The 55413-nt window shown below is 69.5% G+C and carries 53 protein-coding genes and 1 pseudogene; 23 read left to right on the top strand and 31 right to left on the bottom strand.

Going from position 1 to position 55413, the window contains the following annotated elements:
* Positions 1-242 precede the first annotated feature (242 nt).
* Entirely contained in the window at positions 243-872 is a 630-nt protein-coding gene (locus DDF67_RS16460) for a class I SAM-dependent methyltransferase (RefSeq protein WP_199229260.1), read from the bottom strand.
* Positions 851-1285 (bottom strand): DUF488 domain-containing protein, encoded by a 435-nt coding sequence (locus tag DDF67_RS16465; RefSeq protein WP_109102104.1) that lies wholly within the window; start codon positions 1283-1285, stop codon positions 851-853. Before DDF67_RS16465 ends, DDF67_RS16460 begins: the two co-directional genes overlap by 22 nt.
* Positions 1286-1361: 76 nt before the next feature.
* On the opposite strand from DDF67_RS16465, the gene DDF67_RS16470 reads away from it, so the two are divergent.
* The gene (locus tag DDF67_RS16470; protein ID WP_109101944.1) at positions 1362-2267 is read left to right on the top strand and encodes an alpha/beta fold hydrolase; all 906 of its coding nucleotides are present in this window, start codon (positions 1362-1364) and stop codon (positions 2265-2267) included.
* Between the two features lie 183 nt (positions 2268-2450).
* Here DDF67_RS16470 and DDF67_RS16475 read toward each other — a convergent pair whose 3' ends face one another.
* From DDF67_RS16475 to lpdA, 4 genes are all read right to left on the bottom strand, one after another.
* Positions 2451-4565, bottom strand: coding sequence for a M13 family metallopeptidase (locus DDF67_RS16475; RefSeq protein ID WP_109101945.1), 2115 nt, complete (start codon positions 4563-4565; stop codon positions 2451-2453).
* Between the two features lie 132 nt (positions 4566-4697).
* Positions 4698-5183, bottom strand: coding sequence for a copper chaperone PCu(A)C (locus DDF67_RS16480; protein WP_109101946.1), 486 nt, complete (start codon positions 5181-5183; stop codon positions 4698-4700).
* Between the two features lie 121 nt (positions 5184-5304).
* Positions 5305-5607, bottom strand: coding sequence for a hypothetical protein (locus tag DDF67_RS16485; RefSeq protein WP_109101947.1), 303 nt, complete (start codon positions 5605-5607; stop codon positions 5305-5307).
* A gap of 96 nt (positions 5608-5703) precedes the next feature.
* On the bottom strand, positions 5704-7107 hold the full coding sequence (gene lpdA / locus DDF67_RS16490; protein ID WP_109101948.1) for a dihydrolipoyl dehydrogenase: 1404 nt from the start codon (positions 7105-7107) through the stop codon (positions 5704-5706).
* 423 nt (positions 7108-7530) lie between these two features.
* On the opposite strand from lpdA, the gene DDF67_RS16495 reads away from it, so the two are divergent.
* Together DDF67_RS16495 and DDF67_RS16500 are read left to right on the top strand one after the other, a co-directional pair.
* Positions 7531-8988 (top strand): S10 family peptidase, encoded by a 1458-nt coding sequence (locus tag DDF67_RS16495; RefSeq protein ID WP_408608619.1) that lies wholly within the window; start codon positions 7531-7533, stop codon positions 8986-8988.
* 206 nt (positions 8989-9194) lie between these two features.
* A complete protein-coding gene (locus DDF67_RS16500) occupies positions 9195-11609 on the top strand; it encodes a TonB-dependent receptor (RefSeq protein ID WP_109101950.1) in 2415 nt (804 codons plus the stop codon).
* Between the two features lie 64 nt (positions 11610-11673).
* Here the strand turns inward: DDF67_RS16500 and DDF67_RS16505 are convergent, their stop codons facing one another.
* Together DDF67_RS16505 and DDF67_RS16510 are read right to left on the bottom strand one after the other, a co-directional pair.
* Positions 11674-12423, bottom strand: a complete 750-nt coding sequence (locus tag DDF67_RS16505) for an SDR family oxidoreductase (RefSeq protein WP_109101951.1) — start codon at positions 12421-12423, stop codon at positions 11674-11676.
* Positions 12424-12498: 75 nt separating this feature from the next.
* Positions 12499-13125, bottom strand: a complete 627-nt coding sequence (locus DDF67_RS16510) for a helix-turn-helix domain-containing protein (protein ID WP_109101952.1) — start codon at positions 13123-13125, stop codon at positions 12499-12501.
* A gap of 239 nt (positions 13126-13364) precedes the next feature.
* Between DDF67_RS16510 and DDF67_RS16515 the strand changes: the two genes are divergently transcribed.
* Positions 13365-13913, top strand: coding sequence for a thioredoxin domain-containing protein (locus tag DDF67_RS16515; RefSeq protein ID WP_199229261.1), 549 nt, complete (start codon positions 13365-13367; stop codon positions 13911-13913).
* Positions 13914-13937: 24 nt separating this feature from the next.
* On the opposite strand, the gene ppk2 is transcribed toward DDF67_RS16515, so the two are convergent.
* On the bottom strand, positions 13938-14714 hold the full coding sequence (gene ppk2 / locus DDF67_RS16520) for a polyphosphate kinase 2 (protein WP_109101953.1): 777 nt from the start codon (positions 14712-14714) through the stop codon (positions 13938-13940).
* Between the two features lie 46 nt (positions 14715-14760).
* Here ppk2 and DDF67_RS16525 point away from each other — a divergent pair, with 46 nt between their 5' ends.
* The gene (locus DDF67_RS16525) at positions 14761-15480 is read left to right on the top strand and encodes a 16S rRNA (uracil(1498)-N(3))-methyltransferase (protein WP_109101954.1); all 720 of its coding nucleotides are present in this window, start codon (positions 14761-14763) and stop codon (positions 15478-15480) included.
* Here DDF67_RS16525 and DDF67_RS16530 read toward each other — a convergent pair.
* Positions 15477-16247 (bottom strand): tetratricopeptide repeat protein, encoded by a 771-nt coding sequence (locus DDF67_RS16530; RefSeq protein WP_158278067.1) that lies wholly within the window; start codon positions 16245-16247, stop codon positions 15477-15479. The two genes, DDF67_RS16525 and DDF67_RS16530, sit on opposite strands and share 4 nt — an antisense overlap.
* 261 nt (positions 16248-16508) lie before the next feature.
* Here DDF67_RS16530 and DDF67_RS16535 point away from each other — a divergent pair, with 261 nt between their 5' ends.
* A complete protein-coding gene (locus tag DDF67_RS16535) occupies positions 16509-17870 on the top strand; it encodes a glutamate--cysteine ligase (RefSeq protein ID WP_109101956.1) in 1362 nt (453 codons plus the stop codon).
* A 167-nt stretch (positions 17871-18037) separates the two neighbouring features.
* Here DDF67_RS16535 and DDF67_RS16540 read toward each other — a convergent pair whose 3' ends face one another.
* Together DDF67_RS16540 and DDF67_RS16545 are read right to left on the bottom strand one after the other, a co-directional pair.
* Positions 18038-18670, bottom strand: a complete 633-nt coding sequence (locus tag DDF67_RS16540) for a lysoplasmalogenase (RefSeq protein ID WP_109101957.1) — start codon at positions 18668-18670, stop codon at positions 18038-18040.
* A complete protein-coding gene (locus DDF67_RS16545) occupies positions 18663-19085 on the bottom strand; it encodes a YkvA family protein (protein ID WP_109101958.1) in 423 nt (140 codons plus the stop codon). Before DDF67_RS16545 ends, DDF67_RS16540 begins: the two co-directional genes overlap by 8 nt.
* Before the next feature lie 55 nt (positions 19086-19140).
* Here DDF67_RS16545 and DDF67_RS16550 point away from each other — a divergent pair, with 55 nt between their 5' ends.
* Positions 19141-19923: an SDR family NAD(P)-dependent oxidoreductase gene (locus DDF67_RS16550; RefSeq protein WP_109101959.1), complete on the top strand. Its 783-nt coding sequence runs from the start codon at positions 19141-19143 to the stop codon at positions 19921-19923.
* Between the two features lie 129 nt (positions 19924-20052).
* On the opposite strand, the gene DDF67_RS16555 is transcribed toward DDF67_RS16550, so the two are convergent.
* The 4 genes from DDF67_RS16555 to dapB form a co-directional block, all read right to left on the bottom strand.
* Positions 20053-20409, bottom strand: a complete 357-nt coding sequence (locus DDF67_RS16555; protein WP_109101960.1) for a YdbL family protein — start codon at positions 20407-20409, stop codon at positions 20053-20055.
* Positions 20410-20423: 14 nt separating this feature from the next.
* Positions 20424-20603 (bottom strand): YnbE family lipoprotein, encoded by a 180-nt coding sequence (locus DDF67_RS16560; RefSeq protein ID WP_109101961.1) that lies wholly within the window; start codon positions 20601-20603, stop codon positions 20424-20426.
* Between the two features lie 35 nt (positions 20604-20638).
* Positions 20639-23905: an intermembrane phospholipid transport protein YdbH family protein gene (locus DDF67_RS16565; RefSeq protein ID WP_146198048.1), complete on the bottom strand. Its 3267-nt coding sequence runs from the start codon at positions 23903-23905 to the stop codon at positions 20639-20641.
* Between the two features lie 115 nt (positions 23906-24020).
* Positions 24021-24803 carry a 4-hydroxy-tetrahydrodipicolinate reductase gene (gene dapB / locus DDF67_RS16570; protein ID WP_109101963.1) on the bottom strand — a complete coding sequence of 261 codons (783 nt, stop codon included), beginning with the start codon at positions 24801-24803 and terminating at the stop codon, positions 24021-24023.
* A 259-nt stretch (positions 24804-25062) separates the two neighbouring features.
* Here dapB and DDF67_RS16575 point away from each other — a divergent pair, with 259 nt between their 5' ends.
* Positions 25063-27345, top strand: a complete 2283-nt coding sequence (locus DDF67_RS16575) for an NADP-dependent malic enzyme (protein WP_109101964.1) — start codon at positions 25063-25065, stop codon at positions 27343-27345.
* A 52-nt stretch (positions 27346-27397) separates the two neighbouring features.
* The gene (locus tag DDF67_RS16580) at positions 27398-27811 is read left to right on the top strand and encodes a hypothetical protein (protein ID WP_109101965.1); all 414 of its coding nucleotides are present in this window, start codon (positions 27398-27400) and stop codon (positions 27809-27811) included.
* On the opposite strand, the gene DDF67_RS16585 is transcribed toward DDF67_RS16580, so the two are convergent.
* Together DDF67_RS16585 and DDF67_RS16590 are read right to left on the bottom strand one after the other, a co-directional pair.
* A complete protein-coding gene (locus DDF67_RS16585; protein WP_109101966.1) occupies positions 27808-28326 on the bottom strand; it encodes an NINE protein in 519 nt (172 codons plus the stop codon). The genes DDF67_RS16580 and DDF67_RS16585 overlap by 4 nt on opposite strands.
* 119 nt (positions 28327-28445) lie before the next feature.
* Entirely contained in the window at positions 28446-28898 is a 453-nt protein-coding gene (locus tag DDF67_RS16590) for a DUF4126 domain-containing protein (protein ID WP_109101967.1), read from the bottom strand.
* Positions 28899-29289: 391 nt separating this feature from the next.
* On the opposite strand from DDF67_RS16590, the gene DDF67_RS16595 reads away from it, so the two are divergent.
* The 8 genes from DDF67_RS16595 (at position 29290) to DDF67_RS16625 (ending at position 36888) form a co-directional block, all read left to right on the top strand.
* Positions 29290-30711: a sensor histidine kinase gene (locus tag DDF67_RS16595; protein ID WP_109101968.1), complete on the top strand. Its 1422-nt coding sequence runs from the start codon at positions 29290-29292 to the stop codon at positions 30709-30711.
* A gap of 34 nt (positions 30712-30745) precedes the next feature.
* Positions 30746-31510, top strand: a complete 765-nt coding sequence (locus DDF67_RS16600) for a 3-oxoacyl-ACP reductase (RefSeq protein WP_109101969.1) — start codon at positions 30746-30748, stop codon at positions 31508-31510.
* A 108-nt stretch (positions 31511-31618) separates the two neighbouring features.
* Positions 31619-32275 (top strand): phosphoribosylanthranilate isomerase, encoded by a 657-nt coding sequence (locus DDF67_RS16605; RefSeq protein WP_109101970.1) that lies wholly within the window; start codon positions 31619-31621, stop codon positions 32273-32275.
* 17 nt (positions 32276-32292) lie between these two features.
* Complete coding sequence (gene trpB, locus DDF67_RS16610) at positions 32293-33525, top strand: tryptophan synthase subunit beta (protein WP_109101971.1); 1233 nt, start codon at positions 32293-32295, stop codon at positions 33523-33525.
* A gap of 3 nt (positions 33526-33528) precedes the next feature.
* A complete protein-coding gene (locus tag DDF67_RS26270) occupies positions 33529-33660 on the top strand; it encodes a hypothetical protein (RefSeq protein ID WP_269845459.1) in 132 nt (43 codons plus the stop codon).
* On the top strand, positions 33657-34484 hold the full coding sequence (gene trpA / locus DDF67_RS16615) for a tryptophan synthase subunit alpha (protein WP_109101972.1): 828 nt from the start codon (positions 33657-33659) through the stop codon (positions 34482-34484). The genes DDF67_RS26270 and trpA overlap by 4 nt, the downstream gene beginning before the upstream one ends.
* 12 nt (positions 34485-34496) lie before the next feature.
* Positions 34497-35420 (top strand): acetyl-CoA carboxylase carboxyltransferase subunit beta, encoded by a 924-nt coding sequence (locus tag DDF67_RS16620; protein ID WP_109101973.1) that lies wholly within the window; start codon positions 34497-34499, stop codon positions 35418-35420.
* A 151-nt stretch (positions 35421-35571) separates the two neighbouring features.
* Complete coding sequence (locus DDF67_RS16625; RefSeq protein WP_109101974.1) at positions 35572-36888, top strand: bifunctional folylpolyglutamate synthase/dihydrofolate synthase; 1317 nt, start codon at positions 35572-35574, stop codon at positions 36886-36888.
* A 315-nt stretch (positions 36889-37203) separates the two neighbouring features.
* On the opposite strand, the gene DDF67_RS16630 is transcribed toward DDF67_RS16625, so the two are convergent.
* Positions 37204-38226, bottom strand: coding sequence for a WD40 repeat domain-containing protein (locus tag DDF67_RS16630; protein WP_109101975.1), 1023 nt, complete (start codon positions 38224-38226; stop codon positions 37204-37206).
* A gap of 223 nt (positions 38227-38449) precedes the next feature.
* Between DDF67_RS16630 and DDF67_RS16635 the strand changes: the two genes are divergently transcribed.
* Positions 38450-38896, top strand: a complete 447-nt coding sequence (locus DDF67_RS16635; RefSeq protein WP_109101976.1) for a biopolymer transporter ExbD — start codon at positions 38450-38452, stop codon at positions 38894-38896.
* Positions 38897-39023: 127 nt separating this feature from the next.
* A pseudogene (locus tag DDF67_RS16640) lies at positions 39024-39655 on the top strand (LysE family translocator).
* A gap of 139 nt (positions 39656-39794) precedes the next feature.
* Here the strand turns inward: DDF67_RS16640 and DDF67_RS16645 are convergent.
* The 12 genes from DDF67_RS16645 to coxB form a co-directional block, all read right to left on the bottom strand.
* On the bottom strand, positions 39795-41462 hold the full coding sequence (locus DDF67_RS16645; protein ID WP_109101977.1) for a putative bifunctional diguanylate cyclase/phosphodiesterase: 1668 nt from the start codon (positions 41460-41462) through the stop codon (positions 39795-39797).
* A 46-nt stretch (positions 41463-41508) separates the two neighbouring features.
* A complete protein-coding gene (locus DDF67_RS26100) occupies positions 41509-42087 on the bottom strand; it encodes a GNAT family N-acetyltransferase (protein ID WP_109101978.1) in 579 nt (192 codons plus the stop codon).
* Positions 42088-42125: 38 nt separating this feature from the next.
* Positions 42126-43400, bottom strand: coding sequence for a M16 family metallopeptidase (locus tag DDF67_RS26105; protein WP_109101979.1), 1275 nt, complete (start codon positions 43398-43400; stop codon positions 42126-42128).
* Between the two features lie 139 nt (positions 43401-43539).
* Positions 43540-44937, bottom strand: coding sequence for a threonine synthase (gene thrC / locus DDF67_RS16660; RefSeq protein WP_109101980.1), 1398 nt, complete (start codon positions 44935-44937; stop codon positions 43540-43542).
* Positions 44937-45626, bottom strand: a complete 690-nt coding sequence (locus DDF67_RS16665) for an SURF1 family protein (protein ID WP_109101981.1) — start codon at positions 45624-45626, stop codon at positions 44937-44939. Before DDF67_RS16665 ends, thrC begins: the two co-directional genes overlap by 1 nt.
* Positions 45619-45981, bottom strand: coding sequence for a DUF983 domain-containing protein (locus tag DDF67_RS16670; RefSeq protein WP_109101982.1), 363 nt, complete (start codon positions 45979-45981; stop codon positions 45619-45621). Before DDF67_RS16670 ends, DDF67_RS16665 begins: the two co-directional genes overlap by 8 nt.
* 79 nt (positions 45982-46060) lie before the next feature.
* Complete coding sequence (locus DDF67_RS16675) at positions 46061-46936, bottom strand: cytochrome c oxidase subunit 3 (protein WP_109101983.1); 876 nt, start codon at positions 46934-46936, stop codon at positions 46061-46063.
* 76 nt (positions 46937-47012) lie between these two features.
* Positions 47013-47558 carry a cytochrome c oxidase assembly protein gene (locus DDF67_RS16680; protein ID WP_233247686.1) on the bottom strand — a complete coding sequence of 182 codons (546 nt, stop codon included), beginning with the start codon at positions 47556-47558 and terminating at the stop codon, positions 47013-47015.
* A gap of 94 nt (positions 47559-47652) precedes the next feature.
* The gene (locus DDF67_RS25780; RefSeq protein ID WP_233247687.1) at positions 47653-47769 is read right to left on the bottom strand and encodes a hypothetical protein; all 117 of its coding nucleotides are present in this window, start codon (positions 47767-47769) and stop codon (positions 47653-47655) included.
* A gap of 47 nt (positions 47770-47816) precedes the next feature.
* Positions 47817-48854 (bottom strand): heme o synthase, encoded by a 1038-nt coding sequence (gene cyoE, locus DDF67_RS16685; protein WP_109101985.1) that lies wholly within the window; start codon positions 48852-48854, stop codon positions 47817-47819.
* A gap of 101 nt (positions 48855-48955) precedes the next feature.
* Positions 48956-50632, bottom strand: a complete 1677-nt coding sequence (gene ctaD / locus DDF67_RS16690; RefSeq protein ID WP_109101986.1) for a cytochrome c oxidase subunit I — start codon at positions 50630-50632, stop codon at positions 48956-48958.
* A gap of 23 nt (positions 50633-50655) precedes the next feature.
* Complete coding sequence (coxB, locus tag DDF67_RS16695) at positions 50656-51612, bottom strand: cytochrome c oxidase subunit II (RefSeq protein WP_109101987.1); 957 nt, start codon at positions 51610-51612, stop codon at positions 50656-50658.
* A 371-nt stretch (positions 51613-51983) separates the two neighbouring features.
* Between coxB and DDF67_RS16700 the strand changes: the two genes are divergently transcribed.
* Genes DDF67_RS16700 through tldD form a run of 4 tightly spaced genes read left to right on the top strand, consistent with a single transcriptional unit; the run spans position 51984 to position 55164 of the window.
* A complete protein-coding gene (locus DDF67_RS16700; RefSeq protein WP_101716074.1) occupies positions 51984-52310 on the top strand; it encodes a PadR family transcriptional regulator in 327 nt (108 codons plus the stop codon).
* Complete coding sequence (locus DDF67_RS16705; protein WP_109101988.1) at positions 52307-52873, top strand: DUF1700 domain-containing protein; 567 nt, start codon at positions 52307-52309, stop codon at positions 52871-52873. The genes DDF67_RS16700 and DDF67_RS16705 overlap by 4 nt, the downstream gene beginning before the upstream one ends.
* A 9-nt stretch (positions 52874-52882) precedes the next feature.
* Positions 52883-53677: a GIN domain-containing protein gene (locus DDF67_RS16710; RefSeq protein ID WP_109101989.1), complete on the top strand. Its 795-nt coding sequence runs from the start codon at positions 52883-52885 to the stop codon at positions 53675-53677.
* Positions 53678-53733: 56 nt separating this feature from the next.
* Positions 53734-55164 (top strand): metalloprotease TldD, encoded by a 1431-nt coding sequence (gene tldD / locus DDF67_RS16715; protein ID WP_109101990.1) that lies wholly within the window; start codon positions 53734-53736, stop codon positions 55162-55164.
* Positions 55165-55413: the final 249 nt, after the last annotated feature.

Here is a 55413-nt window from a genome sequence, read left to right on the forward strand (position 1 = left end):
AGCCGCGCATTCTCATGCACGTTCATCCGGGGCCTCCGGGCTAGAGTTTGGAGCTTCGCAACCCCAGCCTCTCAGCACCGCCCCGGGTGAACAACCTTCATAGCTTCGACATCTAGGCATCTTTCTCCTCCCCCGCTTGCGGGGGAGGGGGACCACGAAGTGGTGGAGGGGGCGAGACTGGGCTCAGAGCCGGCGGTCGCCCCCTCCGTCACGGCGCTGATAGCGCCGCGCCACCTCCCCCGCTAAAGCGAGGGAGGAGCAGGCGCCTCCAGACACACCCAGGTCCAGGTCACGCCCGCCGCCTGGTTGCCGGCCTGCACCGACCCCGCCGCGACGCGGTGGACGAGCCTCAGCCCCGCCGCTTCAGCCAGCTCTACAGTCGCCTCGACATCCACCGGCCATACCGGCCGCGACGGCGCCCCCGGGCCATGGCGCAGCGACATCACCAGCACGCCGCCCGGGGCCAGAAGCCCTGCCAGAGCGGGCATGGCCACGCCCCTCGCCGCATCGTCCAGATGCTGCCAGACGCCGCTCAGCAGCACCCGATCGAACCGCTCGCCCCGCAGGCTCGCCAAGTCCGGCAACCGGTCGTCGACCCAGGCCAGATCCGGCCGCAGCGCCCGACCCGCCTCGCGAAGGGCGGCGACCGGCTCGACCGCGACCACCGCATGGCCCAGCCCCGCCAGCCAGGCCGCGTCACGCCCCGTGCCGGCGCCGATGTCGGCGATCCGGGCGGGCGCGGTCGGAATGAACTTAGCCACCGGCGCGTAGAGCCCCGCCGGATCGATGGTCTCGAAGCGCCGGACGAGATCGGCCCCGTCGGCCTCGTAGCCGGCCAGCACCGCCTCGATCACAGGTCCACGACCTCGCACTTGAGCGCCTGGCGGATGCGGTCGGCGACGATGCGGCGGTGGCAGCAGGCCGGGTCGTCCTCGTAGCACAGCAGGGCGATGCGCTTTTCCCCGGCCAGTTCCGTCGCCTGGGCCAGGGCCAGCTGGGCGTCCGGTTCCTGCAGGTGCTCGGTGAAGATCGCCCGCATCTCGTCGGTGCGGCCCGCCCGGGCGGCGTCGCGGCCGGCCTTGGGCGTGCCCAGCGGCCGCAGATGCAGGTAGCCGATCCCTTCGGCCTGCAGGCTGTTTCCCAGCAGGGTCTTGGAGAAGCCGGCCTTGCGCGACGAAGCCACGGCCCGCACGTCGACCACCAATTCCACCCCGGCCGCCTTCAGCCGGTCGATCATCCCGCCCTGCGTGTCGGTCTCGTAGCCGATGGTGGCGAGCGGATTCATGGTCGGCTCCATTGGACGGCGGGACTATCGGCGCCTACCTTAGGCCTTCAAGGGACGAAGAAGGAACCTCTGGCTTATGGACGCCGCCGTCTTCCGCGAACCCAAGCGGCGTTTCATCGCCATCGACAGCCCGGCCGGCGGCGGCGAGATGGCGGCGCTGGACTTCGGTCCGGCCAGCCGCGCGGTCGACGTCGTCTTCGTCCACGCCAACGGCTTCAACGCCCAGACTTACCGCGCCCTGCTGGCTCCGCTGTCGGCGGGCCTGCGCGTGCTGGCCGTCGACCAGCGCGGCCACGGCGACAGCCGCCTGGCCGCCGATCCCGACGGACGCCGCTCGTGGCTCGACCTGCGCGACGACCTGCTGGCCCTGCTCCAGGCGCTGGACCAGGCCCCGGTGGTGCTGGCCGGACACTCGATGGGCGCCACGGTCAGCCTGCTGGCCGCCGCCCAGGCCCCGGGCAAGGTCTCCAGCCTCGTCCTGCTCGACCCGGTGATCATGCCGCGCATGGTCGCCCTCTACGCCAAAGCGCCATGGACCTCGGGACGCCTGTGGAAGCGCATGCCGATCGCCCAGGCCGCCAGCCGCCGGCGCGAGGTCTTCGACAGCCGCGAGGCCGCCTTCGCCGCCTATCGCGGCCGCGGCGCCTTCAAGACCTGGCCCGAGACCATGCTTGCCGACTATGTCGGCGGCGGCTTCAAGGACCGTCCCGACGGCAAGGTCGAGCTGGCCTGCACCCCGGCCTGGGAGGCTTCCAACTACGCCGCCCAGGGCCATGACCCGTGGCGGGCCGTCAGCCAGTTCCGGGGCCCGGTGCGCATCCTCGCGGCCGAGACCGGCTCGACCTGCCGCATCGGCGACGGCGCGGCCTTCGCCCGGCGCGGCAAGGCGGTGCGGATCGAGACCGTGGCCGGAACCAGCCACTTCCTGCCCATGGAGCGCCCCGACCTGGTGCGCGAGGCGATCCTCGACGCGGCGACGTGAGCAGGACCCTTCTCCCTTGCGGGAGAAGGTGTCGGCGAAGCCGACGGATGAGGGGTCGCGCGAACGAAAAACGCCGCGACGGCCCTTCGGCCGCCGCGGCGTTTCAGGTCTGAAAGACCCCTCACCCGATCCCCGCTTTCGCGGGGACCACCCTCTCCCACAAGGGGAGGGGGATCAGAGCAATCACCAGATCTTCACGCGGTCTTCCGGCGCGATATAGAGCTTGTCGCCCGGCTTGACGTCATAGGCCTTGTACCAGCCCGGCTGGTTCCGGATCGTGCCGTTGACCCGGTAATAGGCCGGCGAATGCGGGTCGGCGGCGATCTGCTGCTTCAGCGCATCCTCGCGGCTCTTCTGGCGCCACACCTGGGCCCAGCCCAGATAGACGCGCTGGTCGCCGGTGAAGCCGTCGAGCACCGGGGCCGGCTTGCCCTTCAGCGAGGCGTGATAGGCGTCGAGGCCGAAGGACAGGCCGCCCATGTCGCCGATGTTCTCGCCCATGGTCAGCTTGCCGTTGACGTGCACGCCCGGGAACGGCTCGAACGCCGAGTACTGGGCGCCCAGCTTGTCGGCCTGGGCCTCGAAGCGGGCGGCGTCCTGCGCCGTCCACCAGTCGCGCAGCACGCCGTCGCCGTCGGACTTGCGACCCTGGTCGTCGAAGCCGTGGCCGATCTCGTGGCCGATCACGCCGCCGATGCCACCGTAGTTCACGGCCGGGTCGGCGTCGGGATGGAAGAACGGCGCCTGCAGGATGGCGGCCGGGAACACGATCTCGTTGTTGACCGAGTTGTAGTAGGCGTTGACCGTCTGCGGGGTCATGCCCCACTCGCTCTTGTCGACCGGCTGGTTCAGGCGCTCGACGTCATGGCGCCATTCGAAGGCGCCGGCTCGCAGGGCGTTGCCATAGGCGTCGTCGGCGCGGATCTCCAGCTTGGAATAGTCGCGCCACTTGTCGGGATAGCCGATCTTGACGGTGAACTTGGCCAGCTTGTCGAGCGCCTTGTCCTTGGTCTCCGGACCCATCCAGTCGAGGGTCTCGATGCGGGCCTTCAGCGCGGTGCGCAGGTTGGCCACCAGGTCGACCATCTTGGCCTTGGAGTCCGGCGGGAAGTATTCGGCCACATAGACCTTGCCGACGCTCTCGCCGAGCATGCCGTTGACCTGGGCGACGCCGCGCTTCCAGCGCGGGCGCTGCTCGGGCTGGCCCGACAGGGTCTTGCCGCGGAACTCGAACGCCGCGTCGGCGAAGCGCTTGGACAGCATCGGGGCGGCGCCATCGGCGACCTTGAACGCCTGCCAGGCCTTCAGGGTGTCGAGCGAGGTGTCGCCATAGACCTTGGCGAACTTCGGGAAGGCCGTGTCGGTGGTCACCACCACGCGGTCGAGCTTGGGCAGCTCGGTGCCGACCAGATAGCGGTTCCAGTCATAGCCCGGGGTCAGGGCCTGCAGTTCGGCCCAGGTCTTGGGGTTGTAGGTCTTGTCGCGGTTGCGGCGCTCGACGCGGGTCCAGCTGGCTTCGGCCAGCTGGGTCTCGAAGGCCACCACGGCCTTGGCGCTCTCGGCCGGGTTGGTCCAGCCGATGAAGCCCAGCATCTTGGCGACATAGGCCTCGTAGGCGGCCTTCTTGTCGGCGAACTTGGCGTCGAGATAGTAGTCGCGGTCGGGCAGCGAGATGCCGCCGGCGCCGGCATAGACGGCGTAGCGGGTCGGGTTCTTGGCGTCGGTCGAGACGTAGAGATTGAGGATCGAGGCGAAGGCCGTGGTCGGGCTCTTGCCCATCAGGGCGGTGAACTCGTCCTTGGTCTTGATCGCCTGGATCTGCTTCAGCTCGCCGGCGATCGGGGCCGCGTCCAGCTTCTCGATGCGGGCCTCGTCCATGAACGCCTTGTAGGCCGCGCCCACCTTGACGCTGTCGGCGTCGGTGGTCTTGCCGGCGGCGGCGCCCTCGATGATCGCGCGGGTGCGGGCTTCCGACAGTTCCGAAAGCTTGTCGAAGTTGCCGTAGCGGGTGCGATCGGACGGGATCTCGGTCTTCTCGTCCCACTTGCCGTTGGCGTACTTGTAGAAGTCGTCGCCCGGCTTCACCGAGGTGTCCATGCCGGTGAGGTCAAAGCCCCAGGCGCCGTAGCGCGGCGACTCCAGCGAAACGGCCGAGCCGCCGCCTTCGGCGCCCTGGACGAACAGCGACTGAACGGTGCAGGCGTCGTCGATGCAGGCGTGCTCTTCATGCGCCTGGGCGCCGTAGGCGGAGATCGAGAGGGCGACCGCCGCGGCGGCGCCGAACCAAGCTTTTTTCATCGAAAGGCAGATCCGTTGGAAAACCCGCGGCAATTTGCGCCGGGCGCCGGAATTTCCTGCCTTAAAATTCTGTCATGTTTCCGCGAGAAGCGCACCGCGCCCCCGGAAGCATCACGCAGGCGCCACCTTGGGTCAGTGCCGGTGCGGGGCGGTCGGAGCGACCGCAGCCGCCGGTTGCGGCGGGGTGGTGCGGACGGCCAACTGGGCCTCGACCTTGCGGCCGCCGTCGAAGGTCAGGGTCAGGGCCAGGCGCTCGCCCGGCTTCAGCGGGCGCTTGAGGCCCATGACCATGAAGTGGGCGCCGCCCGGGGCGAAGGCGACCTGGCCGCCGGGCGGAATGATCAGGCCCTGGCCCATCGCCCGCATCGACGAGACGCCGTCCTTCTCGATCGTGCGGTGGACCATCACCTCGCGCGCCAGCGGGCTGGAGGCGCCGGTCAGGGTCAGCGGAGCGCGGCCGCGATTGGCCAGCACCATGTAGCCGGCGCTGTTCATCCCGGCGCCCGCCACGGGCCTGGCCCAGGCCTGGCGGATGTCAACCTCCACCGCCCGCGGGGCGGCCGCACCGAGCACGGGCGCCAGGGCCAGGACGGACAGCAGCGGAGCAAGGCGACGCATGAACAGGGGCTCGTGAACGACAAAACGGAAGCGACGGCTTACGCCGGTTGGAGGCGGGCGGCGAGCGACCACAAGTTGCCTACCGGCGGCTCGTCTCCGGCCGTCCCGACCAGCGGGCCGATCAGCGAGCCCGATTCACCCGCATCGGCGAGTCCACAGGGCAGCCGTCGATGCTGCGCAGCACGGCGTAGCGCAGGGCCGAACGAGGCTCCCTGGCCAGCGGGCGGGCGCGGTTCGCGCCCTTGGCGTCGTCGGTCGGGGCGACCTTGGCCAGCGCACAGCCCGGCTTCAACCGGCGGATAACGCGGCTGTCCTCGATACGGGCCGGCGGCGGCGGCGCGTCGGCGAGAAGCGCGGGACCCGGCATCTGCGGCAGAACATGGACCCGGTCGGTGGGCGCGGCCTGCACGACGGCGGCCAACATCAGGGCTGACAAAGCATGGCGGGGCTCCGTTGCCGAAACCCCGCCACTCTACGCCCGATGGAACGGGCGAGCTTCCTATTTTGTAGGACAGGCCGATCAGGCCTGCATCGTCCAGCCTTCGACGCCCATGGCCGCCTGACGCAGGGCTTCCGAGCGGGTGGGGTGCGGGTGGCAGGTGCGGGCGACGTCTTCCGACGAACCGCCGAACTCCATGGCCACGCAGATCTCGGCGATCATGTCGCCGACATTGGGACCCACGGCGTGGGCGCCCAGGATGCGGTCGGTCTTGGCGTCGGCCAGCACCTTCACGAAGCCGTCGGTCTCGTGGTTGATCTTGGCGCGGCTGTTGGCCAGGAACGGGAACTTGCCGACCTTGTAGGCGACGCCCGCGGCCTTCAGCTCGTCTTCCGTCTTACCGACGGTGGCGACTTCCGGCTTGGTGTAGATGACACCCGGGATGATGTCGTAGTTCACGTGGCCGGCCTTGCCCGCGATCAGCTCGATGCAGGCCACGGCCTCGTCCTCGGCCTTGTGGGCCAGCATCGGACCCGAGGTCACGTCGCCGATGACCCAGATGCCGTCGACGCCGGTCTTGTAGTGGTCGTTGGCGATGACGCCGCGCTTGTCGGGGGTGATGCCCACGGTTTCCAGGCCCAGGCCTTGGGTGAACGGGCGACGGCCGATGGCCACCAGCACGTAGTCGGCCTGCAGGGTCTCGGCGGGACCGCCGGCGACCGGCTCCAGCGTCAGTTCGGCCTGCTTGCCCTTGTCGGCGGCGCCGGTGACCTTGGCGCCCAGCTTGAACTTGAAGCCCTGCTTGGTGAGGATCTTCTGGAAGGCGGTGGCCACTTCGGTGTCGGTGCCCGGGACGATGCGGTCCAGGTACTCGACGACGGTGACTTCAGCGCCAAGGCGACGCCACACAGAACCCAGCTCCAGGCCGATGACGCCGGCGCCGACCACGATCAGGCTCTTCGGAACCGACGGCAGCGACAGAGCGCCGGTGGAGTCGACGATGCGGCCGGCGTTGTCGATGGTCACGCCCGGCAGCGGGGTGGGCTCCGAGCCGGTGGCGATGACGATGTTCTTGGTCTCGAGGACGCGTTCGCTGCCGTCTTCGGCCTTCACGACGACCTTGCCCGGTCCGTCGATGCGGCCCCAGCCCTTCACGTACTCGACCTTGTTCTTCTTCATGATGAACTCGACGCCCTTGGTCAGGGCTTCGACGCTCTCGGCCTTCTGGGCCATCATCTGGTCGAGGTTCAGTTTCGGCTTCACTTCGATGCCGAGCTTGGCGAACTCGCCGCCGGCGGCGGCTTCATAGTATTCCGACGCGTGCAGCAGGGCCTTGGAGGGCATGCAGCCGACGTTCAGGCAGGTGCCGCCCAGCTTGCCGCGGCCTTCGACGATGGCCGCCTTCAGGCCCAGCTGGCCAGCGCGGGTCGCCGCGTTGTAGCCGCCGGGGCCGCCCCCGATGATGACGACGTCGTATTGGGCCATGGGATCTTCGCCTTGCAGCAACGCGCCAGGAACGGCGCCGGACAGAAATATGGTGTCGGCAAGACGCTTTGGCAGGCCTTGCCGAGGCGGGGCTACTCCTAGTGCGGCGGGGGACAAAACGGAACCCGTTTTTCGCCCTTATGCGTGCTCCGGAAAGGGAAATTCGGCTTTGCCGCCCGCGTCTTGGACAGACGACCCTTGCCCGTCCTCTGGGCACGTTCTTGCCGCCAGCCCACTTTTCCGCGTCGTCCTTGCCGACAGCTTGGCCATGCTCTAGCCATTTCGCCCATCACCGGAGCCCGCCACGCCGCGCGCGCTCCAAATTCAAGACGGCAAGGCGCCCGGCCGGCAGGCGGGCGTTCGGGAGGCGACATGCTCAGCACTTGGAAGTCGTGGACCGCGGGGGCCGCCCTCGCGATCGGCATGATGGCCGGCGGAAACGTCATGGCCCAGGAGGCCAAGCCCGCGCCTGAGGCCGCAGCCAAGGGAGCGCCGGCCGCCGAATTGCCCGCCTTCCCGGCCGACAAGTCGGTCAAGCAGACCACCGTCCTGGCCGGCAAGACCGTCGCCTACACCGCCACCGTCGGCTCGCTGCCGGTGCGCGACGAGAAGGGCAAGAAGATCGCCGAGGTGGTGTTCACCGCCTACACCCTGGACGGCCCGCGCGATCCGGGCCGTCCGGTGACCTTCGCCTTCAACGGCGGCCCCGGTGCGGCCTCGGTCTATCTGAACTTCGCCCTGGGCCCCAAGCGCGTGCAGTTCGGCGCCGAGGGCGACAGCCCGTCGGCCCCCACGCGCCTGCAGGACAACCCCGCCAGCTGGATGGACTTCACCGACCTGGTGTTCATCGACGCCGTCGGCACCGGCTTCTCGCGCAGCCTGACGAAGCCCGAAGAGACCAAGAAGCGCTTCTACGGCGTCAAGCAGGACATCGATTACCTGTCGCGCATCGTCTTCGACTGGCTGGTCAAGAACGAGCGCCTGCAGTCGCCCAAGTACATCGTCGGCGAAAGCTACGGCGGGTTCCGCGGGCCGCGCCTGACCTACACCCTGCAGACCGACTACGGCGTGGGGATCAACGGCCTCGTCCTGGTCTCGCCGCTGCTGTCGAGCGCCGGCCGCACGGCCCAGGAAATCTCGCCGCTGCCGTCGATGTGGACCCTGCCGTCGATCGCCGCCGCCAAGCTTGAGCGCGAAGGCAAGCTGACCCCGGCCGCCATCAAGGAGGTCGAGGACTACACCCGCGGCGAATACATGGTCGACCTGATGAAGGGCTCCGATCCGGCTGCCCTGGATCGCCTGACGACCAAGGTCTCGGCCATGACCGGCCTTGATCCGACCTATGTCCGCCGCGCCGGCGGGCGGCTGGAGACCCAGTCGTTCCTGCGCGAGGTGTTCCGCCAGACCGGGCGCCTGGGCAGCCGCTACGACAGCAACGTCACCTCGCTGGATCCCTTCCCGTTCGCCCCCGAGCAGGAGATCAACGACCCGATCCTCGACTCGATCATCGCGCCCACCACCAGCGCCATCGTCGACTTCACCACCCGCACCGTGGGCTGGAAGGTCGAGGGCCGCTACGACGCCCTGTCGGGCGAGGTGAACCAGGCCTGGGATCGCGGCCGCGGCCCCGACACCGAGTCGGTCACCGACCTGCGCAAGTCGGTCTCGGTCGACCCGAAGCTGAAGGTGCTGATCGTCCACGGCTACAACGACCTGTCGTGCCCGTTCTTCGCCTCGCGCCTGGTGGTCGACGCCATGCCGGCCACGGCGGGCGGCCGCGTGACCCTGTCCAACTATCCGGGCGGCCACATGTTCTACAGCCGCCCCGACAGCGGCGCGGCCTTCCGCGCGGATGTGAAGAAGCTGTACGGCGCCAACTAGGCCTCGGACTTTTCGCTACCCTTGAGAGGCCGCTCCGGGAGACCGGGGCGGCCTTTCGCTTGTCCGCGCTCCAGGCCCTTGCGAGGCGCGCCCCAGAAAAACTGGCCGGTCGCGGAGCCATTCTCCATTTCACCGATAGGAATAGGTAGATATCACGCCAACACAAATCGCCGAATGGCGTTATCTCGAATTCGAGGGGGCACTACGTGACGATCGGACTTTCGGCCCAACGGCTCGGCCGCGCCGCCCTGCTGGGCGCGCTTCTCTCCACCACCGCCAGCCTGGCCCTGGCCGCCGAGGCGCCCGCCGCCCCGGTCGCGACGGCGCCTGCCGCCCCATTGGCCGATCCGGCCGACCCGAGCGCCAACGACGACGCCAGCCTGGTCGGACAGATTTTCGTCACCGCGCGCCGCCGCGAGGAAAGCGCCCAGGAAGTGCCGATCGCCCTGACGGTGACCTCGGCCGAGACCCTGACCCAGACCGGCGTCAACAGCATCGTCGCCCTGACCCAGCTGGTCCCGACCCTTCAGGTGCTCTCGCCCAACCCGCGCAACACCGCCCTGACCATCCGGGGCCTGGGCGCATCCTACGGCCTGGCCAACGACGGCCTTGAGCAGGGCGTCGGCATCTATGTGGACCAGGTCTACAACTCGCGCCCCGGGGCGGCGACGCTCGACTTCATCGACATCCGCCAGATCGAGGTGCTGCGCGGCCCGCAGGGTACGCTGTTTGGCAAGAACACCACCGCCGGCGCCCTGAACATCACCACCCTGGACGCCACCCAGGCGTTCGAGGCCGACCTGGAGGCCAGCTACGGCAGCCTGAACTTCCGCCAGTTCAAGGCCACGGTCGCCGGCCCGCTGATCAACGACAAGCTGGCCGCCCGCCTGTCGTTCGTCGGCACCTGGCGCGACGGCGACCTCTACAATCCCAGGAGCAACAGCTACCAGAACGCCCGGGCCAGCACCGGCTATCGCGGCCAGCTGAAGTTCACTCCCAACGACAAGCTGACCGTCCGGCTCTACGGCGACTACGCCGTCCAGCAGCCCGAGTGCTGCACCCAGGTCTATGTCACCGTCGGCACGACCCTGAAGCCCGCCGCCCAGCAGTACGCGGCCCTGGCCGCCGGCAGGAACTACACGGTCGCCAGCAAGAACCCCTACGACCGCATCTCCGACATCGACGACCCGATCCAGGCCGACCAGTGGGTCAACGGCCTGTCGGCGGTCGCCGACTACGACTTCGGCCCGGTCACCCTGACCTCGGTCACCGCCCACCGCGAATGGGACTGGGAGCCGCGCAACGACCGCGACTACACCGCCCTGGACGTCACCCGCCGCTCGAACAACCCCTCCCACCAGAAGCAGTTCAGCCAGGAGTTCCGCCTGTCCAACAACGGCGGCGGCCCGATCGACTGGACGGCCGGCCTCTACTACTTCGACCAGAACGTCACGACCCACGGCGTCACCGAGTACGGTTCGGACGCGTCGTACTGGCTGCTGCCCGCCACCAACACCCCGGCCTCGCTGCTCGAGGGCTACACGGTGTTCAACGACAGCACGATCGACACCACCAGCTACGCCGCCTTCGGCCAGCTGACCTGGAAGGTCAATGATCGCCTGAGCGTCACGCCCGGCGTGCGCTACACCCAGGAGAAGAAGGACGGGACCTATGTCCAGACCACCACCGGCGGCTCGGCGACCACCGACACCACCCTGCTGAACCGCCGCCTGGGCATCGCCCGGCCGCAGACCTTCTCGGCCAAGACCGACGACGGCGCCTGGTCGGGCCAGATCGCCGTGGTCTACAAGCTGACCAACGCCGTCAACGCCTACGCCACCGTCTCCAGCGGCAACAAGTCGGGCGGCATCAACATGACGGCCCTGCCGCTGACCAGCGCCGGCACGCCCTCGCTGGCGGCCGCGGTGATCCGTCCCGAGAAGGTCACCACCCTCGACGTCGGCCTCAAGACCCAGTGGTTCGAGAACCTGGTCACCGCCAACGTCGCCGCCTTCGCCACCGACGTGAAGGATTTCCAGGCCAACGTCGTCGACAGCGGCCCCGGCGCCCTGCGCGGCTACCTGGCCAATGTCGAGAAGGTGGAGGTGCGCGGCGTCGAGCTGGACGCCTCGACCCGCTCGATCGGCGGCTTCAAGTTCTACGGCAACCTGGCCTACACCGACGGCAAGTACGCCAGCTTCAAGAACGGCCCCTGCCCGCTGGAGAAGATCGGCACGTCCACCGCCGCCTGCGACCTGTCGGGCAAGGAGCTGCCGGGCCTGTCGAAGTGGGCCGGCTCGGCCGGCGCCGAGTACCGCGCCAAGACCAGCCTCGGCCGCCTGACCGGCGAGGCCTATGCCGGCGTCGACGCGAGCTTCCGCTCGGCCTACTACGCCGACAGCTCTGACTCCCAGTACACCCGCATCAAGGCCTACGAGATCGTCAACCTGCGCGCCGGCTTCCAGTCGGAAACCGGTTGGGAGGCGTTCGTCTCGGTGCGCAACGCCTTCGACGCCGAGTACCTGCAGAACATCACCGTGGTCTCGGGCAATTCCGGCCTCGTGGTCGGCACCCCGGGCGACGCCCGCGCGGTGGCCTTCACCCTGCGCGCCAGTTACTGACGCGCCGGCAAGAGGACGAAGACGGGGGCGGCCTCTCGCGGGGCCGCCCCTTTTCTTTGGCGCCTTACTTCACCGCCGCGTTGCCGCCGTCCGCCCAGAGCGCCGAGCCGGCGACGAAACTGGCCATCGGGCTGGCCAGGAACAGCGCCGCGGCCGCGATCTCGTCGGGATCGGCGATGCGCTTCAGGGCATGCAGGCCAGCGGCCCACGCCTTCTGCGCCGCGTCGCCGCCCATCGGCGTGTCGGTTCCGCCGGGCAGCAGGGCGTTGGCGCGGATCCCCCGTGCGGCGTAGTCGGCCGTCAGCCCCTTCACCAGCCCCATCAGCCCGGCCTTGGAGGCGCCATAGGCGGCCATGCCGGGAATGCCGACGCTGGCGCCCACGAAGGTCGAGACGAAGACCAGCGAACCGCCGCCCCGCGCCAGCATGGCCGGGACCTGGACGCGCGCGCCCAGGAAGGCCGAAGTCAGGTTGGCGGCCAGCACGGCGTTCCAGTCGTCGAGCGCGATCTCGGCGAGCGGCGCGTAGGGACCCACGGCGCCGGCGTTGTTGATGGCGATGTCCAGCCCGCCGAACCGCTCGACGGCGGCGGCGACCAGGGCCTCGTGGGTCGCCGGATCGGTGACGTCGCCGGCCACCGCATGGGCTTTTCCGCCGCGGCCGCGGATCTCCTCGGCGACGGTCTCCAGGGCGTGGCCGCCCCGGGCGTTGATCACCACCGCCGCGCCCTCGGCCGCCAGCCGCAGGGCGGCAGCCCGACCGATCCCCGACGACGCGCCGGTGACGATCGCGACCTTGTTGTTCAGCATCGACATGCTTGCCTCCTTGTTCCGGAGGCCAGGTCTTAGGAACCGGCGGCCCGATGCGGCCACCCGGATCCTGCTATCGCCTCAGGCGTAGGCGGGGTCGGCCGAGCCCATGTCGGCCAGCGCCGCGCCGCGCAGGTTCTGGCGGCGCCAGGCGTTGGGGCTGACGTCGAAGGCCCGGCGGAAGCGGTTCGACAGGTGGGCCTGGTCGGAGAAGCCGCAGGCGATGGCGATGCGGCCCAGCGGCTCGGCCGAGTCCAGCATCATGGCGCGGGCCTGCTCCAGGCGCAGGTTGAGGATATGGTCGCGCGGGGCCATGCCGTAGCTGGCCGCGAAGGCGCGCGAGAAGTGGCTGACGCTGAGCTTGGCTATGGCGGCCAGGTCCGTCACCCGCACCGAACCGTCGAGATTGGCGGCCAGATGGGCGTCGATGCGGCGCATCTGCCAGGGCGCCAGGCCCCCGCGGTCCAGTTCGCCCGGGGCGGCGGCTTCCAGCAGGCGCAGGCCTTCGCGCTGGACCAGGGCCATGGCTTCCTGGATACGGCGCTCGGCCTCGCCGCGGTCCTCGCGGGCGGTGCGCTGGGCGTCGCGCAGCAGGTCGGCGATGCGCTTGGGCAGGGCGCTGGCCTGGACGTCTTCACGGGGCGAGAAGCTGCGCGAAATCTCACCGGTCTGGGTGGCGCGGGCGGCGATCGTCTGGGTGGCGAACATGGTCCAAATCTCCTTGGCGGGCCCGGCGGCCGCGGCGTCGAAGGAGAGAATGGCGAGGCTCGAACAATCGCGAAATGGAAATGATCGAAAGTCATCTTTTCCATATTTAATCTATATCAATTGGAGCGCCGACGGCGGCTAGAAGATTCCCGCCGGACGATCGCGGCCGGATTGTCCGAACCGGGCCTGGGCCGGCGCTCGGCTTCGCCCATCTATGGCGGACAAGCCACGAGGTCCCGATGACGCAGCTTTCCACGCCCCCGCCCCTGAAGACCGTCCGCTGGTTCAACACCGACGGCCCGCTGTTCCCGCCCGTCTTGGCCGGTCGCGTCGTGGCGGTCTACGCCTTCCAGATGCTGTGCCCGGGATGCGTCGCCAACGCCCTGCCCCAGGCCCAGCGCCTGCGCGAGGCCTTCGCCGAGTCCGACCTGGCGGTGATCGGCCTGCACACCGTGTTCGAGCACCACGAGGCCAACACCCCGGCCGCGCTCGAGGCCTTCCTGCACGAATACCGCATCAGGTTCCCGGTCGGCGTCGACGCCCCTGACCCGGACGGCGGCCCGATCCCCCAGACGATGGCCGCCTACGCCTTGCAGGGCACGCCCAGCCTGCTGCTGTTCGACCGCCAGGGCCGGCTGGTCCATCAGCTGTTCGGCCACCCGCCCGACCTGACCCTGGGCGCGGCCGTCCAGGCGCTGCTGCAGTCGGAGAAGGCGGGCTCACCGGGCGCGCGGGCAGAAGCGGGAGACGGCTGCGCGGACGGCGTCTGCGTCGCGCCGGTCGGCTAGCGCCTCCGCGGAAACCTCGCCCGCCTAGCGCGCCAGCCGGCCGTCCTCCAGCGCCGTCGGCTCGAAGCGGAAGATGACCTCGGGGTCGGGCTCGGGCACGCCCTTGAGGATCTTCCTGCCCGCACTGCCCGACGGCGCGGCCGCGTGCAGCAGCCAGCGGATGATGTTGAGCCGGGCGGCCTTCTTGTGGTCGGCTCGCACGCAGACCCAGGGCGCGGCCTCGGTGTGGGTGCGGGTCAGCATCTCGTCTCGGGCGGCGGTGTAGTCGTCCCACTTGGCCTGGGCGACGGCGTCCAGGTCGCTGGTCTTGAAGGCCTTAAGCGGATCCTCGCGCCGGGCCTTGAGCCGTTCGGCCTGGACGTCCTTGCCGATATCGAGCCAGAACTTGGAAAGGCGCATGCCGCTCTCGACCAGCATCCGCTCGAAGCCGGGCACGTCGCGCAGGAACTGCTCCTGCTGCGCCGGCGTGGAAAAGCCCATCACCCGCTCGACCCCGGCCCGGTTGTACCAGGAGCGGTTGAAGATCACCGCCTCGCCGCAGGCCGGCAGCCATTCCACATAGCGCTGGAAGTACCACTCGCTGGCCTCGCGGTCGCTGGGCTTGGGCAGGGCCGCGACGATGGTCTGCCTTCGGTGCAGGTGCTCGGTGATGCGGGAGATCGCGCCGTCCTTGCCGGCGGCGTCGCGGCCCTCGAAGATCGCCAGCAGCTTCCACTGCTTGTCGATGGCGTGCTTCTGCAGGGCGATCAGCGCGATCTGAAGGTCGCGCAGCTCTTCGTCGTAGTCGCGGTCCTTGCTCATACGCCGAGCCTACCCCCGAAAGAGGAACCTGGGCTAGAAGGAGCGCATGATCCGTCTTTTCGTGCCCCAGCCGCTGTCCAAGGACGCCGGAATCGCTCCGACCCAGGAGCAGTCGCGCTATCTCGTCCAGGTCATGCGCCTGTCCGTCGGCGCCGAGATCCTGGTGTTCAACGGGAGCGACGGCGAGTGGCGCGCCAGCCTGGTCGACGCCGGCAAGCGCGGCTGCCTGCTGAAGGCCGAGGAGCAGACCCGGCCCCAGGTCACGACTCCCGACCTCGATCTCATCGTCGCCATGGTCAAGCGCGGCCGGGTCGAGACCATCGTCGAGAAGGCCGCCGAGCTGGGCGCGCGCCGCGTGCGCCTGACCACGACCCGCCGCACCAATGTCGACTACATGAAGCTGGCCCGCCTGGACGCCATCGCCATGGAGGCCGCCGAGCAGACCGGCCGGATGGACGTGCCCGAAATCGTCGATCCCGAGAAGCTCGACAAGATCCTCGACGGCTGGGACGAGACCCGTCGCCTGGTGTTCTGCGACGAGGGCGGCGACGCCAGGCCCGCCATCGAGGCCCTGGCCGGCACGGGCGCTCCCGCCGCCATCCTGATCGGCCCCGAAGGCGGCTTCGCCCCCGAGGAGCGCGAGCGCCTGCGCTCGCTGCCGTTCGTGACGCCAGTGTCGCTGGGCCCGCGCATCCTGCGCGCCGATACCGCCGCGATCAGCGCCATGACGCTGTGGCAGGCCGCGGCGGGGGATTGGCGCGCCTAGAGCCCGCAGGCCTTGCGCACGAACTCGGCGTCCTTGGCCCCCTGCGCCGACGGATCGCCACGATCCTCGTATTCGTAGAAGGTCACGCTCGACGAGCCGCCCGAGACCTTCTGCTCGCGCACGGTGCGGTATCCCTCGACGAGCAGCCTCACCGCCCGATAGCGCGACGTCGGGAGCAAGCTTCCATCGGTGGGACCGTAGACCGAGACGAAGTCGCCGCCCCTTCCGGTCGAGCGCACGAACTCGTTGGCGTCGGCGAACATCGCCGTGGTGGTGCGCGCGCGCTCGTATCCCAGGCGCGCCACCGCGTCCTTGGCGCAGGACAGCTTCTGGTCCTCGGCCTGCGCGATGGTCCGAAGCTCGGCGTCGGCCTGCATCGAGCCGTGGCGGTCGGCGCTGACCAGGTAGTCGATGGCCTTTTCGCGATCGCGCGGCAGCCCCTCGCCCTTCAGGTGACGCATGCCCAGCCGATACTCGGCGTCCATGTGCCCGCCCTTGGCCGCCTGGCTGTAGTAGGCCAGCGCCTTGGTCTCGTCCTGGGGCACGTCGCCGCCCTGCTCGTAGGCCCGCCCCAGGAAATAGGCGACCAGCACGTTTCCGGCCTTGGCCGCCAGCTCCATCTGCCGGAAGGCCTCGTCCTTGTTTCCCGCCTTGGCGGCTTCCTGGGCGGCGGCGATATATTGCGCGCCCGGCGTCGGCTCCTGGGCCCGCGCGACCGGCGCGGCGGCCAGCAACGCGCCGGCCGCAAACAGTGCTGCGAACTTCATCTGCATTCCCCTCGTGACGTCCGGCGGCGCCGCCCGCTCCCACGGCCATGCTTAGGACCTTTCGCACTGCCGTAGAACGGGGATTTTTGTCGCGCTCCGGCCCACCGTCCGCCGAGGCGAGACCGAACGGTAACGCTATTTGTGGCGGACCCTCTTGAGGTCGGCTAAGACAGCGCCCAACTGCGCTCCACGCGTTTCGTGGCGGTCGGGGGGAATTGGGCCCCTCCCCTCCTGTAGCATCTGTTTTTAGGGGAGACGGCGATGGCCGACACCGCCAGCCTGGATCAGCGCCCGCTGACCCTCGAAGACCTGACCGCCTATTTCGCCAAGGGCTGCAAGCCCAAGTCGGCCTTCCGCGTCGGGGCCGAGCACGAGAAGTTCGGCTTCTATCTGGGCTCCCACGCGCCTGTGCCCTACGAGGGCGACAAGGGCGTGCACGCCCTGCTGGTGGGCCTGCAGCGCTTCGGCTGGAAGCCGGTGATGGAGGGCGATGTGATCATCGGCCTCGAGCGCAACGGCGCCAATGTCAGCCTCGAGCCCGGCGGCCAGTTCGAGCTCTCCGGCGCCCCGCTGCTGACCATGCACGACATCTGCGAGGAGACCGGCGGCCATCTCGACGAGGTCAAGACCGTGGCCGACGAGCTGGGCCTGGGCTTCCTGGGCGTCGGCTTCTCGCCGCAGTGGAAGCGCGAGGAGGTGCCGGTCATGCCCAAGGGCCGGTACGTGATCATGCGCAACTACATGCCCAAGGTCGGCAATCTGGGCCTGGACATGATGCTGCGCACCTGCACGGTGCAGGCCAATCTCGACTTCGAGAGCGAAGCCGACATGGTCGCCAAGTTCCGCATGAGCCTGGCCCTGCAGCCGATCGCCACGGCCCTGTTCGCCAATTCTCCGTTCACGGAAGGCAAGCCCAACGGCTTCCTCTCGGCCCGCGCCAACGTCTGGACCGACACCGATCCCAACCGCACCGGCCTTTTGTCGTTCGTGTTCGAGGACGGCTTCGGCTTCGAGCGCTACGCCCAGTACATGCTGGACGTGCCGATGTACTTCGCCAAGCGCGGCGACCGCTATATCGACCTGGCGGGTCGGTCTTTCCGCGACTTCATCGACGGCAAGATCGAGAAAGTCGGCGGCGAGCGCGCCACCCTCAAGGACTGGGCAGACCACGCCACCACGGCGTTCCCGGAAGTTCGCCTCAAGACCTACCTGGAAATGCGCGGCGCGGACGCCGGCCCGTGGAGCCGCCTGTGCGCCCTGCCGGCCCTATGGACCGGCGTGTTCTACGACGACGCGGCCCTGGCGGCGGCCTGGGACCTGGCCAAGGACTGGACGGTCGAAGACCGCGAAGGCCTGCGCCGCGACGTGCCGACCCTTGGCCTGAAGGCCAAGATCGCCGGCCGCACCGTGCAGGACGTCGCCAAGGACTTCGTCGCCATCGCCAAGCAGGGCCTGAAGGCCCGCGGCCAGCTGAACGGCGGCTTCCTCGACGAGAGCATCTATCTGGGCGAACTGGAAGAGATCGCCGACAGCGGGATCACCCCGGCCGAACGCCTGCTGGAGAAGTTCCACGGCGAATGGGGCGGCGACATCGGCAAGCTGTTCGACGACTGCGCTTATTGAGGACCAGATGCTCCCCCTGAAGGGGGAGCTGTCGCCCCCGGGTCCGGCCAAGGGCCGGCCCGAGGATAAACTCCGCCGACTGAGGGGGAAGACGGTCCGATCCAGCGGAAGCTGAAAACGTCCCCCCTCCGGCCCTTCGGGCCACCTCCCCCAGGAGGGGGAGGATCTTACCGTAGCATCCCCAGCACGATCCCCGCCTGGCCGCCGATATAGAGGAACCAGACCGCCCACGCGGTGAGCCTGGCTGAACCGAAGAGCTTGGCCCCCTTGAACAGGTCGAAGGCCAGGATCGCGTCCGAGGCCATGAACGCCACCGCGCCCGCCGTCGCCGGCCAGCGCAGCGTCGGCAGGGCCGCTGCCGAGACCACCATGGCCAGGATCGCCGCCACATAGGCCAGCACCGCCGGCCGCAGCGGCCCGAGCGACCCCCACAGCCGCCGCAGCATCACCGCCCCGACCACGGCCGCGACCGGGGCCAGCACGAAGAAGGCCTGGCCGGGCGCGGCGCGCTCGCGCCAGAAGACGATCACATAGACCACGTGCCCGGCCAGGAACGCCGCCAGGCCGAACGGCAGCCAGCGCTTGGGATCCCCGGCCAGGAAGGCGTCGCCCAGGGCGCACAGGGTCAAGGCCACGGCCAGCAGGCCCGACCCGCCCTCCAGATAGGCCAGCACCGCCAGGGCGCCCGTGGATGCGGTCTTGACCAGCGTGCGGATGAAGGACGGCGGGCGCTCGACCAGCACCAGGCCGTAGGCCAGGGCGCACACGCCCCAGATCGCCCACAGCACGGTGTCAGTCATCCTTGGAGAGCTTGCTCAGGAAGGCCTGGGCCGCGTCCTTGTGGCGGGGCTTGAGGTTCTTGCCGACGATGGCCAGCAGGGCGGCGATCACCGCCGCGTCGTCGGTGAAGCCGAGGGCCGGCAGCACGTCGGGAATGGCGTCGGTAGGCAGCACGAAATAGGCCAGGGCCGCGAACATCATGCCTTTCGCGGCCGTCGGCGTTTCGGGGTCGCGCGCGCACCACCACAGCGACAGGGCGTCGGCGGCGAACGGGATCTTCGTGGCCACCCGGCGCATCTTCGGCCAGAAGCCGCGGCTGACGCGCTGCTCGTTGACCCGCACCGTGGCCGGCACGAGCGCCTTCCTCGGGTCCAGCACGTCGTCGGGCGTCACGCCGCCGTTGACGTCGGGGGATGGTTTGGCGTCGGCGCTCATCGGGTTAAACCGCTCCTCAACACAGCAATTAAACGCAACCCCAGGGGAAACGTCCATGAAACTCGACAACACCGTCGCCGCCGTCGTCACCGGCGGCGCCTCGGGCCTCGGCGAGGCCACCGCCCGCGCCCTGGCCGCCCAGGGCGTCAAGGTCGCCATCTTCGACATGAACGAGGCGCGCGGCGAAGAGGTCGCCAAGGAGATCGGGGGCGTCTACTGCAAGGTCAACGTCACCAGCGACGCCGACGTCGACGCCGGCTTCGAAAAGGCCCGCGCCGCCCACGGCCAGGAGCGGATCCTGGTCAACTGCGCCGGGGTCGGCAACGCGGCCAAGACCGCCAGCCGCGACAAGGCCACCGGCGAGACCAGGCACTTCCCGCTCGATATCTTCGACCGCGTGATCCAGATCAACCTGGTGGGCACCTTCCGCTGCATCGCCAAGTCGGCCAAGGGCATGCTCGACCTCCCGCCGCTGCAGGACGGCGAGCGCGGCGCCATCGTCAACACCGCCAGCGTCGCCGGCGAGGACGGCCAGATCGGCCAAGCGGCCTATTCGGCCAGCAAGGGCGGCGTCATCGGCATGACCCTGCCGATCGCCCGCGACCTGATGAACGACGGCATCCGCGTCAACACCATCCTGCCGGGCATCTTCAACACCCCGCTGATGAACGCCGCCCCCGACAATGTGAAGGACGCCCTGGCCGCCTCGGTGCCCTTCCCCAAGCGCCTGGGTAACCCGGCCGAATACGCCCAACTGGCGCTGACCATGATCACCTGCGGCTACTTCAACGGCGAGGACGTGCGGCTGGACGGCGGCATCCGCATGGCGCCGCGCTGACGAAGACCCTCCCCCTGAAGGGGGAGGTGGCCCAAAGGGCCGGAGGGGGAAGTCGCCGCTGAACTTCAGCAGACACTTCCCCCTCAGTCGCTTCGCGACAGCTCCCCCTTCAGGGGGAGCATCTGAGCCTTACTTCTTCACCCAGCCGCCGCCGAGCGGCTTCCAGTACTGGCCGGCGGCCAGGCGCGAGTAGAGCTGCTTGGCGGTGGCCTGGCCGGCGGCGTCGGCGGTGACGCCGGTCTTGGCGGCGGTGTCCTTGTAGACGGCCGCGCGGCCGGTGTTGATCTCGGCCACGGCGGCGCGCAGGTCGGCGTCGCCGCCCGACACGATGCCGAGGAAGCCGTCGGCCTGCTCGCCGACCGCGCCAGCGGACTTGGCGGCGTCAACGGCGGCCTTGGCGGCGGCCGACTGGGCCATCACGGGGGCGGCGGCGACCGCGCCCAGGGCGGCGGCGATGGCCAAAACCGTCATCGTCTTGCGGATCATGGCGGTCTCCTTGCTTAGAACAGGTTGGGGTTCTGCTGGATCAGCGTCTGGACTTCCTTGTCCAGCCGCACTCGCACGTCGGCGTCCAGCTTGGCGTAGATATTGATCGGATCGACCTTGACGCGGACGGTCGGGGTGCAGGCGCTAAGGCCTCCCGCCGCCAGCAGGGTCGCGATCAGGGCGCGCTTGAGCATGCGTTGGTCTCCAGTTCGGGCTTGATGTTCGTCGTTCACGGCTGAACCGGCGCTGAACGGCGGGTCTCTTCGGTTTCTTCGGCGAAACGGCGGCCCCAGGCGGCCAGAAGCTCGTCGAAATTGAGCGAGGTGTCGAGCGTCAGGTCCACCGGCGTCTTGGCCGGCAGCGGGATCCGCCGCTGGAAGGCCTTGCCGCGGATCAGTTCGATGATGCCCACCCGGGCCTTCTCGGCCACCTTCGGATCGTGCTCGCCCTTGATGTGGAACAGCATCGACAGGCGCCCGTTCGGCGTCGAGTTGACGCCGGCCTCCAGGGTGTCGAACGACAGGTTCTCCATGGCCTGGTAGGCGAAGTCCTGGATGGCGTTCACCGGCGCGTCGGCCGGCGGCTGGTTGTTGGGATTGCCCGGGCTGTCGCTCTCGCCCTGATTGGCCTCGACGCCGGTCAGGGCCTCGCGGGCGATCGAGATACGGCCGGGCTTGATGGCGTTCAGCTTGCCGTCCAGCAGCTTGAAGCCCTTGGCGCTGAACTCGAACGGCAGCCGGCCCGAAACCACCGCGTCCAGCTTGACCTTCTCGGCCAGGGTCGAGCCGGCGGTCAGTTCGCCCAGATCCAGGCCGTCGATGACGATGACGCCGCTGATCGGGCCGCCGTCCAGCGGCACGTCCACGGGCTCGATCGAGATCTTGCCCTTGGCCGCCGTCAGGCTGGCCTGGCTGACCTTCAGCGAGGTCGCGCCCAGGGTGAACACCGCGCCCACGGCCTCCAGCGGCACGATGGAGTCGATGCGGGTGACCGCCAGCTTCTGGTCGGGCGCGCTGGTCAGCGGCGCCAGGCTGTCGAACTTCACGTCGCCGGCCAGGGTCGCCACGAAGCCCAGCGGGCTGGCGCGGAAGTCGAGCCCCTGGGTCGAGACCTCGCCGCTGCTGGTCACGCCCTTGTCGGTCCAGTCGAAGCGGCCCTTGAAGCTGGCCTTGCCCTCGGCCTCGCTGGCGAAGGCGGCCATCGGGCTGACCGCCACCGGCTGCAGCCCCGCCTCCTTGCTGAAGACGATGTTGGAGGCGTCGATCAGCGCCGAGCCGCGCCCGCTCTCCACCCCGTGGCGGATGTCGATGCGACCCAGGGCGAAGCCGCTGGCCGTGCCGACGTCGACGCCGCCGCTCCACACGCCGGAAGCCAGGTTGAGCTTGCCCGTCGCCTTCACCGGCTCGAAGCGCTTGGCCGCGGCCGCGTCGACCAGCCGGCCTTCGGTCAGCCGCACCTCGGCGCGGTCGAAACCCTGGCCGCCGCCGACGAAGGTCCCGGTCACGCCCTCGGCCTTGGCTTCGGCGGCCGTGATCGTCCCGCGTCCATTGGCGAAGCGGGCCTGGGCCTCCCAGCGACCGTTCGCCACCCGCACCAGCGGCGCGGCGACCGGGCAGATATCGAGCGCGATATCCTGGATCGGCCGCTCGCCGACCTCCCCCGCCTCGATGGCCGCCACCTTCACCGGCGTGCACGCGGCCAGGCGGAAGTCGAACACGCCGTCCGCCGCGCGGGCCTGGCCCTTGATCGTGGCGCTGATCCCCTGCGCCGGCGGCACGTCCAGCGTGCCCGCCAGGGTGACAGGCGAGGAAAAGCCCCGCGCGTCGGCCTGCCAGCCGCTGGCCGTCAGGGTCAGTTCAGGCAGGCCGCCGCCCTTCAGGGCCAGGGTCGCCGCGCCGCGCGAGACGCCATGCAGGCTCTCGACCAGACGGCCGCCGCCGGGCGTCAGGGTCGCCCTGGCGCCGCTGGCCGAAGCCAGCGTCACGGGCTTGCCGGCGAAGGCGGCCACGCGGCCGTCGCCGATCTCCAGCCGCAGGTCGTCGGCGTCGAGCGAGAAGTCGGCCAGGGCCTTGCGGGCCGCCGCCGCATATTCGGGGCTGGGCAGGCCGGCGGTCAGGCGCTCGGCGTCGGGGGCGGCCACCGCCCCGTCGGCTCCGGCCCGCCCCTCCAGGGTCAGGCTCAGGCTCTCGCCCGCCTGGAAACGGCCCCTGGCGTCCAGCACCAGCGCCGACAGACCCAGGCCGTCGCGCGCCGCCCGGCCGACGCCGGCCGCCACCTGGATCGGACCCGACACGCTCATCGGCCGCCCCTTGGGCGCGCTGAACACGAAGGTCTTGGACTTGATGTCGATCGCCGAGCGGGTCAGGGCGGCCCCGCCCGCCACCGCCCGTTCGGCCGTGCCGCGCAGGCGCGCCGGCCCCAGCACCCGCGCGCCGGCCTTGTCGAAGTCCACCCGCAGGGCGTCGCTGTCGAGCTCGGCGGTGAAGCTGCGCGCTTCCAGCCCCGGCGCCACCAGCCGCCCGGCCCGGGCCTGGCCCGACAGCCGCGCGGCCGCGCCGCCTTGGGTGAAGTTGCCGGCCACCAGGCCCGCCAGGGTCAGGCGGGTCTCGACGTCGTCGAGGCTGGTCTCGCCGGCCCTCAAGCCTTGCGCCTTGATCGACAGCTTGACGTCGGCCGGGCCGGTGGCCGCCAGCCGCTTGAGGTCGGGATAGGCCACATCGGCCTCGACCCGCGCGTCTGCGCCCTCCAGGTCGACCTGCTCGGCGTCCAGGGAGTCGACCTCGGCGCGGGCGTCCACCGACAGGCGGTCGCCGCGCTTGCGGGCCCTCAGCACGGCCCCGCGCAGCTCGACCTGCAGGTCCTCGGTGGCGTAGCGCATGGCGGCGATCGCCGCGTCGAGACGCAGCAACTGGCCATCGTCGAGGCTGGCGTCGCCGGTCAGGCGGGCCACGCCCCCCGGCGTCTGCAGGGTGACGCGGGCGTCCTCGACCAGCACCGCCGGCCCGCCCGCCTTCTCCTCGCCGGGCGACTTCAGCGCCTCGTCGATCAGCGGCTGCAGCTTGCCGAAGGTCAGCTTTTGCCCGTCATAGCGGGCCTGCAGGCGCGGACTGGTGATGCGCACGGCCCGGGTGTCGATGGCGAACGGCCCGCCCGACCACGGGGCCTGCAGGTCGTAGGCGACCTCGATCCGCCTGGCCGAGAAATAGGGATCGTTCTTGGGGCCCAGCCGGATCGAGCCGGCGAAGCCGCTGGCGTCCAGGCTCTCGACCGAGATCAGGCCCTCGATGCCGCGCTCGGCCAGCCACGCCTCGGCCAGGGCCTGGCTGATCTCGCGCCGGCCGGCATAGGCGGACATGCCCAGCGCGATGAACGCCATCATGGCGAAGGAGACCGCCTCCAGCCCGGCGTCGGCCAGCGCGGCCTTGCTCAGGCGCGGGCCCCGCTTGGGCTTGGCGGGCGTCTTGACGGAATCGGGGTCGGCGTGCGGCTCGGCCATCGGCCGCACCATGCCGCAAGCCGTGGCGTTTGTGAGGCCTGAGTTCGAGAAAAGTCAGGAAAGCGACGAAGCCGAAACAAATCCCATCCCTCGATGGGGGAAGGGAGACGGCGCCTCAGACCGCCTTGAAACCAAGCACCTGCTGCATGTCGTAGATGCCCGGCGCCTTGCCTTGAGCCCACACCGCCGCGGCCGCCGCGCCACGCGCGAACAGGCCACGGTCGATGGCCGAGTGGGCGATGGTCAGGCTTTCGCTCTCGCCGGCGAAGATCACGCTGTGCTCGCCGATGATGCCGCCGCCGCGCACCACCGAAAAGCCGATCGAGCCTTCCTTGCGGGGCCCCGTGACGCCGTCGCGGGCGCGGTCCTCCACCTCCGACAGCACCACGCCCCGGCCGTCGGCCGCGGCCTGGCCCAGCATCAGCGCGGTGCCCGACGGCGCGTCGATCTTGCGCTTGTGGTGGGCCTCGAAGACCTCGATGTCCCAGTCGCTGGCCGGCAGGGCGGCGGCGGCCTGGCGCACCAGGCCCATCAGCATGTTGACGCCCAGCGAGAAGTTGCCCGACCGCACGATGGTCACCGTCTCGGCCGCCTTGGTGAGGCGCGCGTCCTGCTCGGCCGTGAAGCCGGTCGAGCCGATGATCAGGGCGATCCCGCCGCCGGCCGCGGCGATGGTCTCGGCCAGGGCGACCGAGGCCTCGGGAATGGTGAAGTCGATGATCGCCTGCGCGTCGGCCAGGGCGCTTTCCAGCGCCACCAGCCCCTCGCCTTCCGCGCCCGGACGGTCGAAGCGGGCCACGGCGACCGCGTCGGTGCGGCCCTCGAGCGTGGCGGAGACGGCCTTGCCCATGCGGCCCAGGGCTCCGGCGACGGCGATCCGAACGGGGGACGAGGACATGGGATCTTCTCCGGCAAACAAGCCCGCGCCTCGTCGCCCACCCCCTCTCCGGGGTCAACGGATTTATCCGCCGCCCTTCCGTAGCGGGAGCGAAGCCGAAACCGCAAACCTTTGCCCAACAAGCGTTTGTACCGGTACCATTTGATATTGTCCGGTTGTAGCGCCCAGTCCCCGTCGCTAGGCTGACCCTCGCATAAGGACGCGTCGCATCGTTCGGCGGGTCCATTTCAACTGGCTACGCAGGACAGGAAACGCCGCCATGAGCGACGCGGAACGCAAGACCTTCACCGACGCGGAGGCCCTGGCCTTCCACCGCCACCCCCAGCCGGGAAAGCTGGCGGTGACCCCCACCAAGCCGATGGCCACCCAGCGCGACCTCAGCCTCGCCTATTCGCCCGGCGTGGCCGTGCCGGTGCACGCGATCGCCGCCGATCCCGACGCCGCCTACGACTACACCTCCAAGGGCAACCTGGTGGCGGTGATCTCCAACGGCACGGCGATCCTGGGCCTGGGCGACCTGGGGGCTCTCGCCTCCAAGCCGGTGATGGAAGGCAAGAGCGTGCTCTTCAAGCGCTTCGCCGACGTCGACTCCATCGACATCGAGGTCTCCACCAAGGACGCCGACGAGATCATCACCGTCGTCAAGAACATCGGCGTCACCTTCGGCGGCATCAACCTTGAAGACATCAAGAGCCCCGAGTGCTTCCGCATCGAGACCGAGCTGCAGGAACTGCTCGACATCCCGGTGTTCCACGACGACCAGCACGGCACCGCCATCATCTGCGCCGCCGGCCTGATCAACGCCTGCCACATCACCGGCAAGAACCTGGCCGACATCAAGGTGGTGCTGAACGGCCCCGGCGCGGCCGGCATCGCCTCGATGGACCTGATCAAGGCCATGGGCGTGCGCCCCGAGAACGTCATCGCCTGCGACAGCAAGGGCGTGCTCTATCGCGGCCGCACCGACGGCATGAACCAGTGGAAGAGCGCCCACGCCGTCGACACCGACAAGCGCACGCTCGCCGAGGCCGTCCAGGGCGCCGACGTCCTGCTGGGCCTGTCGGCCAAGGGCGCCTTCACGCCGGAGATGATCGCCAGCATGGCGCCCAATCCGGTGATCTTCGCCATGGCCAACCCCGATCCGGAGATCACCCCGGAGGACGTCCACCGCGTGCGTCCCGACGCCATCATGGGCACGGGCCGCAGCGACTATCCCAACCAGGTCAACAACGTCCTGGGCTTCCCCTACATTTTCCGCGGCGCCCTCGACGTGCGCGCCCGCCGCGTCAATCACGAGATGAAGATCGCCTGCGCCCAGGCGCTGGCCATGCTGGCCCGCGAGGATGTGCCCGACGAGGTGGCCGCCGCCTATCACGGCCGCCAGCTGAAGTTCGGCCCCGACTACATCATCCCCTCGGCCTTCGACCCGCGCCTGATCTGGTACGTGCCGCCGTTCGTGGCCCAGGCGGCCATGGACACCGGCGTCGCGCGCCGCCCGATCGCCGACATGGACGCCTATCGCCAGAGCCTGGCCCAGCGTCTCGACCCCACCGCCGGCTTCCTGCAGAAGATCGCCGGCTCCGTGCTGGCCAAGCCCAAGCGCATCGTCTTCGCCGAAGGCGAGGAGCCGTCCGTCATCCGCGCCGCCTACGCCTTCCAGACCGGCGGCTACGGCAAGGCCATCCTCTGCGGCCGCGAGAACCTGGTGCACGAAAACATGCGCCTGGTGGGCCTGGACCCCGACACCGCCGGCCTCGAGATCCACAACGCCCGCCTCTCCGACCGCAACCCCGACTATGTCGACGCCCTCTACGCCCGGCTCCAGCGCCAGGGCTACCTCAAGCGCGACGTCCAGCGCCTGATCAACCAGGACCGCAACAGCTTCGCCGCCTCGATGGTGACGATGGGCGAGGCCGACGGCATGGTCACCGGCGTCACCCGCAGCTTCGACCAGGCGCTCGACGAGGTGCTACGCGTCGTCGACCCCGCGCCCGGCGGCCGGATCATGGGCATGTCGGTGGTGCTGGCCAAGGGCCGCACCATCTTCGTGGCCGACACCAACGTCACCGAGTTGCCCGACGCTGACGAGCTGGTGGAGATCGCCTGCGAGGCCGCCTCGGCCGTCACGCGCCTGGGCTTCAAGCCGCGCGTGGCCTTCATGAGCTACTCCACCTTCGGCAACCCGATGGGCGAGCGCTCCGACAAGGTGCGCCAGGCCGTGGCCACGCTGGACGAGATGGGCGTCGAGTTCGAATACGAGGGCGAAATGCCCCCCGAACTGGCCCTCGACCCCGAAAAGCGCCTCGCCTACCCGTTCATGCGCCTGACCGACAGCGCCAACATCCTGATCATGCCGGCCATCCACGCCGCCTCGATCTCGACCAAGCTCGTCCAGTCGCTCGGCGGCGCCACGGTGATCGGGCCGGTGCTGCTGGGGCTCTCCAAGTCGGTGCAGATCTGCCCGCTGGGCGCCTCGGTGTCGAAGATCCTCAACATGGCGATGATGGCGGCTTACGACCAACCGGTGGAGGCGGAGGAGTAGGGAGCAATCCGGCGCGGTCTGCGGACCGCGCCGCCAACTGCCACGCCGCCTAATGCTCGCCGTCCTGTCGTTGACCCTGGCCTGCAGCGCGGGCGGAGCCGCCGAGGCTTGCCGGGTCAATCAGCCGCCCGAGGCCTGTGTGGCCCATGCCTACGACGCCGTCATCCTCGCGCGGATCGAAAGCGCCGGCCCCGACGACCGGCTTCGGGGCGAACGGCCGGCCTGGACCGCGAGCGCGCGGCGCACCGGGGCGATCGAGGGCAAGGCGGTGAGCCAAGCGGTGTTCGAGATCGGCCGCACCGGCCAGAGCACCGCCTGCGACGACGGGCAGCCGATCGCCCGGGTCGGCGAGACCTGGGTGCTGTACCTGCATGAAACGCCAGGCGCGGGCTGGACGGCGGGCGCTTCCTACCCGCTGGACCTGGCTCGCCGGATCGACCCGCGCCTGTCGCGGCTCGCGCCCTAGACGGCGCCGGGAGCCCTTTCTTCGGCGGTGGTCGCGACCGGGGTCGCCACCGGCAGGGTCGTGCCCATGATCCGGGCCTTCTGGACCTCGTATTCCTCGGGCGTGATCGCGCCGCTGTCCTTGAGGGCGGCGAACTTGGCCAGTTCGTCGGCCATGTGCGGCACGGCCGGAGCGGCGGGCGCGGCCGGACGCGAGACCACGTTCAGGCGTTTCATCAGGGCGGCGTTGTGTTCCTGCGCCATGCCGGGGATCAGAAAGATGTCGACGATCAGCCAGACACCCAAGGCGGCGAGGGTGAAGAAGCCCAGACCGAACCAGATCGTCATCCACGAGAAGATGTTCAGCACCAGCTGGCCGACCGCCGAGCCCGTGCGCCCGAGATAGAATCGGTGACCGCCGAGACCGCCGAGCAGGAACCAGAGCAGATAGGTGACGCCCGTCGACTTCTTGCTGGCCTCGAAAGCCATCAGGGCCTGGGTGTCGGCGCTGAGGCCGGTATGCGCTACGTCGGTCATCACAATCCTCGAGGCGAGGAGCGCCCGACGGCCCGCGCCGCCGAAACCGTCGCCCCCGTCCGGTTAAACTTCACCGTACCGGGAGTGATGCGACGCACGCAACCACGAGCGGGCGAAAGCTATCGTCGTGCGCCGCCGACCACCGCCCTAGCCGCCGCCACCGTCAGCGCGTCCTCCACCAGCCCCGTCGGGGTCTGGCCGTAGCGCTTCAGCGCCGCCATCCGCAGGTCGAAGGTGACGTAGGCGGCGACGATGGCGGCGGTGACGCCGAGGACGCCGCCGGCCAGCGCGCGGTTCCTGGGCGCCAGGGCCGCGCCGGCGATGCCGCCGGTGATCAGGCGGGCCAGCAGGCCGGCCGGGACGATGCGGTCGGGGGCCGAGTTGAACTTGTCGCCCCAGAGCTCGCCGGCGGCCAGGGCCTTGGTCCCGGCGCTGACCAGCGGATGGCCCAGCCACGACGGCGCGCCGTTGTTCGCCGGCAGGGTGCCCTTGGCGGCCGCGTCGCTGACGGCGGCGAACGGGGTCAGGGCGCGGGCGCCGGCCGCGAGGCCGATCAGGAACGAGGCGAGCATGGCGGGGTCTCCGGGCTTTGGGGTCGCGGGTGCAACACGCCGGGCCGGGATTTCGATCCGAGGGGCTTGGGCACGGATCCTCTTCTAGAGCGAGAGGGAGCGGTTACGCCCCAGCGGCCCACACCACACCCGTAAAATCCCCGCGAAAGCGGGGATTTTACGGAAGGTGAGTCCATCCCCCTGGGAGGCGGTCGCAAGTCACCAGGGGAGTTTCCTGATGGAGCCGATCACCCGCCAACGCCGCGACCACTTCCCCCTCAGTCGCTTCGCGACAGCTCCCCCTTCAGGGGGAGCGTCTTGGCGCCCACGCGAGAATTGGCGCTTTCACCTCTGGCGCGAACAGGGCCATGATATCGCTCCCGTCGTCCGTTCCCGGAGGCCGCCCGGCCCGATGATCGATACGGTTTCGCCCAGCCTGACCACGGCGCTGAAGCACGCGCCGATGGGCATCGCGATCTTCGACCGGTCGATGCGCTACCTCGCCCACTCGGCCCAGTACCTGACCGACCAGGGGCTGCCGGCGGACATGCCGCTGCTGGGGCGGGTGCACTACGAGGTGTTCCACGAGATCCCGCAGTTCTGGCGCGACCTGCACGCGCGGGTGCTGAACGAGGGCGTCGAGCTGCGCGAGGACGCCGGCGACCGCTATGTCGACCGCAACGGCCGGGTCGAGTGGATCCGCTGGTCGATGGCCCCCTGGCGCACCGAGGACGGGGCGATCGGCGGCCTCGTGCTCTATACCGAGGTGGCCACCGCCGCCGTCGAGGCGCGCCTGCGGCTGGAGGCGGCCGAGGCCCGCTACAAGGCGCTGTTCGACCAGGCGGCCATGGGCGTGGCGCGGATCTCTCCGACCGGCGCCTTCCTCGAGGTCAACGACCGCTTCTGCGCCATCACCCGCCACGAGCGCGCCCACCTGCTGGCCGGCAACGCCGCCGAGCTGATCGAACCCGACGACCTGGCCGGCGCGCAGGGCCAGGCCCGCGCGCTGCTGTCGGGCCGCATCGACACCTACGCCGCCGAGCGCCGCCTGCGGGCTGGCGACGGCGCCTCGCTGTGGATCCGGCTCAACGTCTCGCGGGTGCAGCCGCGCGGCCAGGCGCCCTATCTCGTCGCCATCATCGCCGACATCACCGCCCGCAAGGCCGTCGAGGCCGAACAGGAACGCCACCAGGGCCAGCTGCGCCTGCTGATCAACGAGCTGAACCACCGCGTGAAGAACACCCTGGCCACCGTCCAGTCGATGGCCGCCCAGACCCTGCGCAACGAGCCCGACCCGGTCACCGCCTTCGAGAAGTTCGAGCTGCGGCTGCTTGGCCTGTCGCTGGCCCACGACGTGCTGACCCGCGAGAGCTGGCACGGCGCTGACCTACGCGAAGTGGCCCAGCGGGCGCTGGCGCCGTTCACCGCCGCGGCCGGCCGGGTGTCGGTGGCCGGGCCGCCCTGCTTCCTGCCGCCGGGCGGGGCCCTGACCATGTCGCTGGTCTTCCACGAGCTGGCCACCAACGCCCTGAAGTACGGCGCGCTGTCCAATCTCGACGGGTCGGTGGCGGTGGACTGGACCTTCGATCCGGCCGATCGGGCCCTGTCGCTGACCTGGACCGAGACCGGCGGACCCCGGGTCGAGGGCTCGCCCACCCGCCGCGGCTTCGGCTCGCGGCTGATCGAGCGCAGCCTGCGCGGCGAGCTGCGCGGCCAGGCCCGGATGGACTGGCGCGAGGAAGGGCTGGTCTGCCGGCTGGAGGCCCAGGCGCCCCTGCCCACCCCGCCCTCGCCGGAACTCGGCGTCGTCGCCAGCCTGGACGAACGGCGTTAAGGGACCTGCGGGCCGAGTTTTGGAGTCTCTAGATATGCAGCTGTCCGACCAGATCGTCCTCGTCACCGGCGCCGGCCGGGGCCTCGGGGCCGAGATCGCCCGGGCCTTTTCCCGTCACGGCGCCCGCGTCGTCGTCAACTACCGCGCCAGCAAGGACGCCGCCGAGGCGCTCGCCGCCGAGCTGGGCGGCCCCGGTCGCGCCATCGCCGTCCAGGCCGACGTCGCCGACCGCCCCGCCGTCGAGGCCATGTTCGCCGCCGCCAAGCAGGCCTTCGGCGGCCACGTGACCACGGTGGTCAACAACGCGCTGGACTACAGCTTCAACGGCGACGCCCGCGCGCACCTGGCCAGCATCGCCTGGGAGGACTTCGAGAAGCAGAACGTCACCGTGCTGAAGGGCGCGCTGAACGTCATCCAGGCCGCCGCCCCCGACATGGCCGAGGCCGGTTTCGGCCGCGTCATCAACGTGGGCACCAACCTCTTCCAGAACCCGGTCGTGCCCTATCACGACTACACCGCGGTCAAGGCCGCCCTGCTGTCGCTGACCCGCACGGCCTGCGGCGACCTCGGCCCCGCCGGCGTCACCGTCAACATGGTCTCCGGCGGCCTGCTGCGCGTCACCGGCGCCAGCGCCGCCACGCCCGAGCCGGTCTTCGACCTGATCGCCGGCATGACCCCCCTGCGTTCGGTCACCACCCCGGCCGAGTTCGCCGACGCCGTGCTGTTCTTCGCCAGCCCCTGGGCCCGCGCGGTGACCGGCCAGAACCTGGTGGTGGACGGCGGCCTGGTGCGGGACTGATCCTCGTTCCTCCTTCTTCTCCCTTCCTTCTCCCTTCCCTCTTCGATGGGGAGGGGAGTTAGGGCCACAGGACTTGCACAACCGCCTTCCCCACCGTAACTCCTCCCGATGACCACCAAGGCCAAGATCTGCGGGCTCTCGACGCCGGAGACGGTAAAGACCGCCTTCGACGGCGGCGCGGCCTATCTGGGCTTCGTCTTCTTCGCCAGGAGCCCGCGCAACGTCGAGCCCGAAGCCGCCCAGCGGCTCGTCGAGCCGGTTCGCGGACGCGGCGTGCAGACCGTGGCCGTCACCGTCGATCCCGACGACGCCCTGATCGACCGGCTGATGGCGACCATGCGTCCCGACCTGATCCAGGTGCACGGCAAGGAAACGCCCAGCCGCGTGCGCGAGATCGCGGCCCGCAGCGGCGTCGGCGTCATCAAGGCCTTCTCGGTCTCCACCTCGGCCGACGTCGACCAGGCCCGCGCCTACGACACCGTCGCCGAGCAGTTTCTTTTCGACGCCCGGCCGGTGGAAGGCCAGGGGGGGACTTCTTCCCTGCCCGGCGGCACCGGCGCAAGGTTCGACTGGAGCCTGCTGGAAGGCCGGCGATTTTCTCGCCCGCATTTCCTCGCCGGCGGCCTTGATCCGTGGAACGTCGGCGCCGCCGTGGCCGCCTCCGGAGCCCCGCTGGTGGACGTTTCCTCTGGCGTGGAACGCGGTCCGGGCCTAAAGGACCCGGCTCTGATCACGGCGTTTCTGGACGCCGTCCGACGCGCCTGACCTAACTGGAAACGCCCGTGAACGCTCCTGTCCAAGCTTCCGACCGGCCCAACGACTGGTCCGCCTATCCCGACGCCAAGGGGCGCTTCGGCGAGTTCGGCGGCCTGTACGTGGCCGAAACCCTGATGCCCCTCGTGCTGGAGCTGGACAAGGCCTACCAGGAAGCCAAGAACGATCCGGCCTTCCAGGCCGAGCTGCGCGGCTACCTGACCCACTATGTCGGCCGTCCCAGCCCGCTCTACTTCGCCGAGCGCCTGACCCGTCATTTCGGCGGCGCCAAGATCTACTTCAAGCGCGAAGAGCTGAACCACACCGGCGCGCACAAGATCAACAACTGCATGGGCCAGATTCTGCTGGCCCAGCGCATGGGCAAGACCCGGATCATCGCCGAGACCGGCGCTGGCCAGCATGGCGTGGCCTCGGCCACGGTATCGGCCCGCTTTGGCCTGCCCTGCATCGTCTACATGGGCGCCGTCGATGTCGCCCGGCAGAAGCCCAACGTGTTCCGCATGAACCTCCTGGGCGCCGAAGTGCGTCCGGTCACCTCGGGGGCCGCGACCCTCAAGGACGCCATGAACGAGGCCATGCGCGACTGGGTCACCAACGTCGAGGACACCTATTACCTGATCGGCACCGCCGCCGGCCCGCACCCCTATCCGGCCATGGTCCGCGACTTCCAGGCGGTGATCGGCGCGGAGGCCCGCGAGCAGATTCAGGAACTGGAAGGGCGCTTGCCTGACGCCGTCGTCGCCTGCGTTGGGGGCGGGTCGAACGCCATCGGCATGTTCCACCCCTTCCTGGCCGACGAGGGCGTGAAGATCTACGGCGTGGAAGCCTCGGGCCATGGCCTGGACACCGACAAGCACGCCGCCTCGCTGACCGGCGGGCGTCCGGGCGTGCTGCACGGCAACCGCACCTACCTGCTGCAGGACGACGACGGCCAGATCCTCGACGCCCACTCGATCAGCGCCGGCCTCGACTATCCGGGCATCGGTCCGGAGCACTCGTTCCTGCACGACATCGGCCGGGCCCAGTACCTGACCTGCACCGACGACGAGGCCCTGAAGGCCTTCCAGCTGTGCGCCGAGCTCGAGGGCATCATCCCCGCCCTGGAAAGCGCCCACGCCATCGCCAAGCTGCCGCAGCTGGCCAAGGAGATCGGCGAGGGCGGCGTGATCGTCATGTGCCTGTCGGGCCGTGGCGACAAGGACATCTTCACCGTGGCCGACGCTCTGGGCCGCTCGATCTAACCGATGGAAGAGACCACCCGGAACTGGCTCCTCTGCATCCTGCTCGCCCTGCTCCTCGGGGGCGGCGCGCTGGGCTTCGCGATGCACATGGGCTGGATCGGGATCGAAATCGAAAGCGTCAGCACCACGCCATGACCAAAGACCGCATCGACCGCCGCTTCGCGGCGCTGAAGGCGCAGAACCGCGCCGGCTTCGTCGCCTATGTGATGGCCGGCGATCCGGACGCCGCCACCGCGCTGGAGATCCTCAAAGGTCTGCCCGCCGCCGGCGCCGACCTGATCGAACTGGGCTTCCCGTTCTCGGATCCGATGGCCGAGGGCCCGACCATCCAGCGCGCCAGCCAGCGCGCCCTGGCCGGCAAGATGACCCTGAACGGCACGCTGGACCTGGCCCGCGCCTTCCGCGAAGGCGACCAGGACACCCCGCTGATCCTGATGGGCTATCTGAACCCGCTGGTGAACAAGGGCTTCGAAGCCTTCGCCAAGGCCGCGGCCGAGGCCGGCGTCGATGGCCTGATCGTCGTCGACTGCCCGCCGGAAGAAGCCGATCCGCTGAGCGACGCGCTGGAAGCCGAGGGAATCTCGCTGATTCGCCTGGCCTCGCCGACGACCGATGAAAAGCGCCTGCCGGCCGTCGTGCGCCGCACGTCAGGCTTCGTCTACTACGTGTCGGTGGCCGGCGTGACCGGCGTCAAGGAAGCCGACGCCGATGCCGTCGCCCCCGCGGTGGAGCGCCTGCGCGCGGCCGCGCAACTGCCTGTGGCGGTTGGCTTTGGCATCCGCACGGCCGAGCGCGCCGCCGAGGTGGCCCGCGTCGCCGACGCCGCCGTGGTCGGCTCGGCGCTGGTCGATGAAATTGAATCAGCGGGCAAGCTGAACGAAAACGTGACCCAAAAGGTTCTTTCCAAGGCGTCGGAGCTGGCTAAGGCTGTGCGATCCGCGCGACAAGAGACGGTGTGAGGCTGTAAGGCTATGGCGATGGCTGAACCCCAAGGCCCCAAGAAGGGCGACAAGACCAAGAGCTCGACCGACCGCCGCGGCGGCTGGCTGTCGCGCATTGCCCCCGGCGTGCGCGGAGCCTTCGCCAAGCGCGAGACGCCCGAGAACCTCTGGGTCAAGTGCCCCGACACGGGCGAGATGATCTACCGCTCCGACCTGGAGGCGGCCCTGTGGGTCACCCCGGCCGGACGCCACATGCGCATCGGTCCCGAGGCGCGCTTCAAGTTCACCTTCGACGACGGCGAGTACGAGGCCCTGCCGACCCCGTCGGTCGTCGAGGACCCGCTGAAGTTCTCGGACGGCAAGCCCTACAAGGACCGCCTGGCCGCCGCTCGCAAGAGCACCGGCGAGCAGGACGCCATGGCCATCGGCTACGGCAAGATCGCCGGCGTCGACGCCGTCGTGCTGGTCCAGGACTTCGCCTTCATGGGCGGCTCGCTAGGCATGGCCGCCGGTGAAGGCTTCATCGCCGCCGCCAAGGCCGCCCTGGCCCGCCAGGTTCCGCTGGTCGCCTTCACCGCCGCCGGCGGCGCGCGCATGCAGGAAGGCGCCCTGTCGCTGATGCAGATGGCCCGCACGACCCTGGCCATCAACGAGCTGAACGACGCGGCCCTGCCCTATGTCGTGGTCCTCACCGACCCGACCACCGGCGGCGTCACCGCTTCCTACGCCATGCTGGGCGACGTGCACCTGGCCGAGCCGGGCGCGCTGATCGGCTTCGCGGGTCCCCGCGTCATCGAGCAGACCATACGCGAGACCCTGCCGCCGGGCTTCCAGCGTTCGGAATACCTCGTCGAAAAGGGCATGGTCGACCGCGTGACCGCCCGCAAGGACCTGCCGTCCACCCTCGGCTCGATCCTCGGCACCCTGATGCTGGGCCGTCGCAAGGCGGCTTGAAGTCCTGCTCCTCCCCCGCTCGCGGGGGAGGGGGACCGCGAAGCGGTGGAGGGGGCGACCGCCGCACTCCGTCCCTCGCCCCCTCCGTCACGGCGCTGATAGCGCCGCGCCACCTCCCCCGCTTCGCGAGGGAGGAGCTTTCGGGGCTCCCATGACCGACCACCTTCGCGCCCACGACGCCGCGCTGGAGCGCCTGCGGGCGCTGCATCCGCTGAAGATCGACCTGTCGCTGGGCCGCATGCGCCGGCTATGCGCGGCGCTTGGCGACCCGCAGGACCGCCTGCCGCCGGTGATCCACGTGGCCGGCACCAACGGCAAGGGCTCGACGGTCGCCTATCTGCGCCACATGGCCGAGGCCGCGGGGCTTTCGGTCCACGTCTTCACCTCGCCGCACCTGGTGCGCTTCGTCGAGCGTATCCGCCTGGCCGGGATCCTGATCACCGAAGCGCATCTGGCCAGCGTGCTGGAGCGTGTCGAGACGGCCAATGCCGGCGAGGCCATCACGTTCTTCGAGATCACCACGGCCGCGGCCTTCGTCGCCTTCGCCGAGGTTCCGGCCGACCTGTGCATCATCGAGGTGGGCCTGGGCGGCGTGCTTGACGCCACCAACGTCATCGCTACGCCCGCCGTCAGCGTCATCGCCCCGATCGACCTGGATCACCGCGAATTCCTGGGCGACACGATCGAGCAGATCGCCGTCGAGAAGGCCGGGATCATCAAGCCCGGCGCCCCCGCCGTCAGCGCCCGCCAGCAGGACGCCGTCGACGGCGTGCTGGAGACCGCCGCGGCCCTGGCCGGCGTGGAACTCACGCTGATGGGCCGCGACTTCGACGCCTGGGAGGAGCGCGGCCGCCTGCTGGTGCAGATGCAGGACCGCCTGCTCGACCTGCCCGCCCCCGCCCTGCCCGGCGAACACCAGTTCGCCAATGCGGGTCTTGCCGTCGCAGCCCTGCTGGCCTTGGGCGATCCCAGGATCGACGAAGAGGCCATGGGCCGGGGGATCGCCGGCACGGTCTGGCCGGCCCGCTTCCAGCGGCTGACCGCCGGCCCCTACGCGCAGACCGCGCAAGCCGCCGGCGCCGACCTCTGGCTCGACGGCGGCCACAACCCCCACGCCGGCCGCGCGGTGGCCCGCGCCGTGGCCGACCTCGCCGCCCGCGACGGCCGCCCCGTGGCGCTGATCTCGGGCCTGCTGGCCAACAAGGACGCCGCGGGCTTCTTCGAGGCCTTCCGGGGGGTCGCGACCAAGGTCTTCACCGTCACCTTCGAGGGCCACGCCGCCGCCAGCGCCGCCGAAACCGCCGCCGCCGCCGAACTGGCCGGCCTGCGCGCCGCCGCCTGCGACAGCCTCGACGACGCCCTGTCCCGCGCACTGGCGCTGGACCCGGTCCCCCACGTGCTGATCTGCGGCTCGCTCTACCTGGCCGGCGAAGTCCTGGGGGCCGACGAAGCGACCTGGCCGACCTAGAAACACCCTCTCTCATGGAGAGAGGGAGGGGCCCATGGCGCAGCCATGGGAGGGTGAGAGGGTACACCCTGTCCGGATACGTCGCGGACTGAGCACCCAGCCCCAACCATCGTCATCCCGGAAAGCCCGAAGGGCTTATCCGGGACCCAGGAGCCGCCGCATCGGGGTTGCTCTGGGTCCCGGCTCTACGCGCTACGCGCTCCGGCCGGGATGACGGCATAACAAGGTCAGAGCTTCACCGGCGAACGGTGAAACCTCTCACCCTCCCACCGCTTCGCGGCGGGTCCCTCCCTCTCTCTCAGAGAGAGGGGTCTTTCAGAAATTCCGCGTCGAGATATCCGGCACCGCCAGCACGCCGGCCTCGCCGGCCTCGTCGCCCCAGGCCAGGCGCGAGCCGTCGGCGTTGACCGACAGGCTGCTGATGGCCGCGCCCCTCTCGGCCTTCAGGGTCTCGATGCGGCCCGAGCGCAGGTGGCAGGCCCAGATGCGGCCGTTGTCCTGGCCGGCGATGACCACCGGCAGGGCGTCGACGCCGGCGACCTGCACCACCAGGGAGTCGCGCGAGAAGCCGATCTCGGCGGCTTCCTTGCCCATCGGGCCGTTGGCCCCGGCGAACGGCCAGACGACCGCGCCGTTGGCGCCGGCCGTGGCCAGCAGCGCGCCCTTGTCGCAGAAGGCCATGCTCTTGATCTTGGCCGGATAGCCGCCCATCCGCATGTCCTTGCCGTCCGACAGGCGCCAGCCGTGCAACTGGTTCTCCTGCATGGCCGAGACCAGGAACTTGCCGTCGGGGCTGTAGGCCAGGCCCACGTGGCTGCCGGCCCACTTCATCACCGTCGGCTTCTGGTCGGCGATCCGGCCCCACCACAGCGACACGCCGCCGTAGCCCGCCGCGGCCAGGCGCTTGCCCTTGGGATCGAAGGCCACGCCCGACACCGTCTTCTCGTGGGCATAGACCCGGCGGAAGCTGTCGTCGGCCGAGTCCAGCACGTGGACCTCCTTGCCGGCGGTGAAGGCGATCAGGCCCGAGGCCGGGCTTGCGGCCACGTGTTCGATCCACTTGCCCCTGACCTCGGCCAGCAAGGTGGCGACCAGCTCGTCGCCTTCCAGCCGGCTCCAGACCACGCGACCGTCGTCGCCGCCGGTCACCAGCCCCCGGCCCGACGGGTGGACGCAGGCGGACAGCGCCGCCCCGCCCATCGGCCCGCCATGGGCCTCGACGGTGACGAAGCCGCCCTCGGCCTCGAATCGGACGGTGCCGTCGCCAAGAGCGAATCCGGCGCGTCCAGCGCGATCGAACAGGGCGGCGGTGACGTAGGCGTCGAAGGAAAAGATCATGCGCGGGGGCTTAGCGCGGCCTGATTGCGAGCGCTAGTCGCGCATCGCGCGAAGCCTGGCGCTAGAATCCGGCGCCTGAACGGCGTTAGGCCAAAAAGACTCACAAAAGGGGTTGCCATGGCGGCGCGTCCTCGGGCTTTACTTCCGCGCTCGTCTGCGCCAGACGTGGCATCTAACAATTTCTGGACCGTCCTGGGGGCGGTCCCCGGGAGACAGTCAGGCTATGGCGGCTAAACTTGCTGGCGGCGGCGGCGGTCGCTACTCGCTGAACCAGAATTCCGAAATCAACGTCACGCCCTTCGTCGACATTCTGCTCGTTCTGCTGATCATCTTCATGGTCGCCGTGCCGATGGCCGTGACCTCGATCAAGATCGACCTTCCGCCGGCCTCGCCGCCCCCTCCGGGCGAGAAGCCGCCGGAACCGGTGTTCATCTCGATCCAGAAGTCGGGCGCGCTGTTCATCGCCGATCAGCAAACCAGCCTCGACAACCTGCCGATCGATCTCGACGCCCGCTTCACCTCGACCGGCCAAGCCGGTCCGAAGGACGACCAGCGCGTCATGATCCGCGCGGACGCCGACGTGCTCTACTCGGACTTCATGGGCGTCCTGAACCAGCTGCAAAGCGCAGGCTGGTACAAGGTCGGCCTGATCAACGAAGACATCCACTAAGCCACGGCGTGGCGGTCGCCACGCTCCAGAGGCGCTAGGACGTCTTCGGCGATCGCCGAAAAGTATCGAGGGGCCGGCGGCGAAAGCTTCCGGCCCCTTTTTCATGCCCGTTTGAGCGGAGCCCTCGATGCCCGACGCCAAGACCTGGATCGCCTTCTGCCTGGTCTGCCTGGGCATGGCGCTGACGCCGGGCCCCAACATGCTGTACCTGGTCAGCCGATCGATCTGCCAGGGCAGGTGGGCCGGCATCGTCTCGCTGGCCGGCACGGCTGCGGGCTTCGTCGTCTACCTTTTCTGTGCGGCCCTGGGCATCACCGCCCTGCTGATGGCCGCCCCGATCGCCTACGACGTCCTGCGCTTCGGCGGCGCGCTCTATCTGGGCTGGCTGGCCTGGCAGGCCATCAAGCCCGGCGGCGCCTCGCCGTTTCAGGTGCGCGACCTGCCCCGGGATCCGCCGATCAAGCTGATGGCCATGGGCTTCCTGACCAACCTGCTCAATCCCAAGGCCGCGATGCTCTATCTGTCGCTGCTGCCGCAGTTCATCGATCCTGGGCACGGGAACGTGCTGAGCCAGTCGCTGCTGCTGGGGGGCAGCCAGATCGCCATCAGCCTGTCGGTCAACGCCGCGATCTGCCTGGCGGCCGGGACCATCGCCGGCTTCCTGGCCACGCGCCCCAGCTTCGCCCTGGTGCAGCGCTGGTTGATGGCCAGCGTGCTGGGGGCCTGGCCGTCCGCATGGCCACCGAGGCCCGCCGCTAGCCTCCAGTACCGCCCAGAACCGCCCAGCAGGCCATGGGCGAGGCTGCGGCCAATCCCGCGCTATGGGGCCCTTCTGAGCGACCGGCAGCAGCATTCTAATGGACGGCGGCGTCACCGCCGCCTGGGCAAGGGCTGGGGTTCAGCCCCGCGCCTTCACCGGCGCGGCGCCGTCTACATAGGCCTCGTTGAGATAGACCTCGGCCTCCTGCGGCGACAGGGCCGGCGCATAGCCGAAGCCCTGGCCGTAATCGCAGCCGAGCTTCTGCAGCGCACTGGCCATCTCGGCGTTCTCGACGCCTTCGGCCACCACTTCCAGGTCCAGGTCCTGGCCAAGCTTCACCACCGAGCGCACGATCTTGGCCGAGCCGGCGTTGCCGCCCATGGTCCGCACGAAGTAGCGGTCGATCTTCAGCGTGTCGAAGGGCAGGCGCGTCAGGTAGGACAGCGACGAGAAGCCGGTGCCGAAGTCGTCCAGCGCCAGGCCGGCGCCCGCTTCGCGCAGGGCTTTCAGGATCACCGCGGCCCGCTCGGGGTCGCGCATGATGTCGCTTTCGGTGACTTCCAGCTTCAGCGCGCCGCGCGGCAGGCCGTTCTCGGCCAGAACCTGGGCCACGTCGTGAACCAGACCCGGACGGTCGATCTCCCCGGTCGACAGGTTGACGCTGACGGTCAGGGCGCCGACGGCCGGGTGACTGCGGCGCCAGGCAGCCAGCTGCTTGCCGGCGCTGCGCATCATGTGCTCGCCGAGCTCGGCCATCAGGCCCATCTCTTCGATCAGCGGCAGGAACTCGTCGGGCGGCAGCAGGCCGCGGCGCGGGTGGATCCAGCGCGCCAGGGCCTCGAAGCCCGACAGGGCGCCGGTCGACAGGCGCACGACCGGCTGGAAATAAGGAATGATCTCGCCCCGGCCGATGGCGCCGCGCAGGTCGGCCTCCAGCGCCAGGCGCGACAGGCCGTCGGTCTCCATCGAGCGGCCGTAGGCCGCGGCCGAGCCGCGTCCGTTGGCGGCGGCGGCCTCGACGGCCAGCTCGGCCCGGCGAACCAGCTCAGCGGCCTCAGGGGCGTCCTCGCCGCCCTCGGCCGAGACGGCGCCGATGGTCAGGGTCGGGTGGATGTCGAAGCCGGCGATGCGCAGCGGCTGTTCCAGCGCGGTGCGCAGCAGCTCGGCCGGCTCATAGCCCTTGGGCTCGCACAGCACGGCGAATTCGTCCTCGCCGATGCGGCCCAAGATCGAGCCTTCCGGGAAGGCGGCGGCCAGGCGCGAGCCAAGCGCGGCCAGCACGAGGTCGGCGCGTTCGTGGCCCAGGGCCTCGTTCAGGCGGCGCAGGCGGTCCAGGTCGGCCACGACCAGCTCGTGCACGCCGTCGTGGGTCAGGCGCTCGCGGGCGCGGGCGATGAAGCTGCGGCGGTCCAGAAGGCCCGTCAGCTCGTCCTTGCCGGAGGCGGCGAATTTCACTTCCGGGGCGATGACGCCGGCGGCGCGCAGCCCCTCTTCCAGCCACACGCCCCGCCAGATGCAGACCCCGCCGCTGCGCATGCGCAGGCGAACGACGATCTCGGCCCCGGCTTCACGCACGCGCAGCAGCTCTTCGGCCTGGGCGCGATCCTGCGGCAGGGCCAGGGCGCGGAAGGCGGCCGAGGAGCATTCCGGGGCCAGCGGAGACAGGCCCAGGGCCCGGGCCGCGCCGTTGATGCGCAGGCGGTCGGCTTCGGGCTCCCAGTGCCACAGGGCGACCTCGGCCGCGCCCAACGCTTCCAGCGTGGTCGTCGCGTCCCAGATCCGTCGCTCGGCAACCTTGAATGACATGCCCGTTCCCACGCCGAAAAAGCCGGCGTCACAGCCCGGGCGGTCGCTAGGAGGGAGCGATCAACCCGAACAGACGATGATCTCGCCACTCGCCGTTAATTTTGAGATAAGCGCGGGCGTATCCCTCCTCGGAAAACCCGCAGCGCGACAACAGGTCCGCCGAGCGCGCGTTGTGCGGCATGCAGGCGGCCTCCAGCCGGTGCAGCCCCAGCGGCCCGAACGCGAAGTCGATCACCGCCTTCACCGCCTCGGTCGTATAGCCCTGGCCGGCGAACGACTCGCCCACCCAGTAGCCCAGCACCCCGGTCTGCGAGACGCCCCGGCGGATGTTGAACAGCCGCACCCCGCCGACGATGGCGTCGTCGTCCTTGCGAAACACGAAGAACGGAAACGCCTCGCCCAGCTCCAGCTCGCGGGCGTAGGCGGCCAGGCGCTGGCGGAAGGCCGTGCGCGTCAGGTCGTCGGCCGGCCAGCTGGGCTCCCACGGCGTCAGGTAGCCGCGCGAGGCCGCCCTGAGCTCCGACCACGGCTTGTGGTCGGCCAGGCGCGGCAGGCGCAGATAGACCCGCTCGGCGTCGATGCGCGGGCCATGGTCGATGCGGAGCAGGCGAAGGATGGCGGACAAGCAATCGGTCTCAAATCTCGAAGCCGCACCATCGCGGCTTATCTGTCGGCGAACAACGTCCGCCGGAAGATTTCGCCCGCCGAAAGCGCGGTCTTGGCGCCCAGCACGGCGGTGGCCGCCCGGCCCGGCGCCAGCATGCGTTCGCCCAGCCGCGTAATATCCTGCGCGGTGACCGCCTCGACCCCGGCCGCCAGCTCGGCGGGCGAGAACAGCTGGCCGAAGGTCAGGGCCTGGCCTGCGTTCTGCTCGGCGCGGGCCAGTGGCTGCTCGCGGGCCATGAACATGTGCGCCTTCAGCTGGGCCTTGCAGCGCGCCAGCTCGGCCGGCTCGATATGCGCGGCCAGGGCCAGCAACTGCTCGGCGCAGACCTTGGCGGTTTCGGCCGCGTCCTTGGCCGCGCAGCCGACATAGATGCCCAGGCCGCCAATGTCGGCATAGGTGTCGGCATAGGCGTCGATGTTGTAGGCGAGGCCGCGCTTCTCGCGGGCTTCCTGGAACAGGCGCGACGACATGCCCCCGCCCAGGGCCTCGGCGAAGACCCGCAGGGCGAAATAGTCGTCGTCGCGCGAGCCGGCGGCCGGCAGCATCAGCACCAAGTGGGCCTGCTCCAGCTTGCGGCTCTCGGCGAAGGCTTCGCCCACGAACGGCGCGGGATCGGGCATCGGCGCGCCCGGCGTCGCCGGCAGGTCGCCGAAGGCTTGTTCGGCCAGCGCCAGGATTTCGGCCTCGTCGACGGCGCCCGTGGCGCTGACCACCAGCCGGTCGGCGGCGTAGAGGGCCGCGCGCCATTGCGCCAGGGCTTCCGGCGTCGCCGCCTCGACGCTTTCGACCGTGCCCAGGATCGGCCGGCCGACCGGATGGTCGCCCCAGGCCCCCTTCTGCAGCAGGTCGAAGACGTAGTCGTCGGGGGCGTCGGCGGCCTCGGCGATCTCCTGGGCCACCACCTGCTTCTCGCGGGCGAGATCCCCGGCGTCGAGCGTGGGACGGCGCACCAGGTCGGCGATCACCGCCATGGCGAGCGGCGCCCCGCCCTTCAGCGCCCGCACCTGGAAGCTGGTGCGTTCATAGCCGGTGGCGGCGTTGATCGAGCCGCCCTCGGCCTCGATCACCTCGACGATGTCGCGCGCACTGCGGCCGCCCGCGCCCTTGAACACCATGTGCTCGAGCAGATGGGCCCAGCCCGATCGCGCCGGGTCCTCGTAGGCCGCGCCGCGCCCGGCGACGACGGTGAGGGCCAGGGTCTCTAGCCCCGGCATCGGGTCGCAGACGACGCGGACGCCATTGGGGAGGGTATGCAGGGTCGGAAGGCTCATTTCCCTCCGTGTAGACGCCTAAGCGCGCGAAAGCGACCCTTCGGCCCTCCTGGAAAGCTGATCGCCGCTCCTCTCCCGTAAAATCCCCGCGAAGGCGGGGGTTCTACGGGCATTGAGATCCTGAGAGGATCCCTAGCCCCTACTTACCCGCAAACGCCCGCACGTGGGCCTTCACGGCGGCCGCATCGGCCGGCAGGCGGTCGAAGCGTTCGGGCTTGGCCGACAAGTCCGGCGCGCCGCGCGGCACGCCCTGGACGACGGCGGTGGCGGCCAGCACGGCCTCGGGGAACTTGGCCGGGTGCGCGGTCGACAGCACCACGATCGGGGTCGTGGGACTCTCAAGCCGCACGCGGGCGGCGGCGGCCAGGCCGACGGCGGTGTGCGGGTCGACCACCTCGCCCGTCTCGTTCAGGGTCGAGAGCATGGTCTTGGCGGTGTCGGCCTCGCTGACCGAGGCGCCGGCGAACAGCTCGCGCATCATGGCCAGGGCGCTGGGGGGGATGTCCAGCGAGCCGGTGGTGTTGAAGCCCCGGAACGCCCGTCCGGTCTCGACGCCGTCGCGTCGCACGGCCTCGAAATAGAGGCGCTCGAAGTTGGACGCGACCTGGATGTCCATGGCCGGGCTCTGGGTGGCGGCCACCGCGCCGCGGGCGTAGCGGCCGTCCTCGAAGGCGCGGGCCAGGATGTCGTTGCTGTTGGTGGCGGCCACGACCTTGGCGATCGGCAGGCCCATCTGCCGGGCCACGAAGGCGGCGTAGGCGTCGCCGAAATTCCCGGTCGGCACGACGAAGGCCACTTCGCGGTCCGGCGCGCCCAGGCTGACGGCGGCGGTGAAGTAGTAGACGCTCTGGGCAGCGATCCGCGCCCAGTTGATCGAGTTGACGCCCGACAGGTCCACCGCATGGCGGAACTGGTCGTCCTGGAAGGCCTGCTTGACGATGGCCTGGCAGTCGTCGAACGAGCCCTGCACCGACACGCAGCTCACGTTGGCGTCCTGCGCCGTGGTCATGAACCGGCGCTGGACCTCGCTGATCCGGCCCTCGGGGAAGAGCGCGACGATGCGGGCGTTGCTGCGGCCGCGGAAGGCCTCGACGGCCGCGCCGCCGGTGTCGCCCGAGGTGGCGCAGATGATGGTCATGGTCCGCGACTGACGCGACAGCACGTAGTCGTACAGCCGGCCCAGGAGCTGCATCGCAACGTCCTTGAAGGCCAGGGTCGGGCCATGGAACAGCTCCAGCAGGTAGCGATTGGCGGCCAGCTGCTTCAGCGGCGTCACCGCCGCGTGGGTGAAGCTGGCATAGGCCTCGTCGCACATCTGGGCGAGATCCTCGGCCGGTATGTCCTCGCCGACGAACTTGCCGAGCACGGCGGCGGCCACCTGTGCGTAGGTCTTGCCGGCGAAGGCGGCGATCTCTTCGGGCGTGAAGGCCGGCCAGGCCTCGGGCACGTACAGGCCGCCGTCGGGCGCCAGGCCCGCCAGCACCGCGTCCAGGAAACCGATCGAAGGGGACTCGCCCCGGGTCGAGACGTAGCGCATCAGGATCTCATCTTCCGCCAGAGCATGGCGGCATAGATAAACAGCAGGGTCACGGCAAGACCAAACCACGTAAGCGCGTATTCCAGGTGTCGATTGGAAATTTCTGCCGGCAGCGGCGCGGGGGTCACGCCGGCGACGGCGGGGGTGGCGGTCTCGACCATCAGTATGTGCGAGGCGGGCCTGTCGGCGGCGACGGCGGCCAGGGCCTTCTCGCGATCGCCGCCCAGCGCCTTGGGAGCCATCAGCACGCCCACCGCCCGCGACGGCGCGACGAAGGTTCGGGGACTGGGCTGGATCTGGCCGGTCAGGGCGTCGACGAGACCAAGATCCAGCAGCACCACGCCGTGCGCCTGGCCCGCCAGGCGGCAGGCGGCCATGGCGCGCCAGACCATGTCGCCGTCGCGCACGCCATAGACCAGCGGCAGCGGCGCGGTGTGCCCCGGCGCGCAGTCGGCGGCCACGCGCACGAAGTCGACGTCCTCGCCCCGGTCGGCGCGCGCCAGCACACCGGCCAGCGGAACGGCCGGCGCGGTCTTCAGCGTCTCGATCCGCGCCAGCAGGTCTTCCTTCCAGGCCAGGCGCTGCATCTGCCAGGACCCGAGGCCGCAGAGGATGGTGAAGGCGATCAGCGTCACGATCGTCAGGACGATCGGAAAGCGGCTCTTCTTGGCGGATACGGCCTCAGACATCGTCGCGCCCCGCCTCGCTGGCCTTGTTGGCGATCTGGGCGGCGACCATCAGGCCCTTGGCCGGGCGCATCAGCACCAGGCACGCGACGAGGGTCAGCGGCAGCCAGACCAGCAGCAGCAGCCACACCGGCCAGCCCCAGGCGAACATCGAGAACAGCGCCCCGAAGGCGCAGAGAAAGCCGGCGATCAGGATGACGAAGGTCGCCGCGCCGTCGCCCGTCTCGTGCCTGCCAAGGTCATAGCCGCAGGCCTCGCAGCGCTGGGCCACCTTGAGGAAGCCCTCGAACAGGAAGCCCTCGCCGCAGACGGGACAGCGCCCGGCGGCGCCGGCGGCGTAGGGGTTGGTCTTGGGCATCGGCTCCCCGCAGGAACGCTGAAACGAAAAAGGCCCGGAACGCTGGTCGGCGTTCCGGGCCTCTCGGAAGACCGTGACCTTAGTGCGCCGAAGCGCCGAAGATCACGTAGATGAAGGCGAACAGGAACAGCCAGACCACGTCGACGAAGTGCCAGTACCAGGCGGCCGCTTCGAAGCCGAAGTGCTGCTTGGGCGTGAAGGCGCCGTTCATCAGGCGGATCAGGCAGACGATCAGGAACAGCGTGCCCACGAAGACGTGGAAGCCGTGGAAGCCGGTGGCCAGGAAGAAGGTCGAGCCATAGAGGCCCGAATTGGCGGCCGCTTCGCTGTAGAAAAGGTTCTCGTGGTTGATGTGGGCGTATTCGTAGACCTGGATGCAGGTGAACAGCGCGCCCAGCAGGATGGTCAGGATCAGGCCCCACTTGGCGCCCTTGCGGTCGCCTTGCTGCAGGGCGTGGTGCGACCAGGTGATGGTCGTGCCCGAGAGAAGCAAGGTCAGCGTGTTGACCAGCGGCAGGTGCCAGGGCGAGACGGTCTCGACCCCGGCCGGCGGCCAGGCGGCCCAGGCGGTGCGGACTTCCTCGATGCTGGAAAGCGTGCGGTGGCCGTGGAACAGGGCCATCTCGAAGAAGATCCAGAACCACGCCACGAAGAACATCACTTCCGAGGCGATGAACAGCACCATGCCGTAGCGCAGGCCGATCGAGACGACGGGGGTGTGGTCGCCGGCGTTGGCTTCCTTGATGACGTCGCGCCACCAGCCGAACATCGTGTAGAGCACGCCGGCCAGACCGGCGGCGAACAGCCACCACTGGCCCTTCTCGATGCCGAACACGCCGCCCTTGATCCAGGCGATCAGGCCGATGGCCATGACGGTGGACGCCATCGAGCCGACGAACGGCCACGGGCTAGGCGGCAGGATATGGTAGTCGTGTTTGACGGCGCCGTGGGCCATGTGTTGCGAACCCTCTGATTATTTGAAGTACGCGTCGCGTAGGTCCCCCAAGGCCCGCGCACTCCCTTGTGGATTGCTATAGTCCCTTGGACGGTGTTCCGCCAAGTGGTTGAACGATGCGCGGCGTCGCGTCGGCCTGCTGGCCGCCGTCGTCGCCCTCCACCGCCGGGAAGAAGGTATAGGACAAGGTGATCTCGGACTTGCCCTTGGTCTCGGGATCCTCGGCATAGCGGGGATCGACGAAGTAGACGACCGGGAACTCGACCGTCTGGCCAGGCTCGATCGTCTGGTTGGAGAAGCAGAAGCACTCGATCTTCTGGAAATAGGCGCCGGCCTGCTCGGGCACGACATTGTAGATCGCCCGGCCGGTCTGGGGCTTGTCGCTGTTGTTGGTGACCTTGAAGAAGGCTAGGCCCGAGGCGCCCAGCTTGATGTCCTGGCTGACCTGCTCGGTCGTGAAGGTCCAGGGCAGGTTGCGGATATTGGCGTCGAAGCGGACGGCGACGCTCTTGTCCAGCACCTTGGTCGGAGCCGCCTGCGCCTTGCGCACCGTGCCGTCGAAGCCGGTGACCTGGCAGAACAGCTTGTAGAGCGGCACCGAGGCGTAGGCCGCGCCGACCATGCCGGCGAAGGCCGCGACGCAGATCAGCGCCACGCGCTTGTTGCGGCGGGCGTGCGGGTCGGGCGCCTTGCCGGCCTCGGCCGCCGGCCTGGGATCAGAACCGGTTTCCGACATTGGCGCCGAGCCTCACCAGGGTGACCACGAAGACCAGGGCGACGAAGGCGACGAGGCCCAGCGCCAGGGCGATGTTGCGGCCGTTGCGGGCCTTCAGCGCCTGATCGGCGTCGGGCTTTGCGGAAACGGTCTTCTTCGGGTCGGTCAAAGCGAAAGCTCCAGGGCCCGGATCCCGATCATGGCCTCGGCCAGGAGCGCGGCGAACAGGGCGAACAGGTACAAGATCGAGAAGGCGAACAGGTTGCGGGCGTCCTTGGCCCCGCCCACCGGCGGCGGGCGCTTGCCCTCGACGGCGGGAGCGGCCTCGGGCGTCTGCACCTCGTAGAGCGCGCGGTCGCCGGTGCGCGGGTCGGCCGCGTCGCCGGCGTCGCTGCGGAACACCCGCCAGGCCAGGATCAGGAAGACCAGGCCGCCCAGGGCCGAGACGGCCAGGTACAGCGGACCGCCCAGGCCCGTGGCCGCCGGGGCCAGGCATACCGGGATGAAAACGAGGCTGTAGAGCAGGATCTGCTTGCGGGTCTCCCTGGCGCCCTTGACCACCGGCAGCATCGGCACGCCGGCCTTGGCGTAGTCGGTGCTGATGTAGAGCGACAGGGCCCAGAAGTGCGGCGGGGTCCACAGGAAGATGATCAGCACCATCAGCCAGGCGTTCAGCGGCGCCGAGCCGCTGGCGGCCGCCCAGCCGATGGCCGGCGGCAGCGCTCCGGCAAGACCGCCGATGACGATGTTCTGGGCCGTCCAGCGCTTGAGCCACATGGTGTAGACCACCGCGTAGAAGACGATGGTGAAGGCCAGGAGACCCGCGGCCAGCCAGTTGATGGCCATGCCCATCAGCATGACCGACAGCAGGGAGAGCACGACGCCCAGGGTCGCGGCTTCGGAGCCCTCGACCAGGCCGGCCGGCACCGGCCGTCCGCGCGTGCGGCGCATCTTGGCGTCGATATCGGCGTCGTACCACATGTTCAGAGCGCCCGAGGCCCCGGCGCCCACGGCGATGCACAGCACCGCCACCGCGCCCAGCAGCGGGTGGATATGCGTGCGGGCGGCCACCAGGCCGGTCGCGGCCGTGAACACCACCAGCGACATCACGCGCGGCTTGAGCAGCTGGAAATAGTCCTGCCAGCGCGCCGCGCGAACCGTGTCGGTGGGCGTGTCGGGCGAGAGGACGGCGGGCTTGGCCATGGAATTCAAGTCTTCGAAACGGGGTCTTGATGGGCGAAGGGCGCGGGCCGGGCTGCCGCCCGATCCGCGCCCCCGCGCTTATACTGCTATCTTACCAGAGATCAGTGGTGATCGTCGGCCTTGATGACCGGCGGCTCGCTGAACTGGTGGAACGGCGGCGGCGAGGACAAGGTCCATTCCAGCGTGGTGGCGCCTTCGCCCCACGGGTTGGCCTCGGCCTTGCGGCGACGGATGGCCGCCTCGATCAGCACCAGCATGAAGACGCCGACGCCGACGACGGTGATCATGTAGCCCACCGACGAGACGTAGTTCCACTTCGCGAAGGCGTCCGGATAGTCGACATAGCGCCGCGGCATGCCGTCCAGGCCCAGGAAGTGCTGCGGGAAGAACACCAGGTTCACGCCCACGAACATGATCCAGAAGTGCAGGGCGCCGAGGAACTCGTTGTACTTCACGCCCCACATCTTCTCGAACCAGTAGTAGAAGCCCGCGAAGATGGCGAAGACGGCGCCCAAGCTGAGCACGTAGTGGAAGTGGGCCACCACGTAGTAGGTGTCGTGCAGGCTGTAGTCGATGCCGGCGTTCGACAGCACGACGCCGGTGACGCCGCCGACCGTGAACAGGAAGATGAAGCCGATCGCCCACAGCATGGGCGTCTTGAAGCTGATCGAACCGCCCCACATCGTGGCGATCCAGCTGAAGATCTTCACGCCGGTCGGGACGGCGATGATCATCGTGGCGGCCACGAAATAGGCGCGCAGGTTGATGCTCATGCCGACCGTGTACATGTGGTGCGCCCACACGATGAAGCCGACGAAGCCGATGGCGACCATGGCGTAGGCCATGGCGAGGTAGCCGAAGACCGGCTTCTTCGAGAAGGTCGAGACGATGTGGCTGATGATGCCGAACCCGGGCAGGATCAGGATGTACACTTCCGGGTGGCCGAAGAACCAGAACAGGTGCTGGAACATCACCGGGTCGCCGCCGGCGGCGGGGTCGAAGAAGTGGGTGCCGAAGTTGCGGTCGGTCAGCAGCATGGTGATGGCGCCGGCCAGCACGGGCAGCGACAGCAGCAGCAGGAAGGCGGTGATCAGCACCGACCACGCGAACAGCGGCATGCGGTGCAGGGTCATGCCCGGCGCGCGCATGTTGAAGATCGTGGTGATGAAGTTGATCGCGCCGAGGATCGACGAGGCGCCGGCCAGGTGGAGCGACAGGATCGCCAGGTCCATGGCCGGGCCGGTGTGGCCGGTCGTGGACAGCGGCGGATAGATCGTCCAGCCGCCGCCGAAGCCGTGACCAGGGCCGCCGTCGACGAACATCGAGGTGCACAGCAGGATCCAGGCGGCGACCAGCAGCCAGAACGAGATGTTGTTCATCCGCGGGAAGGCCATGTCCGGCGCGCCGATCATGATCGGAACGAACCAGTTGCCGAAGCCGCCGATCATGGCGGGCATGACCATGAAGAAGATCATGATCAGGGCGTGGGCGGTGACCACGGCGTTATAGCCGTGCTTGCCCTTGAACACGCCCCACTCGGCCAGCAGGCCGGTCTCGGAGAAGACCTGGATGCCCGGGTGCATCAGCTCCCAGCGGATCAGGCCCGAAAGGGCGCCGCCGACGATCCCGGCCATGATGGCGAACAAGATGTAGAGCGTGCCGATGTCCTTGTGGTTCGTCGAGAAGAACCAGCGCTGGAAGAAGGGCGGCTTTTCGTCGGCGCCGTGCCCGGAGGCGTGGGCGTCGTCGTGGTGATCGATGTCAGCGGCGTGAGCCATCGGACTGATATCCTAAAGCGTTCTTAGGCCGCCGGCGCGGCGGCGGGGGCCGCGGCCGGAGCGGAAGCGGGAGCGGCCGGAGCAGCGGCGGCGGGCGTCGTGGCGGCGGGCGCAGCCGCCGGAGCGGCTTCGGCGGCAGCCGGGGCGGCGGGCGCCTCGGCGGGAGCCTTGGCCTTCACCCACGCGTCGAACTCGGCCTGCGTGACGACCTTGATCTCGATCGGCATGAAGGCGTGGTCGATGCCGCAGAGCTCCGAGCACTGGCCGTAATAGGTGCCCACCTTCTCGGCCTTGAACCAGGTTTCGTTCAGGCGGCCGGGGATGGCGTCGGTCTTCAGACCGAAGGCCGGCAGGGCGAAGGCGTGGATCACGTCGGCGGCGGTGACCTGCACGCGCACGACCTGGTTGACCGGAACGACCATCGCGTTGTCGGCGGCCAGGCGATAGAGGCCGTGCGGCAGGCCCTTGGCCGCCACTTCTTCCTCGCTCAGCACCTTGGAGATGATCTCCGGCACCTTCTGGTCAGGATACTCGTAGCCCCAGTACCACTGATAGCCCGTGGCCTTCACGGTCATGTAGGGCTTGGGCATGTCGTTGTACCGGAACAGCAGCCGGAACGAGAAGATGGCGATGATCATCAGGATCAGCACCGGCACGATCGTCCAGATGATCTCGATCGTGGTGTTGTGGCTGAACTTGGCCGGAACCGGGTTCGCCTTCTTGTTGTAGCGCACTGCGATCCAGACCAGCAGGCCCAGCACCAGCAAGGTGATGGCCGTGATGATCGGCAGCAGGATCCAGTCATGGAACCAGATCGCGTCGTGCTTGAGCACGGACGCGGCCGGCTGGAGGGCGATCCCCCCCGGCGTTGGCTGGCCCAATAGATCGTCGGCGAAGGCATGCCCCGCGAGCGTCGTCATGACGGCGGCGGCTGCAAAGCCAAACCCCTTCCGTCCCATCCCCTGAACTTGTGCCTTCATTTCCCTCTCGGCCCGTTACGGCGGCGACCGGCTGTTACTCAGCCGTGTCTCCGCGCCGACATGCACAATACGACCGGTTACGCGGACTTATGCAATCGACTTGAAACGGTCGAAAGCACTCCCCCCACGGCGCCGGCCGGTCGCAGGCGTGCTTACGCGCTTCAATCCCTGTTGCCAAGCACCCGAAACCACACGTAGCGCAGGGGAATCGCGTCAGTTGCGAAGCATTCTCAATAACTTCGCGGATTTCATCCACACGACCGACAGGCGAATCACGCCGATCCTCGAACATTGATAACTTGTAATAACAGCTACCTTGCATCACACACTACCTGACCGTACAAGGTTCTCACCAACAGGAAACGAGAGCCGTGCCTGAAGCCATCGAGACCCAACTGAAGAAAGGCGTGCTGGCGCTGTGCGTGCTGGCCCTGCTGTCGAAGGCCGACAGCTACGCCTACGAGATCGCCAGTCAGCTGGCCAAGGACATCGACATGGGCGAGGGGACCATCTACCCGCTGATGCGTCGCCTGCAGTCCGACGGCCTGGTCGAGACCTATCTGGTCGAGTCGACCAGCGGCCCGCCCCGCAAATACTACCGCCTCACCACGGCCGGCCGCGACAGCTTCGCCGCCCAGAAGAGCGAATGGGAAGCCTTCGCCAAGGCCGTGAACGACATACTGGGAGCCGCCGCATGACCCGCGTCGAATTCGTCACTCGCCTGAAGCGCGGCCTGGCCGGCCTGCCGGCCACCACCATCGCCGACGCCGTAGCCGACTACGAGGCCCACTTCGACGACGCCATGGCCGCGGGCCGCACCGAGGCCGAGACGGCGGCCGCCCTGGGCGATCCCGACCGCCTGGCCCGCGAACTGCGCGCCGAAGCGGGGTTGAAGCGCTGGGAAGAGACCAAGAACCCCTCGGCCGCGGCCGGCGCGGTGTTCGCGGTGCTGGGCCTGGGCGCGATCGACATCCTGATCCTGCTGCCCATCCTGATGGGCGTGATCGGGGCGCTGTTCGGCTTCTTCATGGCCGGCATCGGCATGTTCATCGCCGGCGGCTTCGTGTTCTCGGCCGGACCGTTCATGGACCCGCCGGGCGGGGCGGCCGTCGCCATCCTGGGCGGCATCGGCCTGATGGCCGCGGCCACCGCCCTGACCGCCGTCACCGGCCTGGTCACCATCGCCCTGGTCAACGGCCTGGTCTGGTACGGCCGCCTCCACTACCGGCTGCTGAAGCCGGCCATCGAACCGCAAGCCTGAGGCCTGCCCATGATCCGCAACCTGACCATCATCGCCGTCGCCAGCTTCGTCCTGGCCGTGGCGTGCCTTGGAACCGCCTTCGCGATAGGCGGCCGCGACATCGCCAAAGGGGGCTGGACCTTCCCCGCCAACATCCACATCGAGGACGAGGGCGGCCGCGTCACCATCCGCCCCGGCGGCGAGGTGACCATCGAGGACCACGGCCCCAACACCAGCCGCCAGATCGCCTGGACCGGCGGCGAGACGCTGCGCATCGACCTGCCGGCCCGCGTGCTCTTCACCCAGGGCGAAAAGGCCGACATCACGGTCGAGGGTCCCCAGGGCCTGGCCCGCCGCGTGGTGCTGACCAACGGACGGCTGCACTTCGACGGCGACGGCGAGGGCCGCGGCTTCCGCTTCGACCACAGCGGCGTGCGGGTGTTCACCAACAGCGACGATCTTGTCATCCGCGTCACCGCCCCGGGCGTGCGCAACTTCGTCCTCAACGGCTCGGGCGACCTGGACATCCAGTCCTATGACCAGCCGGACCTGTCTCTCACCCTCAACGGCAGCGGCGAGGCCTACGCCTCGGGCAAGGCCGGCAAGGTCGACCTGAAGATCGCCGGTTCCGGCGAGGCCGAACTGACCTCGCTGGCCATCACCGACGCCAATGTGGCGATCGCCGGCAGCGGCGAGGCCAAGCTCGGCCCGACGGGCCGGGCCGACGTCGACATCGCCGGCAGCGGCGACGTGACCCTGACCGCGCGCCCGGCCAGCCTGTCCAAGTCGATCGCCGGCTCGGGCGACGTCAACGAAAGCTGGTGAACGATCCCGGGGCGGAGGGAGATGACGCGGAGCCTGCAAGCGCCTAACTTACAGGTATGACCGCTCCCCTCTCCGCCCCTTCCCTGCTGGACGCCGCCGGCGTCGACCCGCAACGCGCCCGCGCCATCCTCGGCGAGGCCCTGGCCGGGGCCGATGACGGCGAACTGTTCCTCGAACGGTCCGAGAGCGAGGCCTTCGTCTTCGACGACGGCCGGCTGAAGACCGCCTCCTACGACAGCGGCGAGGGCTTCGGCCTGCGCGTGGTGGCCGGCGAGACGGCCGGCTACGCCCACGCCTCGGAGATCTCCGAGGCCGCCATCGGCCGGGCCGCCGGCTCGGCCAGCCTGGCCAAGCGCGGCTATGCCGGGATCTCGGCCGAGGGCCCGCGCTCGACCAACGAAAAGCTCTACGGCGAGGACGACCCGGTCTCCTCGCCCGCCTTCTCCGACAAGGTGTCCCTGCTCCAGGAGATCGACGCCTTCGCCCGCCAACGCGACCCACGCGTGGTGCAGGTGCTGGCCAGCCTGGCCGGCGAGCGCCGCGTGGTCGAGATCCTCCGCGCCGACGGCAAGCTGATCCGCGACGTGCGCCCGCTGGTGCGCCTCAACGTCCAGGTCACCGTCGAGAAGGACGGCAAGCGCGAGGCCGGCTCGTCCGGCGCCGGCGGCCGCGCCGGCTTCTCGGCCTGGATCAGCCCCGACAAGTGGCAAGGCCAGGTCGACGAGGCCCTGCGCATGGCGCTGGTCAATCTCGACGCCGTGGCCTGCCCGGCCGGCGAGATGGACGTGGTGCTCGGCCCCGGCTGGAACGGCGTGCTGCTGCACGAGGCCGTCGGCCACGGCCTGGAAGGCGACTTCAACCGCAAGGGCATTTCGGCCTTCTCGGGCCGCATAGGCGAACGCGTGGCCGCCAAGGGCGTCACCGTCTTCGACGACGGCTCGATCCCCGGCCGCCGCGGCTCGCTGACCATCGACGACGAGGGCACGCCGACCGAGCGCACCATCCTGATCGAGGACGGCATCCTGGTGGGCTACATGCACGACCGCATGTCGGCCCGGCTGATGGGCATGCAGGCCACCGGCAACGGCCGCCGCCAGTCCTACGCCCACATGCCCATGCCGCGCATGACCAACACCGGCATGCTGGCGGGCAACGACGATCCGGCCGAGATGATCGCCTCGATGAAGAAGGGCCTCTACTGCGCCAATTTCGGCGGCGGCCAGGTCGACATCACCAACGGCAAGTTCGTCTTCCAGTGCACCGAGGCCTATCTGGTCGAGGACGGCAGGATCACCGCCCCGGTCAAGGGCGCCACCCTGATCGGCGACGGCCCGTCGGCCCTGACCCGCGTGACCATGATCGGCAACGATTTCGACTTCGATCCCGGCATAGGCGTCTGCGGCAAGGCCGGCCAGGGCGTGCCCGTGGGCGTGGGACAGCCGTCCTTGAAGATCACCGGCCTGACGGTGGGCGGCACGAATATCTGAGAGAACCTCCCCCTGTGGGGGAGGCGGCCGAAGGCCGGAGGGGGGACGGCTTCAGCTTCCGCTGTGCTTGCCGACCTTGCGCTTCCCCCCACCGATCGCTTCGCGATCGCCTCCCCCACAGGGGGAGGTCCCTCTGCTCAAACTTGGACGGTTGCGTCCATTCCTGTCCGCTTTTTAATCCACATTTCAAGCTTGTAACTTTCCCTCCGCACCGCCTCGGCTCAGCTTGCACGCCACGCAACTGGCGGG

This window comes from Caulobacter endophyticus, assembly GCF_003116815.1.
GTDB lineage: Bacteria > Pseudomonadota > Alphaproteobacteria > Caulobacterales > Caulobacteraceae > Caulobacter > Caulobacter endophyticus.

What these genes read in the sequence shown, in the direction of transcription:
- DDF67_RS16465 (WP_109102104.1), bottom strand. Translation starts at nt 1,285, where the DNA reads ATGAATCCGCTCGCCACCATCGGCTACGAGACCGACACGCAGGGCGGG.
- DDF67_RS16470 (WP_109101944.1), top strand. Translation starts at nt 1,362, where the DNA reads ATGGACGCCGCCGTCTTCCGCGAACCCAAGCGGCGTTTCATCGCCATC.
- DDF67_RS16475 (WP_109101945.1), bottom strand. Translation starts at nt 4,565, where the DNA reads ATGAAAAAAGCTTGGTTCGGCGCCGCCGCGGCGGTCGCCCTCTCGATC.
- DDF67_RS16480 (WP_109101946.1), bottom strand. Translation starts at nt 5,183, where the DNA reads ATGCGTCGCCTTGCTCCGCTGCTGTCCGTCCTGGCCCTGGCGCCCGTG.
- DDF67_RS16485 (WP_109101947.1), bottom strand. Translation starts at nt 5,607, where the DNA reads ATGTTGGCCGCCGTCGTGCAGGCCGCGCCCACCGACCGGGTCCATGTT.
- lpdA (WP_109101948.1), bottom strand. Translation starts at nt 7,107, where the DNA reads ATGGCCCAATACGACGTCGTCATCATCGGGGGCGGCCCCGGCGGCTAC.
- DDF67_RS16495 (WP_408608619.1), top strand. Translation starts at nt 7,531, where the DNA reads ATGATGGCCGGCGGAAACGTCATGGCCCAGGAGGCCAAGCCCGCGCCT.
- DDF67_RS16505 (WP_109101951.1), bottom strand. Translation starts at nt 12,423, where the DNA reads ATGTCGATGCTGAACAACAAGGTCGCGATCGTCACCGGCGCGTCGTCG.
- DDF67_RS16510 (WP_109101952.1), bottom strand. Translation starts at nt 13,125, where the DNA reads ATGTTCGCCACCCAGACGATCGCCGCCCGCGCCACCCAGACCGGTGAG.
- DDF67_RS16515 (WP_199229261.1), top strand. Translation starts at nt 13,365, where the DNA reads ATGACGCAGCTTTCCACGCCCCCGCCCCTGAAGACCGTCCGCTGGTTC.
- ppk2 (WP_109101953.1), bottom strand. Translation starts at nt 14,714, where the DNA reads ATGAGCAAGGACCGCGACTACGACGAAGAGCTGCGCGACCTTCAGATC.
- DDF67_RS16525 (WP_109101954.1), top strand. Translation starts at nt 14,761, where the DNA reads ATGATCCGTCTTTTCGTGCCCCAGCCGCTGTCCAAGGACGCCGGAATC.
- DDF67_RS16530 (WP_158278067.1), bottom strand. Translation starts at nt 16,247, where the DNA reads ATGAAGTTCGCAGCACTGTTTGCGGCCGGCGCGTTGCTGGCCGCCGCG.
- DDF67_RS16535 (WP_109101956.1), top strand. Translation starts at nt 16,509, where the DNA reads ATGGCCGACACCGCCAGCCTGGATCAGCGCCCGCTGACCCTCGAAGAC.
- DDF67_RS16540 (WP_109101957.1), bottom strand. Translation starts at nt 18,670, where the DNA reads ATGACTGACACCGTGCTGTGGGCGATCTGGGGCGTGTGCGCCCTGGCC.
- DDF67_RS16545 (WP_109101958.1), bottom strand. Translation starts at nt 19,085, where the DNA reads ATGAGCGCCGACGCCAAACCATCCCCCGACGTCAACGGCGGCGTGACG.
- DDF67_RS16550 (WP_109101959.1), top strand. Translation starts at nt 19,141, where the DNA reads ATGAAACTCGACAACACCGTCGCCGCCGTCGTCACCGGCGGCGCCTCG.
- DDF67_RS16555 (WP_109101960.1), bottom strand. Translation starts at nt 20,409, where the DNA reads ATGATCCGCAAGACGATGACGGTTTTGGCCATCGCCGCCGCCCTGGGC.
- DDF67_RS16560 (WP_109101961.1), bottom strand. Translation starts at nt 20,603, where the DNA reads ATGCTCAAGCGCGCCCTGATCGCGACCCTGCTGGCGGCGGGAGGCCTT.
- DDF67_RS16565 (WP_146198048.1), bottom strand. Translation starts at nt 23,905, where the DNA reads ATGGCCGAGCCGCACGCCGACCCCGATTCCGTCAAGACGCCCGCCAAG.
- dapB (WP_109101963.1), bottom strand. Translation starts at nt 24,803, where the DNA reads ATGTCCTCGTCCCCCGTTCGGATCGCCGTCGCCGGAGCCCTGGGCCGC.
- DDF67_RS16575 (WP_109101964.1), top strand. Translation starts at nt 25,063, where the DNA reads ATGAGCGACGCGGAACGCAAGACCTTCACCGACGCGGAGGCCCTGGCC.
- DDF67_RS16580 (WP_109101965.1), top strand. Translation starts at nt 27,398, where the DNA reads ATGCTCGCCGTCCTGTCGTTGACCCTGGCCTGCAGCGCGGGCGGAGCC.
- DDF67_RS16585 (WP_109101966.1), bottom strand. Translation starts at nt 28,326, where the DNA reads ATGACCGACGTAGCGCATACCGGCCTCAGCGCCGACACCCAGGCCCTG.
- DDF67_RS16590 (WP_109101967.1), bottom strand. Translation starts at nt 28,898, where the DNA reads ATGCTCGCCTCGTTCCTGATCGGCCTCGCGGCCGGCGCCCGCGCCCTG.
- DDF67_RS16595 (WP_109101968.1), top strand. Translation starts at nt 29,290, where the DNA reads ATGATCGATACGGTTTCGCCCAGCCTGACCACGGCGCTGAAGCACGCG.
- DDF67_RS16600 (WP_109101969.1), top strand. Translation starts at nt 30,746, where the DNA reads ATGCAGCTGTCCGACCAGATCGTCCTCGTCACCGGCGCCGGCCGGGGC.
- DDF67_RS16605 (WP_109101970.1), top strand. Translation starts at nt 31,619, where the DNA reads ATGACCACCAAGGCCAAGATCTGCGGGCTCTCGACGCCGGAGACGGTA.
- DDF67_RS26270 (WP_269845459.1), top strand. Translation starts at nt 33,529, where the DNA reads ATGGAAGAGACCACCCGGAACTGGCTCCTCTGCATCCTGCTCGCCCTG.
- trpA (WP_109101972.1), top strand. Translation starts at nt 33,657, where the DNA reads ATGACCAAAGACCGCATCGACCGCCGCTTCGCGGCGCTGAAGGCGCAG.
- DDF67_RS16620 (WP_109101973.1), top strand. Translation starts at nt 34,497, where the DNA reads ATGGCGATGGCTGAACCCCAAGGCCCCAAGAAGGGCGACAAGACCAAG.
- DDF67_RS16625 (WP_109101974.1), top strand. Translation starts at nt 35,572, where the DNA reads ATGACCGACCACCTTCGCGCCCACGACGCCGCGCTGGAGCGCCTGCGG.
- DDF67_RS16630 (WP_109101975.1), bottom strand. Translation starts at nt 38,226, where the DNA reads ATGATCTTTTCCTTCGACGCCTACGTCACCGCCGCCCTGTTCGATCGC.
- DDF67_RS16635 (WP_109101976.1), top strand. Translation starts at nt 38,450, where the DNA reads ATGGCGGCTAAACTTGCTGGCGGCGGCGGCGGTCGCTACTCGCTGAAC.
- DDF67_RS16645 (WP_109101977.1), bottom strand. Translation starts at nt 41,462, where the DNA reads ATGTCATTCAAGGTTGCCGAGCGACGGATCTGGGACGCGACGACCACG.
- DDF67_RS26105 (WP_109101979.1), bottom strand. Translation starts at nt 43,400, where the DNA reads ATGAGCCTTCCGACCCTGCATACCCTCCCCAATGGCGTCCGCGTCGTC.
- thrC (WP_109101980.1), bottom strand. Translation starts at nt 44,937, where the DNA reads ATGCGCTACGTCTCGACCCGGGGCGAGTCCCCTTCGATCGGTTTCCTG.
- DDF67_RS16665 (WP_109101981.1), bottom strand. Translation starts at nt 45,626, where the DNA reads ATGTCTGAGGCCGTATCCGCCAAGAAGAGCCGCTTTCCGATCGTCCTG.
- DDF67_RS16670 (WP_109101982.1), bottom strand. Translation starts at nt 45,981, where the DNA reads ATGCCCAAGACCAACCCCTACGCCGCCGGCGCCGCCGGGCGCTGTCCC.
- DDF67_RS16675 (WP_109101983.1), bottom strand. Translation starts at nt 46,936, where the DNA reads ATGGCCCACGGCGCCGTCAAACACGACTACCATATCCTGCCGCCTAGC.
- DDF67_RS16680 (WP_233247686.1), bottom strand. Translation starts at nt 47,558, where the DNA reads ATGGTCGGCGCGGCCTACGCCTCGGTGCCGCTCTACAAGCTGTTCTGC.
- cyoE (WP_109101985.1), bottom strand. Translation starts at nt 48,854, where the DNA reads ATGGCCAAGCCCGCCGTCCTCTCGCCCGACACGCCCACCGACACGGTT.
- ctaD (WP_109101986.1), bottom strand. Translation starts at nt 50,632, where the DNA reads ATGGCTCACGCCGCTGACATCGATCACCACGACGACGCCCACGCCTCC.
- coxB (WP_109101987.1), bottom strand. Translation starts at nt 51,612, where the DNA reads ATGAAGGCACAAGTTCAGGGGATGGGACGGAAGGGGTTTGGCTTTGCA.
- DDF67_RS16705 (WP_109101988.1), top strand. Translation starts at nt 52,307, where the DNA reads ATGACCCGCGTCGAATTCGTCACTCGCCTGAAGCGCGGCCTGGCCGGC.
- DDF67_RS16710 (WP_109101989.1), top strand. Translation starts at nt 52,883, where the DNA reads ATGATCCGCAACCTGACCATCATCGCCGTCGCCAGCTTCGTCCTGGCC.
- tldD (WP_109101990.1), top strand. Translation starts at nt 53,734, where the DNA reads ATGACCGCTCCCCTCTCCGCCCCTTCCCTGCTGGACGCCGCCGGCGTC.